This is a genomic window from [Clostridium] aerotolerans DSM 5434 (assembly GCF_000687555.1).
Classification (GTDB): Bacteria; Bacillota; Clostridia; order Lachnospirales; family Lachnospiraceae; genus Lacrimispora; species Lacrimispora aerotolerans.
In genome coordinates this window covers 57,672-115,342 of sequence record NZ_JHWJ01000010.1, presented here as the reverse complement: position 1 = coordinate 115,342, position 57,671 = coordinate 57,672, and the positions used below count along the sequence as shown (strand labels likewise).

46 protein-coding genes and 7 tRNA genes (2 of these 53 cut by a window edge) are annotated in these 57,671 nt (G+C 42.8%); 26 read left to right on the top strand and 27 right to left on the bottom strand.

The genetic code is table 11. From position 1 onward, the window contains the following. Window positions 1-316 carry the 5' portion of a hypothetical protein gene (locus T546_RS0114300; protein WP_034599386.1) on the bottom strand. Its footprint begins 299 nt before the window's first position, so only the first 316 of its 615 coding nucleotides appear in the window; the start codon lies at window positions 314-316; its stop codon lies off the left edge, out of view. Window positions 317-466: 150 nt separating this feature from the next. Between T546_RS0114300 and T546_RS0114295 the strand changes: the two genes are divergently transcribed. The 4 genes from T546_RS0114295 (at window position 467) to T546_RS0114280 (ending at window position 4,767) form a co-directional block, all read left to right on the top strand. Next, window positions 467-898: a DUF4430 domain-containing protein gene (locus T546_RS0114295; protein WP_026892199.1), complete on the top strand. Its 432-nt coding sequence runs from the start codon at window positions 467-469 to the stop codon at window positions 896-898. Beyond that, window positions 895-1,410, top strand: a complete 516-nt coding sequence (locus T546_RS0114290; RefSeq protein ID WP_242842240.1) for a hypothetical protein — start codon at window positions 895-897, stop codon at window positions 1,408-1,410. Before T546_RS0114295 ends, T546_RS0114290 begins: the two co-directional genes overlap by 4 nt. Window positions 1,411-1,425: 15 nt before the next feature. Next, window positions 1,426-2,631, top strand: coding sequence for a class I SAM-dependent rRNA methyltransferase (locus T546_RS0114285; protein ID WP_026892197.1), 1,206 nt, complete (start codon window positions 1,426-1,428; stop codon window positions 2,629-2,631). A gap of 165 nt (window positions 2,632-2,796) precedes the next feature. Beyond that, window positions 2,797-4,767, top strand: coding sequence for a helix-turn-helix domain-containing protein (locus tag T546_RS0114280; protein ID WP_026892196.1), 1,971 nt, complete (start codon window positions 2,797-2,799; stop codon window positions 4,765-4,767). 101 nt (window positions 4,768-4,868) lie between these two features. Here the strand turns inward: T546_RS0114280 and T546_RS0114275 are convergent, their stop codons facing one another. From T546_RS0114275 to T546_RS0114265, 3 genes are all read right to left on the bottom strand, one after another. Then, window positions 4,869-5,417, bottom strand: a complete 549-nt coding sequence (locus T546_RS0114275; RefSeq protein WP_026892195.1) for a GNAT family N-acetyltransferase — start codon at window positions 5,415-5,417, stop codon at window positions 4,869-4,871. Between the two features lie 23 nt (window positions 5,418-5,440). Next, on the bottom strand, window positions 5,441-6,436 hold the full coding sequence (locus T546_RS0114270) for a polysaccharide deacetylase family protein (RefSeq protein WP_026892194.1): 996 nt from the start codon (window positions 6,434-6,436) through the stop codon (window positions 5,441-5,443). 122 nt (window positions 6,437-6,558) lie between these two features. Next, window positions 6,559-6,894, bottom strand: a complete 336-nt coding sequence (locus T546_RS0114265; protein ID WP_026892193.1) for a DRTGG domain-containing protein — start codon at window positions 6,892-6,894, stop codon at window positions 6,559-6,561. Window positions 6,895-7,093: 199 nt separating this feature from the next. On the opposite strand from T546_RS0114265, the gene T546_RS0114260 reads away from it, so the two are divergent. The 7 genes from T546_RS0114260 to T546_RS0114230 all read left to right on the top strand — a co-directional run bounded on the left by T546_RS0114260 (window position 7,094) and on the right by T546_RS0114230 (window position 12,739). Next, complete coding sequence (locus tag T546_RS0114260) at window positions 7,094-7,588, top strand: NADH-quinone oxidoreductase subunit NuoE family protein (RefSeq protein ID WP_026892192.1); 495 nt, start codon at window positions 7,094-7,096, stop codon at window positions 7,586-7,588. A 15-nt stretch (window positions 7,589-7,603) separates the two neighbouring features. Next, the gene (locus tag T546_RS0114255; protein WP_026892191.1) at window positions 7,604-8,158 is read left to right on the top strand and encodes an ATP-binding protein; all 555 of its coding nucleotides are present in this window, start codon (window positions 7,604-7,606) and stop codon (window positions 8,156-8,158) included. Window positions 8,159-8,181: 23 nt separating this feature from the next. Beyond that, on the top strand, window positions 8,182-8,559 hold the full coding sequence (locus T546_RS0114250) for a (2Fe-2S) ferredoxin domain-containing protein (RefSeq protein ID WP_026892190.1): 378 nt from the start codon (window positions 8,182-8,184) through the stop codon (window positions 8,557-8,559). A 14-nt stretch (window positions 8,560-8,573) separates the two neighbouring features. Continuing rightward, window positions 8,574-10,361, top strand: coding sequence for an NADH-quinone oxidoreductase subunit NuoF (gene nuoF, locus T546_RS0114245; RefSeq protein WP_026892189.1), 1,788 nt, complete (start codon window positions 8,574-8,576; stop codon window positions 10,359-10,361). Between the two features lie 17 nt (window positions 10,362-10,378). Beyond that, window positions 10,379-12,124: an NADH-dependent [FeFe] hydrogenase, group A6 gene (locus T546_RS0114240; protein ID WP_026892188.1), complete on the top strand. Its 1,746-nt coding sequence runs from the start codon at window positions 10,379-10,381 to the stop codon at window positions 12,122-12,124. Between the two features lie 182 nt (window positions 12,125-12,306). After that, window positions 12,307-12,480: a hypothetical protein gene (locus T546_RS25570; RefSeq protein WP_166429822.1), complete on the top strand. Its 174-nt coding sequence runs from the start codon at window positions 12,307-12,309 to the stop codon at window positions 12,478-12,480. 13 nt (window positions 12,481-12,493) lie between these two features. After that, window positions 12,494-12,739 (top strand): spore coat protein, encoded by a 246-nt coding sequence (locus tag T546_RS0114230; RefSeq protein WP_024835027.1) that lies wholly within the window; start codon window positions 12,494-12,496, stop codon window positions 12,737-12,739. Window positions 12,740-12,868: 129 nt separating this feature from the next. On the opposite strand, the gene T546_RS0114225 is transcribed toward T546_RS0114230, so the two are convergent. The 5 genes from T546_RS0114225 to T546_RS0114205 all read right to left on the bottom strand — a co-directional run bounded on the left by T546_RS0114225 (window position 12,869) and on the right by T546_RS0114205 (window position 18,540). Then, complete coding sequence (locus tag T546_RS0114225) at window positions 12,869-14,320, bottom strand: 4Fe-4S dicluster domain-containing protein (RefSeq protein WP_026892187.1); 1,452 nt, start codon at window positions 14,318-14,320, stop codon at window positions 12,869-12,871. A gap of 53 nt (window positions 14,321-14,373) precedes the next feature. Continuing rightward, entirely contained in the window at window positions 14,374-15,555 is a 1,182-nt protein-coding gene (locus T546_RS0114220) for a SpoIIE family protein phosphatase (protein ID WP_026892186.1), read from the bottom strand. Continuing rightward, complete coding sequence (locus tag T546_RS0114215) at window positions 15,555-17,288, bottom strand: [Fe-Fe] hydrogenase large subunit C-terminal domain-containing protein (RefSeq protein WP_026892185.1); 1,734 nt, start codon at window positions 17,286-17,288, stop codon at window positions 15,555-15,557. The genes T546_RS0114220 and T546_RS0114215 overlap by 1 nt, the downstream gene beginning before the upstream one ends. 2 nt (window positions 17,289-17,290) lie before the next feature. Continuing rightward, window positions 17,291-17,530 carry a (2Fe-2S) ferredoxin domain-containing protein gene (locus tag T546_RS0114210; protein WP_024835023.1) on the bottom strand — a complete coding sequence of 80 codons (240 nt, stop codon included), beginning with the start codon at window positions 17,528-17,530 and terminating at the stop codon, window positions 17,291-17,293. Between the two features lie 179 nt (window positions 17,531-17,709). Further along, complete coding sequence (locus T546_RS0114205) at window positions 17,710-18,540, bottom strand: purine-nucleoside phosphorylase (RefSeq protein ID WP_024835022.1); 831 nt, start codon at window positions 18,538-18,540, stop codon at window positions 17,710-17,712. A gap of 188 nt (window positions 18,541-18,728) precedes the next feature. Here T546_RS0114205 and T546_RS0114200 point away from each other — a divergent pair, with 188 nt between their 5' ends. From T546_RS0114200 to T546_RS0114190, 3 genes are read left to right on the top strand one after another with little or no spacing between them, the layout of a single operon-like run. Continuing rightward, window positions 18,729-19,787, top strand: coding sequence for an ABC transporter substrate-binding protein (locus T546_RS0114200; RefSeq protein WP_026892184.1), 1,059 nt, complete (start codon window positions 18,729-18,731; stop codon window positions 19,785-19,787). Window positions 19,788-19,813: 26 nt separating this feature from the next. Beyond that, complete coding sequence (locus T546_RS0114195) at window positions 19,814-20,584, top strand: ABC transporter permease (RefSeq protein ID WP_026892183.1); 771 nt, start codon at window positions 19,814-19,816, stop codon at window positions 20,582-20,584. Window positions 20,585-20,587: 3 nt separating this feature from the next. After that, window positions 20,588-21,166 carry an ATP-binding cassette domain-containing protein gene (locus T546_RS0114190; protein WP_026892182.1) on the top strand — a complete coding sequence of 193 codons (579 nt, stop codon included), beginning with the start codon at window positions 20,588-20,590 and terminating at the stop codon, window positions 21,164-21,166. Window positions 21,167-21,482: 316 nt separating this feature from the next. Here T546_RS0114190 and T546_RS0114185 read toward each other — a convergent pair whose 3' ends face one another. Both T546_RS0114185 and T546_RS0114180 read right to left on the bottom strand, forming a co-directional pair. Further along, the gene (locus tag T546_RS0114185; protein WP_026892181.1) at window positions 21,483-22,202 is read right to left on the bottom strand and encodes a hypothetical protein; all 720 of its coding nucleotides are present in this window, start codon (window positions 22,200-22,202) and stop codon (window positions 21,483-21,485) included. A gap of 127 nt (window positions 22,203-22,329) precedes the next feature. Further along, window positions 22,330-22,791, bottom strand: a complete 462-nt coding sequence (locus T546_RS0114180) for a methylated-DNA--[protein]-cysteine S-methyltransferase (protein WP_156951344.1) — start codon at window positions 22,789-22,791, stop codon at window positions 22,330-22,332. Between the two features lie 442 nt (window positions 22,792-23,233). Between T546_RS0114180 and T546_RS0114175 the strand changes: the two genes are divergently transcribed. The 8 genes from T546_RS0114175 to T546_RS0114140 all read left to right on the top strand — a co-directional run bounded on the left by T546_RS0114175 (window position 23,234) and on the right by T546_RS0114140 (window position 24,405). Further along, window positions 23,234-23,308: transfer RNA gene (locus T546_RS0114175), tRNA-Pro, on the top strand. Between the two features lie 42 nt (window positions 23,309-23,350). Then, a tRNA-Gly gene (locus tag T546_RS0114170) sits at window positions 23,351-23,421 on the top strand. Between the two features lie 3 nt (window positions 23,422-23,424). Then, window positions 23,425-23,498, top strand: a tRNA-Arg gene (locus T546_RS0114165). A gap of 31 nt (window positions 23,499-23,529) precedes the next feature. Next, window positions 23,530-23,605: transfer RNA gene (locus T546_RS0114160), tRNA-His, on the top strand. Window positions 23,606-23,644: 39 nt separating this feature from the next. Continuing rightward, a tRNA-Gln gene (locus tag T546_RS0114155) sits at window positions 23,645-23,716 on the top strand. Between the two features lie 3 nt (window positions 23,717-23,719). Then, a tRNA-Lys gene (locus tag T546_RS0114150) sits at window positions 23,720-23,792 on the top strand. Between the two features lie 138 nt (window positions 23,793-23,930). Next, window positions 23,931-24,010, top strand: a tRNA-Leu gene (locus tag T546_RS0114145). A 212-nt stretch (window positions 24,011-24,222) separates the two neighbouring features. Further along, on the top strand, window positions 24,223-24,405 hold the full coding sequence (locus tag T546_RS0114140; protein ID WP_026892179.1) for a hypothetical protein: 183 nt from the start codon (window positions 24,223-24,225) through the stop codon (window positions 24,403-24,405). Between the two features lie 7 nt (window positions 24,406-24,412). Here T546_RS0114140 and T546_RS0114135 read toward each other — a convergent pair whose 3' ends face one another. Then, window positions 24,413-26,086, bottom strand: coding sequence for a S8 family peptidase (locus T546_RS0114135; RefSeq protein ID WP_026892178.1), 1,674 nt, complete (start codon window positions 26,084-26,086; stop codon window positions 24,413-24,415). A gap of 687 nt (window positions 26,087-26,773) precedes the next feature. Here T546_RS0114135 and T546_RS0114125 point away from each other — a divergent pair. Continuing rightward, window positions 26,774-28,447, top strand: coding sequence for a hypothetical protein (locus T546_RS0114125; RefSeq protein ID WP_026892177.1), 1,674 nt, complete (start codon window positions 26,774-26,776; stop codon window positions 28,445-28,447). A gap of 462 nt (window positions 28,448-28,909) precedes the next feature. Here the strand turns inward: T546_RS0114125 and T546_RS0114120 are convergent, their stop codons facing one another. The 6 genes from T546_RS0114120 to bglB all read right to left on the bottom strand — a co-directional run bounded on the left by T546_RS0114120 (window position 28,910) and on the right by bglB (window position 39,340). After that, window positions 28,910-29,158 (bottom strand): DUF1871 family protein, encoded by a 249-nt coding sequence (locus tag T546_RS0114120; RefSeq protein ID WP_026892176.1) that lies wholly within the window; start codon window positions 29,156-29,158, stop codon window positions 28,910-28,912. 13 nt (window positions 29,159-29,171) lie between these two features. Next, window positions 29,172-34,553 carry an RHS repeat-associated core domain-containing protein gene (locus T546_RS0114115; RefSeq protein WP_026892175.1) on the bottom strand — a complete coding sequence of 1,794 codons (5,382 nt, stop codon included), beginning with the start codon at window positions 34,551-34,553 and terminating at the stop codon, window positions 29,172-29,174. A gap of 17 nt (window positions 34,554-34,570) precedes the next feature. Beyond that, window positions 34,571-35,626: a hypothetical protein gene (locus T546_RS0114110; protein ID WP_026892174.1), complete on the bottom strand. Its 1,056-nt coding sequence runs from the start codon at window positions 35,624-35,626 to the stop codon at window positions 34,571-34,573. 954 nt (window positions 35,627-36,580) lie between these two features. Next, entirely contained in the window at window positions 36,581-37,018 is a 438-nt protein-coding gene (locus T546_RS0114100) for a hypothetical protein (RefSeq protein ID WP_026892172.1), read from the bottom strand. Window positions 37,019-37,394: 376 nt separating this feature from the next. Next, window positions 37,395-38,081 (bottom strand): hypothetical protein, encoded by a 687-nt coding sequence (locus T546_RS0114095; RefSeq protein WP_026892171.1) that lies wholly within the window; start codon window positions 38,079-38,081, stop codon window positions 37,395-37,397. A gap of 176 nt (window positions 38,082-38,257) precedes the next feature. After that, the gene (bglB, locus tag T546_RS0114090; protein WP_034599377.1) at window positions 38,258-39,340 is read right to left on the bottom strand and encodes a beta-galactosidase BglB; all 1,083 of its coding nucleotides are present in this window, start codon (window positions 39,338-39,340) and stop codon (window positions 38,258-38,260) included. Window positions 39,341-39,509: 169 nt separating this feature from the next. Here bglB and T546_RS0114085 point away from each other — a divergent pair, with 169 nt between their 5' ends. Further along, the gene (locus T546_RS0114085) at window positions 39,510-40,424 is read left to right on the top strand and encodes an AraC family transcriptional regulator (RefSeq protein WP_026892169.1); all 915 of its coding nucleotides are present in this window, start codon (window positions 39,510-39,512) and stop codon (window positions 40,422-40,424) included. Between the two features lie 107 nt (window positions 40,425-40,531). On the opposite strand, the gene T546_RS0114080 is transcribed toward T546_RS0114085, so the two are convergent. The 9 genes from T546_RS0114080 to T546_RS0114040 all read right to left on the bottom strand — a co-directional run bounded on the left by T546_RS0114080 (window position 40,532) and on the right by T546_RS0114040 (window position 54,288). Then, window positions 40,532-42,139 carry an extracellular solute-binding protein gene (locus T546_RS0114080; protein WP_026892168.1) on the bottom strand — a complete coding sequence of 536 codons (1,608 nt, stop codon included), beginning with the start codon at window positions 42,137-42,139 and terminating at the stop codon, window positions 40,532-40,534. A 43-nt stretch (window positions 42,140-42,182) separates the two neighbouring features. Further along, window positions 42,183-43,049 carry a carbohydrate ABC transporter permease gene (locus tag T546_RS0114075; RefSeq protein WP_026892167.1) on the bottom strand — a complete coding sequence of 289 codons (867 nt, stop codon included), beginning with the start codon at window positions 43,047-43,049 and terminating at the stop codon, window positions 42,183-42,185. Next, the gene (locus T546_RS0114070) at window positions 43,049-43,984 is read right to left on the bottom strand and encodes an ABC transporter permease (protein WP_051629856.1); all 936 of its coding nucleotides are present in this window, start codon (window positions 43,982-43,984) and stop codon (window positions 43,049-43,051) included. The genes T546_RS0114075 and T546_RS0114070 overlap by 1 nt, the downstream gene beginning before the upstream one ends. A 19-nt stretch (window positions 43,985-44,003) precedes the next feature. Then, window positions 44,004-44,546 carry an HAD family hydrolase gene (locus T546_RS0114065; protein ID WP_026892165.1) on the bottom strand — a complete coding sequence of 181 codons (543 nt, stop codon included), beginning with the start codon at window positions 44,544-44,546 and terminating at the stop codon, window positions 44,004-44,006. Window positions 44,547-44,677: 131 nt separating this feature from the next. Beyond that, window positions 44,678-47,788, bottom strand: a complete 3,111-nt coding sequence (locus T546_RS0114060; protein WP_026892164.1) for an alpha-mannosidase — start codon at window positions 47,786-47,788, stop codon at window positions 44,678-44,680. Window positions 47,789-47,902: 114 nt separating this feature from the next. Beyond that, window positions 47,903-51,046, bottom strand: coding sequence for an alpha-mannosidase (locus T546_RS0114055; RefSeq protein ID WP_026892163.1), 3,144 nt, complete (start codon window positions 51,044-51,046; stop codon window positions 47,903-47,905). A gap of 78 nt (window positions 51,047-51,124) precedes the next feature. Continuing rightward, complete coding sequence (locus tag T546_RS0114050) at window positions 51,125-51,979, bottom strand: carbohydrate ABC transporter permease (RefSeq protein ID WP_084326410.1); 855 nt, start codon at window positions 51,977-51,979, stop codon at window positions 51,125-51,127. A 6-nt stretch (window positions 51,980-51,985) separates the two neighbouring features. Continuing rightward, on the bottom strand, window positions 51,986-52,915 hold the full coding sequence (locus T546_RS0114045; RefSeq protein WP_026892161.1) for a carbohydrate ABC transporter permease: 930 nt from the start codon (window positions 52,913-52,915) through the stop codon (window positions 51,986-51,988). Window positions 52,916-52,941: 26 nt separating this feature from the next. Beyond that, window positions 52,942-54,288 carry an ABC transporter substrate-binding protein gene (locus tag T546_RS0114040; protein WP_026892160.1) on the bottom strand — a complete coding sequence of 449 codons (1,347 nt, stop codon included), beginning with the start codon at window positions 54,286-54,288 and terminating at the stop codon, window positions 52,942-52,944. A gap of 184 nt (window positions 54,289-54,472) precedes the next feature. Here T546_RS0114040 and T546_RS24685 point away from each other — a divergent pair, with 184 nt between their 5' ends. Both T546_RS24685 and T546_RS0114030 read left to right on the top strand, forming a co-directional pair. Beyond that, complete coding sequence (locus tag T546_RS24685; RefSeq protein ID WP_026892159.1) at window positions 54,473-56,233, top strand: sensor histidine kinase; 1,761 nt, start codon at window positions 54,473-54,475, stop codon at window positions 56,231-56,233. 1 nt (window position 56,234) lies between these two features. After that, window positions 56,235-57,671, top strand: partial view of a response regulator transcription factor gene (locus T546_RS0114030; protein ID WP_026892158.1) — the 5' portion only. It continues 102 nt past the right edge of the window; the window shows 1,437 of its 1,539 coding nt (coding positions 1-1,437); the start codon lies at window positions 56,235-56,237; the stop codon falls past the right edge of the window.

The following is a 57,671-nucleotide window of genomic DNA, read 5'->3' as shown; positions in this document are numbered from 1 at the left end:
GCTGTCCGCAATGAGGGCAGATATCATCGGGAATCTCTAAGGGCTCCCAAATATCCTTGGTACAGGATTTGGAGCACTGTCTCCAGGTTTCATTGCCACAGGGTGCGACGATTCGTTTCTGATCCAGGGAGGATTTAAGAATCTCTCCATCGGTCACTGTTGTTACAATAAAATAATCTTTTCCCTGGATCAAGTGATTCAGCTTTTCATAAAGCTCTTTTATATCTCCGGCCTCTTTGGCGTTCCACTCTTCCCCGATACCGATTAATAATTTTTCACAGTTTTTTATTTCTTCCACAATTTTTTCTTTTATCATTGATATTATCCACCTTTTGTAAGAAGTCCCCATCTATTATACATCAGCAGCAATCTTAAGAAAAGATAGAAATTCTGTTCTTGCGGCTCTTACAGTATCTATGCTATACTTATGCATGCATGAAACATAAACAAAGGAAGTAAGCCAACTATGAATAAACACATAAAGCTTTCTCCCTTGCTGGGAGGTTTTGCTGCTATCGCAGTGCTGGCACTGCTGTTAGTCATATACACCCTGACAAGACCGGTTCCCATGGCGGGTACAAAGAATATCTCCATTGATGTCGCTTATGAAAACGGAGTCAAAGAGCATTATCAGATTACCACGGAAGCCCATTTTCTTCTGGAGGCAATAAGTTCCATTCCTGAGCTTAAGGTTTCAGGAACCTCAAGCGACGAATTTGGACTTATGGTAACTACCATCAATGGAACGAGAGCCGATTACCAAAAGGACCATGCTTATTGGGCGCTCCTGTTAAATGGCGAGCCCTGCAGCTACGGGGTCAGCCAGCAGCCCATTAAGGATAAGGAGGCATATACGTTTCAGTATACCCCTGCAAACGAGGAGGCCCAAAAGCCATGAAAACCGTTCCCCCTATGACAACTGGTGAACTGGTACGGGATGCTCTTTTAGCTGCCTTGTTATTTATCAGCCAGGTAAGTCTTGCCTGGATCAGTAACGTGGAGCTGGTATCCCTTCTGCTGATTTTATATACTCTGGTATTCAAAAAACACGTATGGCTGATCCTGTACGTGTTTATTGTATTGGAGGGACTTGTGTATGGATTTGGGCTGTGGTGGTTTTCCTACCTCTATGTATGGCCCATTCTTCCGGCTGCTGTTTTTCTTTTTATAAAAGAAAGACCTCCAAAGCCATTTACCATAGCCATATTATCAGGAATATTTGGATTGCTCTTTGGTCTGTTCTGCTCCCTGTCCTATGTTATTCTTGCAGGACCCCAAGCCGCCTTTGTCTGGTGGACGGCCGGAATTCCCTTTGACCTTGTTCATGGGATCGGTAATTTCGTACTGTCCCTTATCTTATTTTCGCCGTTATACCGGCTTCTTACTGCATTAAACCGTATCCAATCATAAAAAGGAGTGCTATCCATGGAATCAGCAATTGTCAGAATCAAAAAAGGTGAGGCCCGCGCCTTAAAAGCAGGAGGTATGTGGATCTATGATAACGAAATCGATACCATTACCGGAGATTTTACCAACGGGGATATGGTAACCGTGGAGGATTTTGACGGCTACTTTCTTGGCCGTGGTTTTATCAACACCAATTCTAAAATCACCATCCGCATCATGACCCGGAAAAAAGACACTGAAATCAACGAAGATTTTATTGAGATGCGGGTGAGAAATGCCTGGGAATATCGGAAAACCACCTCCGATACGGACAGCTGCCGCGTGATCTTTGGAGAGGCTGATTTTCTTCCCGGTATTGTGGTGGACAAGTTCTCCGATGTGCTGGTGGTGGAATCCCTTGCCCTGGGCATTGACCGTTTAAAACCGCTGATCCTGGATACCTTGAAACGAATCTTAAAAGAAGATGGGATTGAAATCCGCGGAATCTACGAAAGAAGCGATGCGAAAGTCCGCCTCCAGGAAGGCATGGAGCGGGTAAAGGGCTTTATCGGAGAACCATTTGACACCAAGGTAGAGATCGTGGAAAATGGAGTCAAGTATATGGTAGATGTTCAGGACGGCCAGAAAACCGGATTTTTCCTGGATCAGAAATACAACCGTCTCGCTATGCACCGGATCTGCAAAGGAAAACGGGTATTAGACTGCTTTACCCACACCGGTTCCTTTGCATTAAACGCCGGAATCGCCGGAGCAACTGAGGTTCTTGGCGTTGATGCCTCTGAGCTCGGAGTGGCCCAGGCTACGGAAAACGCACGGCTAAATGATTTATCCGACGTGGTGACCTTTCAGTGTGCTGACGTGTTCGAGCTTCTTCCTGAGCTTGAAAAAAAGGGAGAAAAGTTTGACGTAGTCATTTTGGACCCGCCTGCCTTTACAAAATCAAGGAACTCCGTGAAAAATGCCGTAAAAGGATATCGAGAGATCAACTTAAGAGGCATGAAGCTGGTAAAAGACGGAGGATATCTTGCTACCTGCTCCTGCTCTCATTTTATGACACCGGAGCTTTTTACCAAGACCATACGGGAGGCAGCCGCTAACGTTCATAAGCGTCTCCGTCAGGTAGAATACCGGACACAGGCAGCCGATCACCCTATTTTATGGGCTGGGGAAGATACTTCTTACTATTTAAAGTTCTATATCTTCCAGGTCTGTGATGAGAAATAAATAGAATTGATTTTGCAGCGCTCCTGTAAGTAAAAGCGGGGGCGTTGCATTAGGCAATCAGGTTAGTTAATACTAACCTGATTGCATCCAAGTTGAATTCCGGGTATTGGATTTCATCCTATCATTGGTTCTACAAACCTTAACAGCACGGAATGGAGATTTTATATGAAAGATATGATTCGTAAAGATATTATTTTTACCAAAGAAGAAATGGATGATATATTTCTCATTCTGGAATATTCTGCTATCTCTCTTCTCGATATTAGGCATCATTTGATCTCTCCCGAAGAAACGTTACTAGATTTTACTTTACCTTGCAGTGCTTTTCTTTTTACGACCCCTGGAAAGGCAGAAGTGCTGTTGGGGGGCAAATCCTATCAGATCAATCATTTCAGCCTCTTTCATGGCGGCAAGGGTACCTCTCTTTCTATTATCCCTCATGGTGAGTGGCTGGAATATTATATGATCTTCTACAAAACCGGCGAAACACAGTTTAACAAAGACAAATTAAAGAAATTACTGAAGCAGATTAATCCATTTCAGCAGCAATATGGGTTTACTCCTCAAAATCCTGTTTTTTTCACAGAGATTTTACGAAGTATCTATGAACATTGGAACGAGCCTGCTCCCATGAAAATATTTTATGAGAAATCTTTATTCTATCAGTTTACCTATGAACTATACAAGGAACTGGCAGAGGCCAGCGTATTGACCTTTAATCCAGATATTGTCCATATGACCATACGGTATATTGAGAAGAATTATGCGGCTTCCATTGCAGTTCAGGATCTTTGTCAAAAATTCGGCATCAGCTACAGCCATTTTTACAGACTTTTTAAAAAGGAGACCGGAAGTACCTTTCAAGCATACCTTTTAAAAATACGCTTGGAAAAGGCCCGCAAGTATATAATAGAAAGCAATTATTCACTTAGTGAAATTGCGAAATTTACCGGTTTTTATGATGAATTTCATCTAAGCAGCTCTTTTAAAAAGCTTACGGGAATGTCTCCGGCAACTCTAAGAAAGAATCTTACATGGGACAAGATATATGCTTACATGGAAAATCCGGAGTTCTCACACTATAATGAAGCGTATCCAGTTAGTCAAGACAAACTCAATACACAAGGAGATATTATGTTTAAACATTTGAAAAACAAAACAGCAGTGATGGCTGCAGCGCTTTCCTTAATGACTCTCTTATCCGGCTGTTCCACAGCATCATCAGCTTCTGACACCACGACTTCAACAGCAGCTCAGGCTGAAGACAGTCAGAATACAAAAAAAGAGGATGGTTCCCAAAAATCAGATACAAAAATATTACAAACGATAAAAGGCGACGTGGAAATCCCCGTAACCCCCAAACGGGTCGTTACGGACAGCGGATTATTAGGAGATATTCTGGCACTGGGAGTGATTCCGGCAGCCATTGAAAATTATGGTGCTACCGATGTGTCCTATAAGGATTTAATCAAGGACATCACAGTCTTAGAAAAATGGGAACCAGAATACATTATGGCAGAGCAGCCGGACTTAATCATCACCCAATATGAAGAAAACTATGAACAGCTATCAAAAGTTGCACCAACGGTTTATGTTCCCTCCGACCAGATGACGGTAGATGAAGAATTACCATTTTTAGCAGAAGCCTTGGGAAAAGACCCGGAAGAAGGGAAAAAAATTCTGGACGCTTATTATAAAAAAGTCGCTGAATATAAAGCCAAACTAGAAGAAGCCGGTCTATATAACAAAACCTTCAGCGTCATCAGAGTCCAGGGTGAAAATCAGATCGGTGTTCGATGGAGCAGCAATCTGGGTGGTCAGATTTTATTCGGTTCATTGGATCTTCCTAAAACAGAAGGCGCGCAAGAAGAAATTGATGCTGGCCATGACTGGGGGGCAACACTCTCCTTTGAAGCACTGCCTAAATATATGGGGGATTATATCCTTGTGACGGAATACGGTAACTATGATTTGATCAAAGATAATCCTATCTGGAAGTCACTTCCCGCTGTGGAAGCCGGTAATATTATTATATTATCAGAGCCATATATGTATCTGAATGATATTTACTCCTGGTCAGCCCAGTTAGACCTGGTGGGGGATGCTCTTTTGGAGTTAGCAGAGAAAGAAAAGTAAGAAAGCACTACATAGAACGCAAAGAAACGCCTTGATTGAAATTTCCTATGGAAGTTCCAATCAAGGCGTTCTTTTATTTAATCATTTATTATGCTTTATGTCTATTGTTTCTCAGTCTGGGGATTCCCGTACCACTCATCTTTTAAAAGCCCATATTCTAAGGTATCAAGCCAAATCGGCTCTCCCTTCTCATCGGTTTTAAAATAGATGTTTTTAACCAGCAATCCTTCCCGCCTCATAGACAAACGCTCCATCAGCTTCCAGGAACGCTCATTATCCGGATTGCACAAGGCAACGATTCTCCTTACGCCAGGTTCACGAAATGCATGATCAAGAAATGCCTTGGCACTCTCAAATGCCAATCCCTTTCCCATATAACGGGGATTAAACACATAACCCAATTCCCAGGTTTCAAACTCCATTTTCTTAAATAGAAGTTCTCCTATTACGTTTCCAGTCTCCTTTAAGCATACTGCGTAAAAGATATCCTGTTCTGTTCTTTTTATTGCAGCTTCTCTGGCCCGGTCACTGGTATATGCTTCATAGGGCAGATACCGGACCACCTCCTCATCGGAAAGATACTCATAAATATCCTGCCAATCTTCTGGCCGGAATCTGCGAATGACCAGTCGGTCTGTGGTTATTTCCATCTTATTGTCCTCCCAGTCCTTTCTCATCTGTAAAATTGAGAATATACGCCTCCGGGGACCACACCGCCCCGGTACTGTGCAAGCTCACTGACCGTGACAAGCTGATATCCTGCTGCAGTAAGTTTTGGTATGATATCCAGGGCTGCCGCTCCTGTCTGGGGATATAATTCATGCATCAGCACAATGTCTCCATCTCTTACCTTAGTTAATACAGACTGTATGGTCTTATTCGTATTTCTTGTCTTCCAATCCAGAGTATCAATGCTCCACATGATCATAGGAGCCTTGACGTTCTGAAGAACGGTCTGGTTCTTATTTCCTCCTGGGAGTCTTACAAGCTGAGGTCTTACTCCGGTAGCTGCAAACACTGCATCGCTGCAGCGGTTGATCTCACTTTGTATCTGTGCGCCATTTAACTTGTTTAAGTACTTGTGGTCAAAGGTGTGATTTCCGATCTCATGTCCTTCCGCCACCATGCGCTTAAGCTCTGTTTCATAAGCTGCTGCTCTGCTGCCCACCACAAAGAATGTAGCTTTTCCACCATACTGTGCGAGGGAATCCATGATCTGATTTCCTACAGGAGCGTAAGGGCCGTCATCAAAGGTCAGTGCCACCATGGGCTTATTGGGATCAATCTGTCTTCCCGTCTCGGCAGGCTGCGTTTCAGCTTGTCCACTTTCTTCGGAAGCTGTTTCGTTTGTGCCGCTTTCCTGACTGCTCTCTTCCGTTTTCTGCTCCTGGGTTGTCTGTTCCTGGGTTTCCTGACTGGAGCTGCTCTCTTTTGTCGCCTCTGACTCCTCCTCTGCCTTACCAGGCTGGTCTGAAATATTTCCGTTTTTATCTACCCATCTGGCGACGCCAGGTCCCAGGTTTTCATCTATCCAGCCATTCCTTACATCAGTCCTGTCTGGAGCCGGCGCAGTCTCATCTGCCATAGATGAAAATGGCGCGGCTGGTACAAAGGCTGTTACAAGTGCGACAGCCATTAGAATACTTGTCCATTGTAAAAATCTCTTCATATTCCATCACTCCTTTAGCGGTTACTGATTATTACTATACAGGAAAGACGGAAGAATTGGAAGAAGTTTACTAAAAAAGTAAAGAAGCCTTAAAAGAAGCTTAAGTATCCTGGCCCACTTTTTTATCCATTTAATTTTAGGGAAACAGCCAGAGCTGCTTCAAACACAGGCTGGTCCGTTTTAAATACAGGTATCCCAAGCTCCCTTGCCTTTTCCTCCATTCCATCCTCTGGCTGAATGCCTTCTGCCAGTATAATACAGGAAGCTTTTACCAAAGAAGCCACTGCCAGTGTATTCCTGTTTCCAATGACCGTTACCCAGGCGCAGCCCTCCGGCGCCTTTCCCATAGCATGACTTAAAAGGTCACAGCAATAAGGGATGGATATCCTTTGATTCCCCCCATTTCCCTCGGTCACCACCTGAAAGTAACCGCTGTCTATCAGCTCTTTTATTGTCATTTTTATCCCCTTTTTCCCTTTATTCATAAAAATAAAAGCATTTATGATAATTATAGCACAAATCAGCCCCAGGTAGTAGGAAGATTAGACGTAATCTTTGTTATTTTTTTGTCGAATATCGTTCAAAACTATAGATTTTTTATCAATAACATGGTAAAATATCAGGTACATTGCACAACACATTTTAAGGAGGTTATTTATGACTTGTATAAAGCAAGGCGTCCCTTTTCAGGGGACGAAAGAGCAGGAAGCTGCTTTGAAAGAAGCAATCTTCCTGCTGAAAGATGCAAAAGGATCTCTTATGCCTATCATGCAGAAGGCACAGGAGATTTACGGTTATCTTCCAATCGAAGTACAAACCATGATTTCCGATGAAACAGGCATTCCTCTTGAGAAAATCTACGGGGTAGCCACTTTTTATTCTCAGTTCGCACTGCAGCCAAAGGGCAAATATCAGGTCTCAGTATGTCTTGGTACCGCCTGCTATGTAAAAGGCTCGGGAGACATCTTCCACAAGCTGGAAGATCTTCTTGGAATCACCAACGGTGAATGCACACCGGATGGAAAGTTTTCTCTTGATTCCTGCCGCTGCGTAGGTGCCTGTGGTCTTGCCCCTGTCCTTATGGTTAATGGGGAAGTTTATGGAAGGCTTTCGGCTGACGATGTTCCTGACATCCTGGCCAAGTATGAATAATTCAAAAGGTATCTTATGAAAGAGATCTCGTTACATATTCTGGATGCGGCAGAAAACTCCCTTCGGGCAGACGCTTCCCTAATCTCCATCCTTGTTTGGGTGGATGAGAGGAATAATCGGCTGACCGCCGTCATCACCGATGACGGAAAAGGTATGACAGAGGAAACCTTGTTCAGGGTCACTGACCCGTTTTTTACCACAAGGTCTACCAGAAACGTTGGACTTGGCATTCCGTTTTTCAAGTATGCGGCTGAAATTACTGGGGGAAGTTTCTCCATTTGGTCCAAACCGGAAAAGGGAACAACAGTAACCGCTGTCTTTTCCCTGTCCAGCATTGACCGAATGCCCCTTGGTGACATAAACAGCACCATAGAGACACTGATCCTTTGCCATCCAGATAAGAACTTTTTCTATACCTACCGTTTTAATGAAGCAGCCTTTGAATTGGATACAAGAAGCTTCCGAAAGATCCTTTTGGATATCCCACTGAATGAGCCGGAGATATCTGCCTTTATAAAGGAATACTTACGGGAGAACAAATCGGAGATAGATGGAGATGCGGCCATTTAGGGCCGTTTTATTGGAGGAATAACATGAAGACTCTTGAGGAATTAAAGGAAATCCGAGATAAAATGCAGAGTCAGGTCGCCATGAGAAAAGAAGATCACGGGCGCACGCGCATTCTGGTGGGTATGTCCACATGCGGCATTGCAAGCGGCGCAAGACCTGTTCTACAGACACTGTCAAACCTGGTTCAGGAACACCATATGACAGACCGGTTCACCGTTATCCAGACCGGCTGCAATGGCTTATGCCAGTACGAACCAATCGTAGAAATTTTGGAACCCGGAAAAGAAACCATCACTTATGTTAAGATGACACCTGAAAAAGCAGAAGAAATCTTTCAGGAGCATGTTATCAATGGTCAGGTTCTGGAAAACTATACGTTGGCTTTTGCTGACGCAAAATAAGGAGGAATCAGGAGATGTATCGTTCACATGTATTGGTTTGCGGCGGCACAGGGTGCACCTCTTCCGGCAGCCAGCAGATTATGGCTAGATTAGAGGATGAACTTGGAAAACAGGGACTTTCTGAGGAAGTATCCGTGGTACAGACCGGATGTCACGGTCTTTGTGCATTAGGACCTATTATGATCGTTTATCCGGACGCAGCTTTTTATGCAATGGTCAAGGAAGAAGACATTCCGGAGATTGTCAGTGAGCACTTATTAAAGGGACGGCCAGTAGAGAGACTTCTCTATGAGGAGACCGTTACGCCATCAGGCATTAAGGCTTTAAGTGATACCGATTTCTATAAGAAACAGCACAGAATCGCACTTAGAAACTGCGGTGTTATCAATCCCGAAGTAATTGAGGAATACATTGGTACCGGCGGGTATCAGGCGCTTGGTAAAGTTTTAACAGAGATGACTCCTGATGAAGTCATTCAGGAGCTTTTAGACAGCGGATTAAGAGGACGAGGCGGCGCAGGATTCCCTACCGGTTTAAAATGGAAGCTTGCAAAGCAGAACGATGCCGATCAAAAATATGTCTGCTGTAACGCGGATGAAGGAGATCCCGGTGCATTTATGGACCGTTCCGTACTGGAAGGAGACCCACATGCACTTTTAGAAGCCATGACCATTGCAGGTTATGCTATCGGCGCTTCCCAGGGTTACATATATGTTCGTGCAGAGTATCCAATTGCGGTCGACCGTCTTAGAATTGCCATTGCCCAGTCAAGAGAGATGGGACTGTTAGGGGATGATATCTTTGGAACCGGATTTTCCTTTGATATTGACCTTCGTCTTGGAGCAGGTGCCTTTGTATGCGGCGAGGAAACTGCCCTTATGGTTTCCATTGAAGGAAACCGCGGCGAGCCAAGACCACGTCCTCCATTCCCTGCCCAGAAGGGCCTATTTGGCAAACCCACCATCTTAAATAACGTAGAAACCTATGCAAACATTCCCCAGATTATCTTAAACGGCTCCAAATGGTTCGCTTCCATGGGTACAGAGCGTTCCAAGGGAACCAAGGTATTTGCACTGGGCGGAAAGATTAAGAATACCGGACTTGTAGAAGTTCCTATGGGAACCACTCTCCGTGAAATCATTGAAGAAGTGGGAGGCGGCATTCCAAACGGCAAGAAGTTTAAGGCAGCCCAGACTGGCGGTCCTTCCGGCGGCTGTATTCCAATGGAGCATTATGACATTCCCATTGATTACGACAATTTAATTTCCATTGGTTCCATGATGGGCTCCGGCGGTCTGATTGTTATGGATGAAACCGACTGTATGGTGGATATCGCCAAGTTCTTTTTAGAGTTTACCGTAGAAGAATCCTGCGGCAAATGTACCCCATGCCGGATCGGAACCAAGCGTATGCTGGAAATCCTTGATAAGATCACAAAGGGCCAGGCTACCCTTGAAGATGTGGATCGTCTGGAAGAGTTATGCGACTATGTAAAAGCAAACTCTGCATGCGGCTTAGGCCAGACAGCTCCCAATCCGGTTCTATCAACCTTAAAGTTCTTCCGGGATGAATACAATGCCCACATTATAGACAAAACCTGTCCAGCTGGTGTGTGTAAAGCACTCCTCTCCTATTATATTGATTCCGAAAAGTGCAGGGGCTGTACGCTCTGCGCAAGAAACTGTCCAGTTCAGGCAATCTCCGGTTCCGTTAAGAACCCACACATCATCGACTTTGACAAATGTATCAAGTGCGGTGTATGTATGGAGAAATGCAAATTTGACGCTGTTTATAAGAGATAATGGAGGGAGACCGCATCATGGAGAATATTACAATTAAAATCAACGGCTTGGACGTAAGCGCTCCTGCAGGCTCCACGATTCTTGAGGCTGCCAGGCTTGCTCATATTGAGATACCAACTTTATGCTTTTTAAAAGAAATCAATGAAATTGCTGCATGCCGTATCTGTACCGTAGAAATCGGCGGCGGAAAGCTTGCAGCATCCTGTGTATACCCCATCAATGCAGGGATGGAGGTATGGACTAATACTCCTAAGATCCGTGACTACAGAAAGAAAACTCTGCAGCTCATCTTATCCAATCACGACCGCTCCTGCTTATCCTGTGTAAGAAGCGGAGACTGTGAGCTTCAGACGCTCTGTAAGGAACTCGGCGTTGACTCTGAGAACTACTTTGACGGAGATAAGACACCATCCACTCCAGATGAAAGCGCCGCCCACATGGTACGTGACAACAGCAAGTGTATTTTATGCCGCCGCTGCTCTTCCATCTGTGAAAAGGTACAGGGAATCGGGGTCATCGGTCCTAACAGCAGAGGTTTTGCCACATTTATCGGATCTCCCTTTGAGATGGGACTTGGAGACACCAGCTGTGTTTCCTGCGGACAGTGTATTTCTGTCTGCCCCACCGGCGCACTTTATGAAAAGAGCAGCATTCAGGAAGTTGCAGCTGCCATTGCAGATCCAGAGAAACATGTCATCGTTCAGACGGCTCCAGCCGTACGTGCTGCCCTTGGTGAGGAATTTAACTTCCCAATCGGAACCAATGTAGAAGGAAAGATGGTTTCAGTCCTAAGAAGACTTGGCTTTGATAAGGTATTCGATACCAACTTCAGTGCGGATCTTACCATTATGGAGGAAGCACACGAATTCATTGAACGTGTACAGCACGGCGGTGTTCTGCCTATGATCACCTCCTGTTCACCAGGCTGGATCAAATACTGCGAGCACTATTTCCCTGATATGACAGAGAATTTATCCTCCTGTAAATCTCCTCAGCAGATGTTTGGCGCCATTGCCAAATCCTACTATGCAGATAAGATGGGCTTAAAGCCAGAGGATATTGTATCCATAAGCGTTATGCCATGTACCGCCAAAAAGTTTGAAATCGGAAGAGACGATCAGGATGCCAATGGTTCTCCTGATGTGGATTACACCATCACCACCAGAGAGCTGGCTCGTATGATCAAACAGGCTGGGCTTCGCTTTGAGACCCTTCCAGATGAATCCTTTGACACCCCTCTGGGACTTGGTTCCGGCGCCGGAGTGATCTTTGGAACCACCGGCGGCGTTATGGAAGCCGCTCTTCGTACTGCGGTAGAAAAACTTACCGGAGAAGAGCTCGCGAAACTTGAGTTTAACGATGTCCGTGGTATGGAGGGCATCAAGGAAGCCTCCTATGAAGTAGGTGATTTAAAAGTCAATGTAGCGGTTGCTTCCGGCTTAATCAATGCTAGAGATTTATTAAACCGGGTGAAATCCGGGGAAGCGGACTACCACTTCATCGAGATCATGGGTTGTCCGGGCGGTTGTATCGGAGGCGGCGGCCAGCCACAGCAGCCAGGCTATATCCGCAATACCACCGATATCCGGGGCCTGCGTGCAAAGGTATTATATGATTCCGATGCAAGCAATAAGATTCGTAAATCTCATGAAAACCCTGCAATCAAAGAGCTTTACAGCACGTATTTAGGAGAACCAGGAAGCGAAAGGGCACATCATCTCCTTCATACGACTTATGTAAAAAGAAAAATCAATCAAATCTAATTGCAAGAATCATAATATAGGAGAGCACAAGCTTCCTATCATAAAAGTCCTGATCTGCCTGGTAACAAGGCAGATCAGGACTTTTTTTATTTTATTCGTTTCTTTTTTTCCTTTTTGGGAAAATTTATAAAAAATGAATGGTTTAAGAGAAAACCTCCATACTAAGATTGGAGGTGATAAAAATGAGCCCAAAGGAATTAATTTATATTGAAGATGCTCTTGGACACGAAAAATTTTTAAAGACACAGTGTCAGGAAGCAGCTCAGAATTTGCAGGATCCAGAATTAAAAGCCTGCGCACAGGAAATTATGCAAAAGCACCAGCAGATTTTTGACAATTTCTATAACTTAGTGTAAGGAGGAACCGAAGATGGATGACAGGACTATTATGGAGAACCTGCTGAACACCGCCAAGGGCGTGTGTGATCTGTATATGCACGGAACCATTGAATCCCCTACTCAGAATGTACACCAGGCATTTGATACTGCATTAAATGACAGCTTGTGCATTCAGGACAGCATTTACAAGAAAATGTCTGCAAAGGGATGGTATACAACAGAACAGGCAGAGCAGCAGAAAGTAACCAAGGTTAAAAATCAGTTTGCAGGAATGTAACCTAGGGAACAATCCGTTTGCCAATACGTAAAAGACTGCAAAAATAGTCTTTTAAAAAATGAAACGTGCGTCTTGATAAGCCTGTAAAGGCAAAAATCAAGACGCACTTTTTCGTGATCGCTATTCTTATTAATGTCTGTGCATTGGAACCGTTTCAAGCCCCTGGCTTGCTAGGTTCTCATGTACTTCTCTGGCATCAGCCTGACCGATGAGAAGATCTCTGGCTTTTTTCGCCTCATTCTCATTCTTATATCTTGCAGGACCGCCAACACAGCCGCCGGTACATACCATACCTTCCACAAAATCGGCCGGAAGCTTTCCTACCTTTAACAGCATCAATGCTTTTTTACATTCTGCCGCACCATTGCACTTCATTACCTGGATATCCGTATTTTTCTCTGTCTCTTTTAAACATTCCAGCACTGCCGCTGTTACACCGCCGCCGTTACCAAAACGCTTGCCAAAAACAGAAGCCTGCTGATACGTATTCTCTTCCGGTTCAAGCTCTACGCCCTTTGCCTGCATAAGAGCTACCGCCTCTCCAAGAGTCAGGACATAATCTGCATTGTCTTTTACATTTAAGTCAAGGCTTTCACTCTTCTTTGCTATACAAGGCCCGATAAATACGGTCACTGTTTCAGGATCCTTTTCTTTGAGCATTCTGGATACCGCACACATAGGAGATACGGTAGTTGACATATTTTCAAGGAGCATGGGATAGTGCTGCCTGATCATATTTACAAATGCCGGACAACAGGAGGTTGTCATCTTTTTGCCTTCTTCATAAGCTTCTGCCCATTCTGCGGCTTCCGCTGCTGCTGTTAAGTCACCGCCTAAGGCAACCTCAACCATATCAGCAAAGCCCGCCTTTTTAAGGGCAGTCTTCCAGCTTGCCATGGTGATATCAGGGCCGTACTGGCCTTCTGTAGCCGGGGCTACCATAGCCACTACTTTCTTTCCTGCCTTGATCAGCCGGATTACATCAGCGAGGAAGGTCTTTGTTCCAATGGCACCAAAAGGACAGCCATTGACGCATGCTCCGCACTGGATGCATTTTTTCTCATCTATAACAACAATGTCGTTTTCATCCATAGTAATGGCATCTACCGGGCAGCTCTTTTTGCAAGGGCGTGTCAGATCCGCGATGGCATTGTAAGGGCAGGCCTGGGAGCATTTTCCGCATTCCTTGCACTTATCCGGATCAATATGGGCGCGGTCGTGTCCCATGGTGATGGCCCCGAAATTGCAGGAAGCCTGACATGCTTTTCCCATACAGAGCTGGCAGTTGTCCGTTACCACATAACGGGCAATGGGGCAGCCTTCACAGGCAGAATTGATGACCTGTACGATATTTGTGGTATCCTTTCCGCTGGGGCATAAGCCTTCTGCAAGCCGTACTCTTTCTCTGATAATTTCCCGTTCCCTGTAAATGCAGCACCGAAACTGGGCTTTTGGACCTGGAATGATGTGATATGGAATCTCATTTCTGCTTTCTTCTATCTTATCCTCCCAGACATATTTTGCAACTTCAAGCAGTACCTGGTGTGTAATACGATGTAATGTAGCGTCACTTGTTGCCATAATTTTCCTCCTGTAACTTCCACCGAAGCGGTCGTGTGAACATCCTTTGTGAACTAATAATACGTGATTGTAACCTTTTTTCCCATGTCTTCTAACGCATGCTTTAACTGATCCACAAGATTCTGGCGTATGCCAAGATCAAAAGGCAGGCCTGGATTCTGATAGGCACTGTTAATGGCCTTTCCCACAAACAGGTTAAGCTCTGTACAGTCCTCAATGAGCATCTTTGCCACCTGGGAACCCCCATTCAGCTTATCCAGCTCCTGAAAGAATTCCTCTGTTACGGACTGATTCTTTGCATACTGTTTTAAAAGCTTTAACACCCGGTTTAAGGTAAGTACGCCTTCCGTGACAAGCTCCACCCCCTCAAGGGTTGCAATGGGCGGAATGTCAGGATCATAGTAATGCAACGAGACGGAAAGCTTTTTTCCCAGCTCTCTTGATACAATGTTTGCGCTGGTTCCCCCGCAGATGATCCGCTTTGTGGTCTCATCTCCTGATAAAAATGCATGTACCATGGAAACGTCATCCTCTTTGCTTTTGGGAGGCCCGGTCATTAAATGTACCGGCTTCCTGTCGATGATCCGCATCACTGCAACCGTGGTATCATCGCCGGGCCGGTACTGATAAAGCTCATCACAGGCTCTTGTAAGTGCAGAAGCAAGGCGCATGGCTGAAATGGTCTTACGGTACTGCTTCACCGCATAGGAAGCCACATCATCCCATAGCCAACCGAAATTAAGAAGCTGCCCCACTCCTGCATGAATGGTTCCGTCGCTTAAAAGAATGAGAGCATCTCCCTTTTTCACCCGAAACCGGTACTCATTGATCTTTTTATTTCTTATGATCCTGGTATTTTGCGGTATGGGCACAAGGCTTCCATCCCGGATAAATATACAGCTGGGGTTATCAAACTCCACCAGATAGGCTTCTCCGCTGTTTAAGACCTGGAGAATGCTGAAGGTGGAGTAAGCCACCTGCCGAACCTGGCAGACCGGAAGGGTCTCTACAATGGTCTCCACGCATTCCTCTAAGGTGGCACCGTTTAAAAACATGGTACCAAGTATCTTGGAGGTCATGGTGGCCAGTATGTTTGCCTTAACTCCGCTTCCCATGCCATCAGCCAGGATCATAATGTTGGAATCATCTGTTTGCAGCAGCTCTACCTTATCCCCGCACAGGACTTCGTTGAACTTGTTTAAGCTTTTGTATGCCGCATCTACTGTAATACCCATTACTTAACCTCGCTTTCGCTTCCTTCGTCCAATAGGGATCTGCAAAGCTTTGTCAGTGTGGTTTTTGTCTCTGCTGTGGTTTCCCCCAGCAGTCCGGCAATTTCCTGGGCCACCATCATCTGCTTATGGATGACCTTCTGAGCCAGATCAATGGTTTCCAGCTTCATTTCATACTCCTGCTTTGCCTGCTCTTCTTCTCTTGTGATATCAATAAATGTGGCTAAGACCACATCCTCTTTTTCAACATAAACAATGTTTTGCATGGTAGAAAAACCGTATTCGCCATAGCTTACCTTTTTTCCGTGAATCTTTTGATGGGACTGGTACACCCATTGGAAATCAGAGGGATCGATGAATTCGTATAAATACATCTCCAAAGCTTCCTGTCTGCTTATTCCAAAGTACCTTTCTCCCACCTTAGAGAACTCAAGGATCTTCATATCCTTATCCACGATCAGTACGATGTTGGGTGATGTCTCCAAAACAAGATTGGAAAGGGATTCTGCCTTTTCATTCATAAAAGGAATGCACATATTAAGCTCTGCCTTTTTCTGAAATACAGCTATGGCCTTTTCACGGCATGTGGAATAACCGCAGGCTCCGCAGTTTAGCTCATCCTCCGGTTTTAGTTTTCCTGTCATCTTAAATATTTCTTTGATCTGGGCTTCCGTCGGCATAGCCTCTTCCGGCGCCCGGTCCATAAAATGTTTCTGAAACGATATCCGGTCTATCTTGGGACTGATCTCCTCCCAGGGAACCGGCTCCTTCTCAATGCTTTCTTCCATATCCAGCTTCACTTTAAACCGTGAAATCTTTTCATCTTCTACCATAGGGCCATTGATACAGCCCCCGGAGCATATATTCATCTCAATAAAGCAGCCGTTCATAGAACCTTCTTTGATGCTTTCGCAAAGATCAATACAGCTTTTGATTCCATGGACATAAAGCTTTCTGTAATGATCCTGCTCTTTTTCTGTTGCCACCACTGAACTTATGATTCCGTTGGTAACAGGATAAAGGCGATTGACTCTTGGATTTTCATTGGTAAATGGAATGTCCTCACACTCTTCCACAGAAATCCCTTCCTCCAAAAGCCATCTTTTCAAATCAACAAAGTTTAAGACCGCATCAATATATCCAGCATGACGGGGGTCCTCTGCCTCTTTCTTTTTGGCAATGCAGGGGCCGAGAAACACCACCTTTGTGTCATAGCCCATCTCCCTTTTTAACAGCTTTCCATGGGCGATCATCGGTGATACCACAGGTGCCAGATGTCCGATGAGCTGAGGATAATAAATCTCAATCAAATCATTGACACCAGGACAGCAGGTGGTGATGATGGTATCCATCTTCCCTTCCTCTAACAGGCGGGTATATTCTGCCGTTACCAGGGCAGCCCCTTCCGCTGTCTCTCTGACATCTGAAAACCCCAGTTTCTTAAGTGCTCCGTTTACCTGACCGATGGAGTTATATTTTAAAAGTCCCATATAAGATGGAGCAAGGGAGATAACGGTTCTTTTTCCCTGTCTTATGTAATCTTTGACCAGCTCTAAATCACTGATCAGGGTCTTGGCAGACTGAGGACACACCTGCATACATTTCCCGCATAAGATGCATTGATCCGGCATGATCTCTGCCCGCTCATTACGAATCATGACTGCCTTGACTTCACAGTTACGGATACATTTATAGCAATGCTTGCATTTGGTAGCTTTGAAATCAATGATTCCCATGATTAAAGCCTCCCTATAATTTCCCTGTCAAAAAACTCCCTGGTGTCTTCCGGCTTTAAGGAATACAACTGCCCATCTACGGTCACGCATACACCGCTTACACAATTCCCACTGCAAAAAGAACCGTTTAAGTCCACCTGTTCCTCCAGATGGCGCTCCTTTACCATGGCTTGAAGCTGTGCTACGATTTCCCTGGACCCTTTTAAATGGCACGCGCTGCCGATACAGATCGTCACTCTCATGAGTATTTCCCCTCCTGTTTTCCCCTTGTTTTTACTACCCCTATTAAAATATTATCGCATATCACTGGGGGGTTATCAATAAATTTTTACCGATTAGCTGTATTTTTTGAAATACACCTGAAAGGACAAAAAAAGGGACCCAAAGTCTCCTCCGGTCCCTTCATCTCTTATCCTCTATCCTACTTTCCCGCAATCTTAGTAATAGAAGCTGTAATTAATTTTTTAAATAACGGTGCCACACGGTCTGCTGTTTCCTGGACCTCTGCGTGGCTTAAGGGCTGGTCTGTGATTCCGCAGGCCATATTGGTGATACAGGAGATACCGCACACCTTCATGCCCATATGGTTGGCTGCAAGCGCCTCACAGGCAGTGCTCATGCCTACGGCGTCTGCTCCCAGAATACGGCACATCTGCACTTCAGCCGGAGACTCATAAGCCGGACCGGATAACTGGAAATAAATACCTTCCTGAAGCTCAATGCCTTCTTCCTTCGCCGCTTCCTTAATAAGGCCGCGAAGCTCTCTGCGGTAAACATCGCTCATATCCGGGAATCTTGGACCCAGTTCATCAATATTCTCTCCCAGTAACGGGGAAGGAACGGAGGTTGCAATGTGATCCTTAATCAACATGAAATCGCCGGCATGGAACTCCTTATTAATGCCACCGCAGGCATTGGTCAGAAACAAGGTCTTTGCACCTAATAATCCCATCAGCCTTGTTGGGAGCACCACATCTGTCATTGGGTATCCCTCATAAAAATGAACTCGTCCCTGCATGATTACCACTGGAACCTTGTTTACATAACCAAAAATAAATCTTCCCTTATGTCCTGCTACCGTTGAAACCGGAAAGCCTTCAATATCCTTATAATCTATGGTTGCTGCTACTTCTATCTCCTCTGCATACTCTCCAAGACCGGAACCCAGGATCAGGGCGACTTCCGGAACAAAATCCGTTTTTTCCCTAACACTTTTCAAACAATTCTGAAGTTTTTCATATACTTGATTCATTGGATTTTATCTCCCTTCACATTCCTGCTGACTCAAAAATACAGGTATTCTTAGTATATCACAAAAACTGATATAACTCACCTAATTTTTGACAAATGAGACGTAAAAATGATATACTGAACCTGTCCATATATCAGATTATGGAAGGATTTTTATGAAAATTATTGTGTGCAAAAGGAAGGACTTTTATGAAAAAAATAATACCAATACTCATGGCACTTACAGTGGCTTTTACCGCATTAACCGGCTGCTCCACAAAAAAAGCGGAGCCGGAAACAAAGCCCCAGGACACGACTGCATCATTATCTCAGGAAGTCAATGAATCCGAAACAGATCCTTCGAAAAATGAGAACTACACCTTAAAAATCGGCTCCTTAAAAGGCCCTACCTCTATGGGACTGGTGGAGCTTAAGGATCAGTCTTCAAAGGGAACCGCTGAGGGAAGCTATGAGTTTACTATGGTAACCGCAGCCGACGAACTCCTTGGGAAGATCGTAAGCAAGGAGCTGGATATCGCCTTGGTACCCGCTAATATGGCTTCCATTCTTTATACGAAAACAAACCATGAAATCACGGTCCTTGATATCAATACCTTAGGAGTTCTCTATGGAGTCTCAGGAGATGCTTCTGTTAAGACCACAGCCGATTTAAAAGGAAAAACCATATATCTTACAGGGAAAGGAACCACCCCGGATTATGTATTACAGCATCTATTAAAGGCCAACGGACTGACCACAGAGGACGTGACTCTGGAGTATAAATCAGAGGCAACCGAAGTGGCTTCTATTTTAAAAGAGAAGCCAGACGCTGTCGGTATTCTTCCCCAGCCCTTTGCAACTGCTGCCATGGTCCAAAATGACAAGCTTAGTATGGTCCTTGATCTGACGAAAGAATGGGATGCAAAATCAGGATCCGAGGGCGGCAGCCTGGTCACAGGTGTCACCATTTGCAGAAATGAGGTATTAAAGGATCACAAAGAAGCGGTGGATACCTTTATGGCAGAACATAAAAAGTCTTCGGAATTTGTCAACTCTAATGTAAGTGAAGCTGCTGCACTGGTGGTTTCTGACGGAATTATTGAAAAAGCACCCATTGCAGAGAAAGCCATTCCTTATTGCAGCATTACTTATATTGACGGCAAAGAAATGAAGACCCTTTTAAACGGCTACCTAAAGGTACTTTTTGCTATGGAGCCGTCATCTGTGGGCGGATCTCTTCCTGATGATGCCTTCTATTACATGCCATAAATAAAGCAAAAAAGAAAGGAGATCCAATGAAATCATATGCCTTCCGGCTTAAACGTGCATTAATGATCCTCTTTTGGATCTTCCTGTGGCAGGCGGCGAGCTCTGCCCTTCATAACAATATTATTTTAGTAGGCCCTTTGGAGGTTCTTCAGTCGCTGCTGTCACAGATTCTTACCATGGAGTTCTGGAAGACCATAGCCTTTTCCTTTGGAAAAATCAGCCTTGGTTTCTTGCTCTCTTTTATAGCTGGCATTTTAGTCGGAGGCGCTGCCTTTCGTTTTCCCCTTCTGGAAGACTTTTTAGAGCCTCCCATGTCATTTTTAAAATCTGTACCCGTGGCGTCCTTTATTATACTGGCGCTGATCTGGATCGGATCAAAGAACCTGTCCCTGTTTATTGCCTTTTTGGTGGTATTTCCTATGATTTATCTCCATACTATGGCTGGCTTTCGCAGTGCGGATAAAAAGCTTCTGGAAATGGCAAGAGTGTTTCAGATGCCGCCTGTTAAGAAGCTATTTTACATATACCGCCCCGCTCTTCTTCCCCATCTGATCAGCGGCTGCCGGGTAGCGCTTGGAATGAGCTTTAAATCAGGTATTGCCGCTGAGGTCATCGGGGTTCCGGACCATTCCATTGGGGAAAAGCTTTATATGGCAAAGATCTATCTAAGCACCGCTGACTTATTTGCCTGGACACTGGTGATTCTCGTAATCAGCGCTGCCTTTGAAGCCCTGTTTCTATGGCTCTTATCCCTGGCAGCTCCTGGCGTTGCCAGGAATAGAAGGAAGGGGGTCTAAAACATGGAATTGAACATAAGAGATTTATGTTTATCCTTTGATGGCCGTTCCGTTCTTTTTGATGTAAACTTATCCCTTTATTCCGGCAATGTTTACTGTCTTATGGGTCCATCGGGCTCTGGAAAGACCTCATTTTTAAAGATTCTTTTAGGGCTTTTAAAGGCGGATTCCGGCTTTGTTCATATTCCTGATGGGATAAAAATGTCTGCTGTGTTTCAGGAAGATCGTCTCTGTGAGGAATTTACGCCCGTGGAAAACCTGACCATGACGGTTCCTGGCTACTCCAGAGAGCTTAGAAAAAAAGCAAAAGAAGTACTTCTAAATCTTCTGCCGGAAGAAGCTCTTCTGCGGCCTGTATCCAACTTAAGCGGCGGCATGAAGCGGCGGGTCGCCATTGGAAGGGCCTTATTTGTTCCTTCTGATGTTATCCTAATGGATGAGCCATTTACCGGACTTGACTACGGGACAAAAGAAAAGGTGATTAGCTATATCAAGACTTGTACCAGAGATAAGCTGGTAATTATAAGCACCCATCAATCAGAAGATACGGCCCTTTTTGATGGAACTTTAATTCATTTATAACAATTAAAGCCCATAGTTCCAATGAAATGTGTGGTTGTTCTTTCCGTCCGTCTGGTACTTATGATATTTATAATTATTATATGAAAATAAGAATCATCAGCAGCTCAATTTATTTGTAACGGAAATCGTTATAAATAATATTAAGAATACACCTAACTTATAGGAAAAACAAAACTAATAAGAAATACATTACTAATGGGAAAAACACAAAATACCCCTATACAGGACTTTATTTATATGGACCTGTATAGGGGTACTTGATTTAGTACTATAAAATTATTTTATTTACTTGCAAAACTGTCTTATAAAACACGTATTATTTGAGCTTTAAGGTCTTAATTGCTGCTTCCACCTGATCGATTACTGCCTTGTCATCAGACTCAATGGTTCCCGCTGCACTGATATACTTCTTTGCTGCTGCATCATAAGAACCGCTGATAGCAAAATAGCGAACTCCATCCTGTGCATTCTTATAGCGGACTGCATAATCGAATTTCTGGCTTCCGTTGGCTCCATTTTCTACGTTATAGCGAACAAATTCCATATCGTCTCCACGGTCAACCAGCTTCTTATACTCTTCCATGGTTGCAGGATAAACCTCTCTTGCACCGTCTGCATCGTCACCTTCTACATAAGTAACTTCCAGAATATCATTTCCATTGGGTGAAGTAAATGAGGCTACGCTCTCATCTCCATCTTCATCTACACTCCAGTTAGCCGGAGGTGTAATCTGATATTTTCCAGATACTGAGGTAAATACGCCGGAATTAATGCTTCCTGCATCTGCAGAGGTTACCTGCACATAAGCTGTGGTCTCCTCGGTCTCGCCTTCCTGTGTATCGTCGCTTGCTGCTTCAGATCCACTGGTTTCTCCTTCTTTTGTCTCTCCTGCCTTCGTTTCAGAAGATGCTACCGTAGCGGAAGCTTCTTTGGAAGATTCCTGCTGCTTTGTATCATTCTTAGATCCACAGGCGGTAGCTGTTATCATCACTGTCATGGCCAGGGCAATCACTGCCAACAAATTTTTTCTTCTCATATTAATCACTCCTTATAATCAGTCTTATTTCCGGTGACGCTCTGAATTATAACATGGAAAAAAAGAAAAGTATAGGGGATTAAAGGAACTGAAAGAAACCCCAAAAATTCTTAATAATTTTACTAACTTATTTACCAGTCTCTAAGTTTAGAAGTTCTATCTTAATAGGAAGTCCGCCTCCGTAGCCAACCAAACTGCCGTTTGCGCCAATGACTCTGTGACATGGAATGATGATTGCAATAGGATTGCGATTATTGGCCATTCCTACTGCCCGGCATGCCTTGGGATTGTCAATGGACACCGCAATATCCTTGTAGCTTCTGGTTTCCCCATAAGGAATGTCTAACAGGGCATTCCAGACCTTCTTTTGGAATTCCGTGCCCTCCGGCTTAAGAGGCAGATCAAATGACCTTCTCTTCCCATCCATATATTCTTCGATCTGTAGCACTGCCTGTTCCATCAAAGGAGTCCTTTTCCTCACCCCACCGATAGGCTCCTGAATCAAAAATTCCAGACCGGTAATTGCTTTTTCATCGCATACTATAGTAAGAGTTCCTACTCTGCTTTCCATGGTATCCCAATATATCATAAGAAACATCTCCTCTCTCTTTTGTCCATTTATTCTCTGCTTTCATTATATCACAGGTGCCTTAAAATACTACTGAAATTCCCGTATCACGCAATTCATCCATTTGTTTTTAAACATTTCTTATAATTCCTTTCGAATCTTTATGAAATGTTTATGCGCAGGTCAAACTTCCGTCACAATTTCTAGATATACTAATAAATGTAAAGGACCCCACCTTTTAATATTGACTTTTTATTTTTCATACTCAACCGGCAGGAACAAGAAATTGGTTCTGCCGGTTCCTCCCTTTTCTGGGATAAAATCCTCAAAAAACCACGTAAATTCAAGCTTTTTAAATAATTTGAATTATTTTCTAAATTATTGTTGACAAAAGTATTGCCATCAGATATAATAACTCTTGCGTTGCTGATGAACAGCGAAAAACAAAAACGCGAATTACCTTCGGGGTGTGGCTCAGCTTGGCTAGAGCGCCTGGTTTGGGACCAGGAAGTCGCAGGTTCGAATCCTGTCACCCCGACTGAGATAAAACTGTAAAAGTTATATTCTCTCAAACACTTTTGCGGGTGTAGTTCAATGGTAGAACACTAGCCTTCCAAGCTAGATACGTGGGTTCGATTCCCATCACCCGCTTTTGAGTCTGTAGCTCAGTTGGATAGAGCAACGGCCTTCTAAGCCGTGGGTCGGGGGTTCGAATCCCTTCAGGCTCGTTTCACATTTCTAACCAAGATGTGGAATTATGGTGGGTATGGCGAAGTTGGTTATCGCGCCAGATTGTGGCTCTGGAGGCCCAGGGTTCGAATCCCTGTACTCACCTTTCCCTTATAGGGAATTTTTTTTTATCAGGAGTTTTAATTGGGCTATCGCCAAGCGGTAAGGCACAGGACTTTGACTCCTGCATTCGTTGGTTCAAATCCAACTAGCCCAGTATGGGATACTAGCTCAGGTGGTAGAGCACTTGACTTTTAATCAAGTTGTCCGGGGTTCGAATCCCCGGTGTCTCATGAACAAAGAAAAACGGATTCTATTGACAGAATCCGTTTTTTCTTTCCCTAAACTCCTCTCTCACCATGTTTGTTTTAATTACAATTTATATTTCTTGACAATTTCTACTTCCAATGGTATCATCTATATTGTTGTCAGCGGGTATGGCGGAATTGGCAGACGCGCCAGATTTAGGTTCTGGTGGGATACCGTGCAGGTTCAAGTCCTGTTACCCGCATGTCAGGTAAACGGTGAAAACACCGGATTTCCTTGTAAACACAAGGGGTTCCGGTGTTTTTTTATTGGTTGGATTAGATAATCCCTTCCTATTATAATATAGGAAAAGAAAAATTAAATATTAATTGTTGTAAAAATATGGAAATATTTTCATATAGCTTAATCCTTATTGCGGCTTTACAATCGTTATATAATTTTCTGGGAGGTGATAATTTGAAACATCGAGCAAAGAAAACCGAGAAACAGTGGGCCGATGAATTTGACCAGCTAGAAGCCGCAAGCATGGAAATCAAAGCCCCCTCTGCTCCCCCCGGAGAATTCGAAAACATTCTAAAGGAGATGAATCGAAGAGGGATCAAGCCCAGAATCCGGGAAGAGCTGGAACACAGGAAGTAAAAAGCGGTTACTGGCTTAATAACCGTTTGTACATTTCACTGGGATCCAGCTTTCCGTACCCCCAAATATTGTTGGGATACGTCTGATTTTCGTCACGTGCTGCTTCCCTAATGATCAGACGGTTAACCTGATTCCCTGTTACAGCGGTATAATTACCCTTGCTGTAGGCCCACTCCATGATAGTGGCAGCTACTCCAGTTGTATGAGCTGCTGCTGCCCCAGTTCCAGTGATGGTCCCATACCGGCCTTCTGGTATGGCACAGGGAATCCGGTAGCCAGGTGCAGCAATATCTGGTTTCACCATACCAAGTCTTGTATACCCTCTTCCTGATTCCGGGAGAATCTCCCCAGTTTGCTGATTATATGCTGTGATCGTCAAAGGATGCGCCGCATCACCGGCTGCTGTAATGGTAGTATTTGGATCAGAGTCTAAGAAGAAGGTCTCATTTGATATTAAATTGCCTGACGGAAGCCAGCAATGAAATGAGAATGGCTCCCCAGTCATACTTCCAACTCTGAAATACCATGTTCCAGATGGAATATCTCGAAATCTCAGCAGTATAAGCTGATCTCCTGTCTCTTCCTCAAATAAAATATTATTTACCCAAATCTCTCCACTTACCGTCTGAAATGTAATTCTCTGACATCCTTCTACGGTTGGGTTCATGATCTGAGAGGTTTCATAGGTAGGTGTTGTAATCTCTATAAATAGACTGGAAGGTATGTAGGGCCAGATTTCCATCATAAATTCCTGGTCAATTCTTCCCACCGAAAGCTGAAAGCTATTATAGAAAGGAGCAATGTCTGTACTGTTATAATAATGTCTCTGGCTATTTCCCTCATTGCCAGCCGATACAATCACTCCTGTCCGGGGAAGCTGTACCAGATAGTCCAGATACGAACTTAATGGCCCTCTCCCATCATGACCGCCCTGGCTGCTGCCTAATGCCAGACAAATGACAATGGGACGATTTAACCGGTTTGCTACACCTGTCAGGTAGCGGATTCCAAGCATGATATCTGATTCCTGATAACAAATAGTATTTTGAGGGACAAAAAATAGTTCTTTTAAATTCGCTTTAGCCTCCTTTAATTTGACAACGACCAGATCCGCTTCCGGAGAAACCCCTGTAAAATTCTGGGCAACATTCGGACGACCTGCCATGATGCTTGCAATAGCTGTTCCATGTCCTAAGGTATCCACGGTTGGCACCATTAATAATGGCTGATCTGAAATCAAAGCAAAGTTAATCAGTTCCTTGGTGTATTCTGCACCAAAGGTGAATCCCCTTGGCGGCACGCTTCCTTCTTTTGTCTGATCCCAGATAGAAATGATTCTGGTGGTATTATCATTGTGCATAAAAGCGGGATGACGGTAATCAATCCCCGTATCCACCACACCAACGATCACCCCTCTTCCAAACATAGACGAACCCTGATCTTCCTGTAGTGCTTTTATATCAGGTTCGTCACAGCTTACAATGGATTCTAAGGTAAATAAAGCAGGAAACAAATGATAAGAATTATTTCCCAGATCACATGGCTCCATCTGGTCCTTTGGAATATGAACCAGGGAAGTTGTATCATTAATGGGTGTGATGTTATCGCCTGAATTATAGGTTGGTATCAATGCATTATTGATAATAAAATCATAAAATCGATTGTCCAGAATCTTTTCCATGCATCAGCCTCCTGTCTTTTAAAGGAAGATATAATACAGTTTATGCGTTGAACCGTCGGATATGAGCAGAAGAATTCACGGAAAGCTGCTGAATATAATGGCAATATGGTACAAACGTCACTATTCATTTTATTTAGGCGTAAATAACTTTTATTTACAAATTTTTTTATTAAAAAGATAAAAATTTACTTATTTTACTTTACTTAAACGATTTCTTGCGTTATAATTTATATAACTCTTCTTAGGAGTGCCGTATTTCCCCAATCCTGCGGTGCTCCATTTTTTATTGTCTTTTTCCAAAAGCATACATTTCCCCTCATTTTTCATAAAAATATCAAATTCTGCATCCCTTCCCCATATCATGATTTTTTTCGTCTATTTTTTACAAACTATTTCATTAGTTCTAAATATTATGGTTTCACAAACTCTTCATAATTCTATCAAATATTAGACACACTTTTTCCTTATATTAATATCTGAAAACAGGCCCACGTGACCTTTTAAATAGACTTTTTTTCATACCTGCCGGCAAAGTAATTTTGCCGGCTTCCTCTATGTGATGGACCGCAATTATCAGGAGATTTTTAAAGCAGGTTGGCAATATACGAGTTGTTGCTGTTTTTTTACCATGATACAATGGGCATATTGGACATCATGAAGCCGCAGCGTGCGGAGAATGGAGCTTTTATGAAAAAACATTATGAAAAAATTCTATGGGACTGTGACCTTTGGGTCTCTCAAGTTATCCATTTTCAGGTCACAGATCCCACCAGTGAATTCTATGGAGGGTTCAGAGACCATGACGGTCTGGTAGAACCTAAATATGCCATCTTCCAGGTAACAAATATGACCGCAAGCTTCCTTAACATCCAGAGCCGGTATTATGGAAGTAAGGACATCTATGACAGAATTACCACTGCCCTGGATTACATAAAAAGAGGTCAGAGAGGGAATGGATTTTTTGACCTCATTAACTGCAACTTCTATTCGGGAGCCGATACTGCATTCTGCCTGGACGGGCTTTTGCCTGCCTATTTGTACGTAAAGCGGCTGTTAGATAATGAAATAGAAAGTCCGGTTCAAAAGGATATGCTGGTTCCTTTAAAGGATACTATGGAAGCCATATTAATAAAAGGCGGAAAAGCTATGATAGGAAGTGGATTTCATACTCCTAACCACCGATGGGCCATTGCTTCTGTTCTTCAAATGCTTTATTCCATTACTGGGGATGAATCCTTTCAAAAGGGCGCGGAAGTATTTATGGTGGAATTTTGCGACTGTAATGAGGATGGGGAATATGCAGAACGTTCTGCTGGGGGATATAATTTGGTAAATAATAATGCTATGATTATGCTGGCTCTTGCAACGGGGGATGATTCCTATTATGAGCCTGTAAAGCGGAATCTCAATATGATGCTTACATACATTGAGCCGGATCAGAGTATTTTTACCAACAATTCTACAAGGCAGGATCGGGGGGTGAAAGTTTATCCCGCTGGATATTATTTGGAATACCTGTATATGGGGATTATATTTGAAAATGAGACTTTTTTAAAGGCGGCCTGCTCTATTATGAGTATTGCGGAAGAAAAGCAAATTAGCATGGAGGGTTTTCTTATTCATTTCATGCTCATGCCAAGGCTGTTAGAGTTTGAATATGAGACTTGTGGGCTTTTAACGGACTATTGCCGATATTATAAGGATTCTGGCATCGTACGTCTGCGTAGGGGAGATTATTCTGCTTCTATATTAAATGGTAGCCCTACCTTTCTGTTCTTCCAGCACGGAGACTTTAGCGTGAGTATGAAAATTGGGGCGGGCTTTTGTGAGCATCGGTATTTCACCGCTCAGAGCCTTACCAGTGTTTCTGAAACGGGAGGCTTTCAGTTAAAGGAGACGAAGACTGGCTGGTATTATCTTCCCTTTGATGAACCGCAGGATACTACGGATTGGTGGAAAATGGACCATACGAAACGGGATAAACTTTATGGGCCGGATATGATTTTTGATATTGTAATAGAAGAAGTTGAAAATGGGATTGATGTGAAGATAAAAACTGAGGGAATAGACCGGGCGCCTTTAAGAGTTGAATTGGCCTTTGATGGTGGATGCCGGCTGGAATCTGAGCATTTTATTGCAGAAGGGATTAAGGGTGGAGGTATGGTGGCCAAGGATGGCACTGTGACCGCTACAAAGGGGAAATATGCCATTACGGCTGGTCCTGGGTTTGGGGCGCATAATTATGTGGCTGGGAAATTTGGAAGCCAGAATCGTTCTAATGAGTGCTTTACTGTTTATTTTACGGATTTTACTTGCTTTGAGCATACCGTATCGCTTAGGGCGGTTCCGGCGGATTATTGAGCTTTCATTCAAAAAAGGGGAGAAAAACTTTTTGTCTGAGATTTTTATTGTAAATTTGCCATCTAAGAGAATGTAATGGTTAATTCTTACATTGATTCCCTTAGTTAAATTGAGGAGTGTCCAGAGTTGATTTTATGTGTATCTGCAAATACTTTTACATGATGACAAAATTTATTTAGTCTTCGCCATCTGGTCTATAAACACCCCATTTTACTCCACCATTCTCATCATAAGAGTTATTTTATTAAGAGGAAAGGCCACGCAGTCGAAACTGTGTGGCCTATGTTTATGAACTGCTTCCGAGAAAGTATTCTCGACTGACATCAGCCAATAATGCGGGATGCGGCATTTTACATAGGTATTCTGCATATGCGATAGTGTGTCGTATAGGTAGTGAGCCGAAATATATATTTTTTATAGTTTTTTGCTTTTTACGTACCAATGTACGAAAAATTATTGTCATTATTCGCTATCATATAATATTTTTTTCGCTATATTGAAACATTCATTGTATTTTTTAGTAAAAACATCATCTCCAAATCTACTAGTAAATACTGTACTAATGCAATTAGCTATATGCTCTAAATCTGTTGATTCATCAAGTAGTTTACTTATCAAATCAATTTCCATTTCATATTCATCCTTTGGAGAGTAGGGAAACAAATCTATTGGATCCCAATCATTTATAATTTTTGCCACTTTCTCTTTCATTACATCACCTCATTTACTTTCCGTAAATCTGTTTAACAATGTTAGCCATATTTTCATCAAAGAATCTTGATGAGTAAGTTGTTACCAGTTTACCTTCTTGCGTTACTACAGCGGCACCCTCTTTCGTTATAAAAAGATATTTATTCGCTCCTTGTTTTAGTACCTTACCATTAACAACCCAAGAATTAACCATTTCTTGATTAACACCTCTCTGAGCCATTCTTTCCATACCATGCTCCGCAAAAGCTCCCCAGTTTACTTTTATGGAAGGGTTTTCTACAAGAGTGCCCATTTTTCCAAATGATGTTCCGAGTTCTGCACCAGCCTTACCTGCCCCATTAGCAATTTTCATCTGTTGCGCCTGTAGTAACTGCCTGGCCTGCGTGAAACCTGTAGCACCAGCAGGACTCACTGCTACACCACCCCCAAGTCCTGACGCAACCGTACCAGTTGATGCCAGTGCACTGCCAGTAACTCCATATGCAAGTGCCCCACCACCAGCTAAACCAACTGTCGAGCCTACTGCAGCGCCTTTAAGAACTGCATTTATTGAAAATTCACCTTTCAGAGCTGACATTACTCCATTTGAAAATCCTCCGGCTACTAATCCAACTGCAGCAGCGAGAACCAATAATGGAACATGACCGGTTGGATCTGTATATAAAACAGGATTATTGTGACAATAAGTATACTTATTCAAACTTAGAGGATCTATAATTTCCAGTTTGTTAGGCATTTTCCGGATTGTTTTTTCTACGCTGTCCTCAGTAAGAAAACGGCCTGAATCTGGGCTATAACTTCTTGCCCGCAAATAGTAGGTATTTGTATCTAAGTCTAAATACTCCCCACAATACCGGAACTGATTCTCATCCTCTTTATCTGGATTTCTCTCAACTCCAAACGCATCATACTCATACGAAGCTTTACATACTCCGCTTTGATTCCAGAGATGGGTTACATCCCCATGTTCATTAAATATATAATAGTATACCACATTATCTTTTTCACAGGCAATCAGATTGATTCCTCTTAAATAGGCCTTAATCTTTTGATCGCCAATCTGTTCTGCTACAATATTAGTTCCATCCCAGCAATACAAATTCGTTTTGCTCTGGCTCTCATTAAGTTTCCTAACCTCAGCACTGTGGCGCAGACCATCTCCCCGGTACTGGTAGGTAATTTCTTTCTCATCCTGATTTATTCGGCTTAGTTGGTTAAATCCATCATAATGTCTCCACTCATAAACTGTGGGAGTCTCTCTTTGATAGGTCCCTGATAACTTGACATTTCCCGGATAATTCGGTGTTGGCGCTGTTTTCTCCCATATCCGGAAGGTTTCATTCCCATTATCATCATAACGGTACTGATAAGTTTCGGTTATTTTCCCTTGTTTTTTTATCTCCTTTTCCAGTCGATTGTTCAAACCATACTCATAACTGGTGACACTGACCAGCTCATCCTTTGTTCTTCCTTCCACCATTACTTTCATACGGTTGGAATAAGCGTCATAGGTATAAAGCGTTCGCTTCCAGCCGGAATAATCCTCTTCTGTCAGACGGCCTAACGGATCGTATTTATATGAAATGGTGGTTGGGGTAGAACCAGTTTGGTTAATCTTGCTTAGGATGTTCCCTGCCACATCATAGGTGTATTCCCATGAAGAAATCACAGTTCCCTGACGTTTATTCTCCAATGATATTATTCTGTTTCCATCATTATACTTATAGATGGTTTCCATTCCGGACTGGGGGTAGCGGAGGGCTTTACGGTTGCCTTTTTCATCGTATTCGTACTCTGCCAATATCAGCCCGGCAGAGCTGTTTTTTCTTACCTGCTTTAAACGGGATAAGTCATCATATATGTAATACAGACTGACATCCGGGCTTGTTTTTCCTTTACAAATCAGCTGAAAGGACTGGCGGTTTCCATATATGTCATAAGTATAATCTTTTCCTGCATTTCCCGGATCTTCCTGGCGGGTGAGCTGGCCTTTATTATTGTAGTAATACTTTGTCTCCAGGAGGACGGTTTGTTTTCCTCCCCCGGACTCCCGACTGACTTCTCTAATCCGCTTTCCATTCTTACTATAGGCAAACTCCCGCTCGCTGACTTCCATTCCATCAGGAGTTTTCTTTTGCACAGTTTCCTTTATCAGGTGTTCCAGAGCATCATGTTGATAAATGGTCTGGTCCTTATTTCTGTCTATTTTTTTCTGCAGCCTTCCAGCTTTGTCATACTCATGGTATTCCGTATAGCCGCGGGAATCCGTCATTGCTGTGACATTTCCAAAGCGGTCATAGGCGTATTTCGTCACCTCTCGCCCTTCACCCGATGGGGTATCTCCGGTTCTCCTTAAAATGACTTGATTCATTGCATCATATCGGCAGGTGGTCCTGATCCAGTAGTCCGGACTAAGGAATTGGTAGGTATCGGTTAAACGGTTCCTGGCATCATAAACGTACTGATTCTCCTGCCAGCCATCTTTTTGAGCTTTCTTTTCCCAAATTACATTCCCGGCTCCATCATAGTAATATTTCACGATATTGCTACGGTGGTCAAACGGCGTGGTGATTTGAACCAAACGTCCTGCCTTATCGTATTGAAATTCGGTTTTCTTTCCAGCTTCATCCCATTGGAACCGTTTATTGCCTAACGCATCATATTGAATGCTAGTAATTCGCTCTTGGCCGGAGTCAGTCCGTATGGATTTTACTGACCGGCCGGTATAATCGTACTCCCAACGCTCCGCTTTGTTCCCGGCATCTATTTTCCGGATATTGTTTCCTGCATTGTCATATTCATAGGTAAATATTCTCTCTCCGGCTAAAATTTCCTTCCGGACCCGACTTTTCTGGTCTTTGTAACATTCCGTCACCATATCCGGAGCGGAGGCGTCTCCTATGATTTTTTTCAGTTCACGATAGTACTTTCTGCCATCTGATGAATCGGTATATACCTCATTGTATTCATACCGTTCCTCATAGCCGACTTGTGGAATTGTTCGGGATAGAACCCGGCCAAATGAATCGTAGGTATAACGCTCGGTCTTTCTTACTTGGTCTGCTGCTGTGCCGCTCCCATTATATGTAACTACTTCTGTCAGCTCTCCCCATGAATTATATCGGAAATCCTGCAGCACGACATCCCCGGAGGCCGGTTCATTGGATACGGCCAGACAGACCTGTTGAATCTGGCCTAGCGGTGTGTATTGAATTCGTCTCTTATTGTGGTTCGCATCTGTTTCCGTGATATAGTTTAAGCGGTCATTATAATAAGTTTCATTTACTGCCTGCTGACAATCAACTGGAGGTAGCGTTTTTGCTTCCACTCTTCCAAGCCCGTCATATCGGATGGTGTTTACCTGATTCCTGGAATCTTTTTTGGAAATGAGACGTCCCCAATTGTCATATTGAAATTCTTCCTTTATTGAATCACAGAGTCTGCCGTCTGCATCTATGATACCTGTTTGTTCTTTCGATATAAAGTTATGTGTGTATCTGCTGTCAGCACTGGAAGAATTACTGTATTTATAAATTGTTTCAGCATAATCACCTGACTGCTCCAGATTCCCACTGTCTTTCAGGAAATACCTTCTTTCGTTAGTCACACAATAGGGACTTTGGGCATCTTTATAATCATATCCCGTTTTTTCTTTTAAGACTCCATTTTCATATATACGATGATACTTTATTACTCGATTTCCCAATTCTGCATGGAGTTCATTTGTTTCCTTGATCTGGTCAGAGCCATTTTTTCTTCCCGTTTCAAGAATGATGCTGTAGTCTCCATAGATCGTATTTGTTTCCTGGTTACAGGAAGGGTCATCGGGGTATTCTTCAATGAGCTGGATAATATTTGCTTTTTGATCTGCGGAATATTTCCATGAGGTTTTCTTTTCCAGAAATTTTGATTCATTGTTCCTGTCATATACCTGGTCAACTGCTGATACTACTAGTTTATTACTATATTTATAAGTGCTTTTTGAAATAAGGGAATTTTGATGCCGCACTTCCTTTTTTAATAACAGACCCTCGCTATCAAATTGATGGGTTTCTATAATATCCTGATGAGTTTTTACTTCTGCATATTCAATATACTCGCCACTGTTGGCAGATCCAGAATCAAGCGTGTACTTATATTCTCCCCGGTTATATTCAATCCCGTCAACAATATCCCTTTTCATTGTTAATGCAAAATGGGTAATTTGTCCACCAACATCATTTTCAATGCTAATGTCTCTATCATATGAAAACTGTGTGGAAGCATAATTGGGATATGTAACGTTCTTTAGCAGCATATAGCTTCTCGTTTGAGTTTTGGTGTTGTTTCCTGCTACAGCCGGGGAAGCACATTTCATGGAACCTTTGTGTTCATCTAAATTATAGTAGTTATACTGGGTCATACGGCCTACAGGGTCTGTGACTGCGTTGAGTTTATAAGCGTTGCGCCTCTCAATATCATAGGAAATTTCACATGCTTTTCCAGCTTTACTTTCTGGTAATTTCCAGATAAGACCGGAATCGTTTTTCTCCAGATTAATTGTACGCCCCCAGGTGTCTACTATTTTCATACCACCGTATTTTCTTAGATCATAGAAAATGGTATTACCAAATTTATCCTGACGTGCAACCAGTGAGAAATCAATAGCATTCGATGTATCCCGATCTCCATCGTCTCCACCAGAACTTTGAAAATAGTCTTTATTTCCATTCTTGTATTCAATAATAATATTATAACGTTTTGTGATATCCGTTGCATAGGGATGTCGTATTGTACCTGATCTGGTAACGATACTCACATCTTTTAAGTTGTAATTCTCAAACCTGTCTGAGTATCGGCTTATTTCTAAATTTCTTCCGTCTTCAAGATGTAGAATATAATTATAACTGCGAGTTCCTACTAAATATGGCACCCAAGCCCACCTAAGATTCTGCACAGTCTCAATGGAAGGCAGAACAAAGGACCATCCGTGTCCAAGTCCATATGTCGAAGTATAAAAAAAGTTATCGATTGAACCTGTTAATAACATTGAATTTATAACATATGGAGCCATATCAACTAAATTTGCACAGCCAGAATCATAGCGCCTGGCAATGGTTACATCAAAGCCGTCCCTACCTGGCAAGACAAAATCTGTTGTCTCATATTGGAGATTGCCGGTGTTTAACTGAACATTTACCTGATTTGATTCAAAGTAGGTAAATGGGGATTCCGGGTACTGTTTGATATTTGAAAAACTATCCTCATCCGAAGACAGCACCGCCTGGCTCAACTGTGTTTTCAGGCTTTTTTCTTCCATCTTTTCTTCGCCTGATACGTTCTCATCCGTATTTGTATTTGGCTCTTCCCATTCATTTATCTCAATGTGATCCTCTAAAATCTTTTTATCGTCCATTTAATCCTTTCCTAGTCTTAATATAATGATATTAATGCGCTTCCTGTTCCCTTTGCGATAAATTCTACTATTGCAATGGAACCACTAAAGCACTCATTTTCATTTAACTGTCTGGTTGATTGAAACCTTAGGTTTCCTGAAATATTGGAGTATATTTTTATATGTTCTTCTGGATAATTTCCAGGTTCTTTTATACTTTTTGTACCCCCGGTTGAAAAGCTGACTAATTCCAGAAGGTATGGGTTATACCGTAAGTTCATACGGATTTTATCCAGACCGATGACCTCTTGAGCTTTCATAAGCACGGTGTAACGTTTACCTGCCTTTACCGGGTATTCCATGGTGCTATTACGGTAAAATACTGGAATAACAGACAATTGTGCTGTCTCCAAATACTCAGACTCATACCCATTAGAATCATATGCTTTGATCCGGTACATTGCGTTAGACGCACCTATTGGAATAAAATCTGTCATTCTCTGGTGCTCTTTTACCTGATTCTGTGTATCCAGTTCATCAAATGTCAGGTCTTTTTCTTCCCATTCGTTGAATGTCAGCCATCTGGAGTCGATACTATTCCATGAGATGCCAGGAAGTGTTACTTTCTCAAACTTCTCCCATGAGTGCTCTGACTTTTCCAAGCTGCTCCAGGAATTATTAAGCTCATCCAACTCCAACCAGGTACAGCCCTGCTCAATGTCAGGACGTTCAACACCTAAGCCTTTATATATTTCAAAACTGATTTCCCTGCTCTCTAACTGCTTCCATGTGTATGCTTGTTGCTCAAGCTGTGACCAGCTTAATTGATCATATTCCAAGCGTTCCCATTGCTGTCCTATGCCGGTTCTGGTCTTGATTTCATTCCAGTTTAGAGCAGCTTGATCATGCCTGCTCCAAGGTTCTTCAGTACTGTCGTAATTATCCCAAGTGTATCCAGATAGAGCCTGTGAAAAAGTTTCATTAAATGCTCTTTCTACCGTATAACTTTTATCTTGTTCCATTGCTCCCCAAGTGATTTCTGCTTGTTCTCCTTCGTAGAGGAGGGGGATATGTAAACATTCAGGTCTGTTCATAATTAGTAGGATTCTCCTTTCTTTTTTATTTATTATCTCAGTTCATTTTTTATAATGAGTTGTATTTGTAGCTTCTTTTCTCATACTTCACATCTGCCTTTTACCGTGTTCTATTATTTTGCTTTTTAGAACTACAAATTTTTTCTCTTAGATTTAGTGATTCCAAGGGGGGGAGTTTGCATCTTTCATCCACCAACTCTTATCTTTCTGCAATTGTGGGTTGATAAGTGTTGTTAGCATTTCTATTAATCTTAGACAAAAGCTATAAATAGCCTTAATTTAATTTAATTTAATTAACTACTATCTCAAGTTTTTATGTGTTACAATAAAGAAAGTAAACTTGAAAGGATATGTTAAAATGAAAAAACTAATAAGTGGATTAATAATAATGATAGCAGCATTAGGACTCTTACTATTTTTTATAAAGAAATGGTATGTACGAACTTCAATAATTGCAGAATCAGATGGTCCCACATCTCATTTCGTCGCTGGAAAGTACAACGATTTTACACCAGTTTTTTTCATTATAGGATTACCTTTAATAATTGTATTTTTTCTTCTTAGGAAAAAATAGTAATCTATGATACTGTTACCATCTCTAACTTCATTAATGGATATTTAAGACTGTCTTATTGTAATAATAGGACAGTCTTCTATATTTAAATAAGCAGCAATTTAAATAGCATACCTAACAAAGTGACTATTCCCTTATATCCATAGGACAGAGCACAGACGATTTTACCAAGCTAGATATAGACTCTTGTTATTACAGGACTAATACAGCAAATACTATATCTCACGCTCCCGACGTTAAGACAAATACAATATCTATATAGTTCTTTAATTTGTATAAACCGTAAATTGTGCTAACTCAAAGCTGAATATATGCTAGATGGTATGTTGGCACCCACGCCATTCGGCCTAATTGGATCTATCACTTTTTAAATGAATAATCTATAGTTCTTTCCATGAAACAATACTTCCATTAATGCATGCGGCTGAAAATGTTCGATTCGCTCTTATATCGTATGCAATAATTCTCCAGTACTTAACGTTAGGATCATTTAGCCGGATTATGCTAAACCAAAAATCGTTATTAGACGTATAACCTTCTGGGTATATGGGACCGTTCATAATACGGATCATCCCATTATAACCAAGCTTAAAATTGTCTGCATACTCAAAGACATTCGTTCCGTTTGGCAGTATAAGTACATCTTTATCTTGCTTATTTGCTAAATCTTCGGCATTTGCTTTTTCATTTAGTCTGCTATTTAGCTTAGAAACCTCTTCATCGATAATAATATTATCATTAACAAAATCTTGCCTTACCGGCTTATCTGAAGCTTCCCACATATTTAATCCTAATGATGTTTTATTTGTACTTGACATATCATCTACTCCTCTTTCATTTTTGATTTTATTATTTGTTACCTAACCAAACTTTTAACTTGCTGGGTAATGTTTAATATTGTTACGTACATACTTTTGAGTAACTTTAGTTAATATCATTTCGAACACACGTTCTTTGTCGACACCTAAATTATAGTGCCCTCAAATCATATTGTCAATGCCACTAAAAAACATGTGATTTTCTACAAAATTTATTGTTGAAAGCTTGCTAAGAAAGAGAAATGGAGATGATATTACATATGAGTTCTATAAAAAATTACTTTATGAGAAATAAACATAATAAAGGCGTTGATTTATAAAAATCAACGCCCTCATATAAACATTCCCTGGTAAATAGGTTTTGTTTACACATATTTTACCTATTAAAATACCCACGAATCACACCAATCTGCCGATTCACTCTTCCTGGTATGGATTCCTTAAGCTCTTCCCAGGTCATCAACTTATCCTCCTCCAGCAGAAACGTCTGAAATTCCATAGAAGGTACAAACCCATACACTTCCTTAATATACCTCTCCGTCATGCTCTGAAGTTCCTCATCCGTATGAATCTCCATCTCAAACATATCCTGAACCAGAACTCCATCAAGACCTGCCTTTTCCATGCAGCTTTCCTTCCAGTCAGGTATCATAGGAATCACCCTTTTATCCGGAACCAAGGCATGTTTTCCAGGTTGAGAATACACCACAGGGTGTGTCTCCTCCCACAAATTCGCCTCTCCCGTCTCCAAATCAACCATATTCAAATATTTTCCATGAAAGCTGGCCTCCACCTTCTGTACAACTCCATCATGGCCTACGAATACCCATACATGTTCGAGGTCATACAAGTGCTGGATGTCATAATCGTACCAGATGGCATATTCAATGGCAAAATCAGTCTTTGCTGGTTCAATTTCCACCATACGTTTAGGAAAAGAGCTGCTTCGCTTTGTCTCCTGAAATACGGTATACGCCATGGCATCGACTTCAAATGGCTCTTTCAAATCCATCATAACAACGGGTATATATTTTTTTATCACTTCTATATTAACTTCTATCATGTCGAATCCTTCTTTCCAATATTCTTACTACTAATCTTTTCAGAACCCTTCCTAGAAGTCTACTTATTTGTCTTCTTATAAACCTTCTTATAAGCCTTCTTATAAGTCAACTAAAAAACCCTTTTCCAATCCCCACAATCACAAAAGGACGGAAGCTCGCGCCCCGTCCCAAGGATTTATTTATTCTTTGATGCCTCCAGAAGATAAAGCATTGCCATTGCCTGTCCGTATGGCATAGGGCGGAGTTCGATATCTTTGTAGAACTGTACAGATTCTCTTCCCATAGGAGTTCCGTAGGAAACCTGATGGAGTACGCCTTCTGCGTCAATGTAGTCCAGAATCGGTGCCAGAGCCTTTCTGGCACACTCTTCATACGACGGATCAACAAGACCTAAATGAACTGCCTTTAAAATACCATAGGCAAATCCGCAGGTGGCGCTGGCTTCCACATAAGAAGTACTATCATTAATCACGGTATGCCACATACCATTTTCATTCTGATACTTCTTAAGGCTTTCAATCTGCTTATCCAGTGCTTCTGTTAAAAATCTCTTTACCGATTCATCACAGTCAATGATTTCGAACAGCTCTGGAATTGCCATGGTTGCCCAGCTGTTGCCTCTTCCCCAAAAGGCTTCTGCAAAGTTGTGGTTTCCGTTAAATGTCCAGCCATGATACCACAGACCAGTCTTTCTGTCTGCAAGATATTTGATGTGGAGCAGGAACTGATACTGGGCTTCATCGATCCAGGCCTGATTCCCCTCCAGTTTTCCCATACGTGCCAGGAATAAGACGGACATAAATAAGGTATCGTCCCAAAGCTCCTGCTCGTTTATGGTGTCGGAGGTCAGATGCTGAAAGCCTCCCTCTTTTGTTCTTGGAAGACCGTCTACCAGCCAGGCGGCCCAGTCACGGCAGATCTGCTTGTAGGTTTCGTTACCGTTTTTTTCTGCTACGTAAGTCAGTGCAAGAAGAGGTGTTGTGGTGTTTACATTTCTTGCAGGAAGACCGATTTCCATCTGTCTTTCGTAATACTTTTCAAGCTTGTTTAAGTACTCTTCTTCGCCGGTTTCCTCATATATTTTCCATAAGCCAAAGAGTCCTACTCCCTGCGTCCACTCCCAGTAGCGGTAGCGTTCGGCATTGTCTCCAGCCAGATTTTTCGTTTCCATATTTTTTAAAAAAATATCATCTTCATCATATAAAATCTTTTCAAAACTGGATACCAATAAGTTAATCTTTTCCTTCAAATTATCCATTCCTATGCCACTTCCTTTCTTTGTGCCTCAGTATTCTTTTCAGGCACCATTTGCAATCTCTACAATATTTTACTATTTTTTTACTTAATCAATTGCATATTTTGTTCATTCTGCTATAATAGATATCCGAAACATGACGATTCTAAAGAAAGAATACAGGTGGCTCATTATGACTAATTCCGATGACACATTGCACTATAAAAAGCAGCACAATCTTACGATTAATGACATTCAGCATTCGCTTTACTACTATTTTGATTATGACGAGCGCTCTTTTGACATCAACATGCCATTTCAGCATTTCCATTCCTTTTATGAAATCATGGTTCTAATCAGTCCGCAGGCCAGCCATCTGGTGGAAGGAATTCCTTATTCCATTCGCTCCGGCGACCTGGTTCTCTTACGGCCTTCTGTACTGCACCGCTCCGAGTACCCCAAAGGGGCTCCTGGCAAGCGGCTGATCATGAGCTTTTTATATCCCCCTTCACTCTGGGACAGGCCGGAAACGTATCAAAAGCTTTTTGAGCCATTTTACGCCCCCCTTCCCATTTACCGGTTCCCATCCAAGCAACAGCAGCTGATCAATGAAAAGCTGAACCGGATTTACCATTACTCGTTTCACGATGAAGATCCGGATTTAAGGCCTCTTATGGTTCATGGGATGTTTGTGGATTTTTTATATACCTTAAGGCAGCTTGCGCCTTATAACACCTATACCAATGAACCGCTAAAGGATGAGGCTTCCAGAAAGGTCTACTCCATCGCTAACTACATACATAACCATTACTCTGAGGAACTTACGTTAGATGCCTTAGCCAAGGAGTTTTTTATCAGTCCCTACTATCTGTCCCATCAGTTCAAAGATGTGACTGGATACACCCTGACCCAGTACATTCAGATGACCCGGATCAAAAATGTGCAATACCTTCTTCAAAATACGAAAAAGAAGATTTCAGAGCTTGCAGAAGAATGCGGATTTACAAGCTTCTCCCAGTTCAACCGGATTTTCCAGAAATACTGCGGCCAATCCCCCTCAGAATTCCGGAAAGCCAGTAATTCCACCAGTCCTTATTCGCCGATTTGATGAGGCGAGGGCAGAAAAAGCCCGTTACAGCTTCCCGGCGCCATCCTTATGTGGATGGGAAAGAGCTGTAACGAGCTTCTTATGGCCTGCTGTCCCCGTAAAAGGAATTACTTTATGCTGTCAAAGTATTCTGCTCTTGCGTCAAGAATCTTCTGAAGTCCTGCATTTACAAGGTTGTTATATTCTGTCTGCTGTAAACTGTCAAACTGGTCTGGAGAGCAGCTGATCAGCTTATAAACATAAGCAAGCATCAGATCCTCTACATTTTTACCATAGTCTGTCTCAGCCTGAGAAATGTTAGAGTATACTGGGTAACGGAATTTGCCTTCTGCACGTACATCATAGAAGTTTGAGAACCAGTCATCGCTTTCCCATTTTACAGACTGATCTTTGATCCACTTGGATACAATCGCATCTTTGCTCTTGGTCCAGTCCATGGAAAGGTTAACAATGTTTAAGTCATCACAAGTTCCTGGATATCCCTTGCTCTTTAAATCTGCCTCAGATAATTTGATCGGAACCCCATTTTCGTCTCTCTGATGCTCGGCTGTGTAAACGATATTCTCAGCAACAGCCGGATCTGCCATCCAGTTTAAATATTTCATACATGCTTCAGCCTTTTTCTCGCTGGTCTTTGGAACCATTACGAACATACCATATCTTTGCTCAAAAGGTGTACGGTAGGAACCATCTGAAAGCTCAAAGCACTGTACTGGAACAAAGGTTCTTTGGCCCGCACTTTGATATAAAACGGTGATGTAGTTCCATGGGCTCTCTGTATCATCAAGGAAGAAACCTACATTGCCTGCAATTACCTGAGCTTTGTAAATATCCTCATTGGTATCTGTAGCAAAGTCTTTTGTGATAAGTCCCTTGTTGTAAAGCTCATTTAACTTTTTGATACCGTCAATGGCTCCTGGTGCAACGGTCATGTAGGCTTCGCTGTAGACATAAGCGTCTTTATCATCTTTTAAGTTTACGTAAGAGCCTAAAAAGTTTAAATATCCCTTCTCTGTATCATTACGTCCGCTCATTGCCCAAGGAGTTACATTGCTTACGCCGCCAGGATTCTTTTCCTTTACAGCCTCTAAGTATTTGAATAATTCTTCTTTTGTCTTAGGCATCTGCATACCTAACTTATCCAGCCAGTCCTGACGAATATAAGCGGTATGTTTTGGAGCCTCTACACCTCTCTGCTTCATAATAGCAAACTGCTTATCTTCCACACGTCCCATGTTCTGTGCATCAGAAACGTACTTTTTAATGTCACCGCCAAATGTTTCGTAAGCCTGTGTTAAATCAGCTAGACCGCCATTATTTGCAAAGTTGGAGAAAATACTCTGGTTGTAGGTAAATACGATATCAGGTGCACTTCCACCGGACATCATAATATTTAACTTATCATCAGAAGAAGATCTTGGTACGGAAACGTATTCTACGTTGATGTTGTACTTCTCCTTCATCTGCTTTTTAATCCATTCTGTCTGAGTGTTATTCTCAACTGTTGTTCCAGGAGCAGCATCACCTCTGTCCCAAACCATAACTTTGATGGTCTCTTCCTTGCCTTTGTCAGCTGCTGTTGTTTCACCCCCAGCTGCTGCAGAGCTTCCTGCTGCTGTGGTAGCGTCTCCGCCTTTGCTGGAACCACAGCCAGTTACCAAAGCTGCCGCGGTAAGAACTGCCAGACAGCATCTTACTAAATTTGCTTTTCTCATAGAAAAACCTCCCTTTCTCTTTCATAATTATTTAAATAAATAATTAGCCTTTTACTGCACCAAGCATAATGCCCTTTGTAAAATATTTCTGGATAAATGGATAGGCAATTACCATTGGTGACATGGATATGACAATACTTGCCGCTTTAATATTATCTGCTATAAGCTGAGTCTGAATGCCTTCATCATTGGATAGCTTTACAGATTCAATCAGCTGTTTTAACACCATCTGTACGGTATAAAGCTTGGAAGAGTTAACATAATAGAGAACATCACTTAAACGGTTCCATCTGCCTACTGCATAGAACAGGGCGAGGGTTGCAAGGGTTGGATATACCAGCGGAAGTGCGACCTTGAATAAGGTCTGAACTTCGTTACAGCCATCAATCTTTGCCGCCTCATAAAGAGAAGAGTCAAGTCCCCGGAATGCAGTACACATGATGATCATATTGTAGGCACTTAAGGCTTCGGGGATAATCAATGCCCAGAAGGTATCGATTAATTTAAAGTCCTTTACGTTTAAGTATTTGGGAATAATACCTGGGTCTAAATACATGGTAAGTACAAATAAGGTCATAATAAAAGCTCCGCCCTTTAAGTTCTTCTTAGAAAGGGGATACGCAGCCAGTACTGTCATGATTACGCATACGATGGTAGAGCCCAGCATTAAAAATACGGAAAATACGAAGGAAGAAACGAAACTTCCGCTTTGGAAGGATCTTACATACGCCTCGGTGGTAAGCTGAACCGGATAAAGGAATACCTTACCGGCTAAAATGGCATCCTTGGAGCTTAAGGACATTGAAAATACCCGAATGAGGGGAATCAACGCCACAATACTGATTACGATAAAAAAGGTATTCCAGAAAAGCTGAAACCGCCTTTCTTCTTTGCTCTTTAATTCACCCATTACATGATTCCCTCCTCTCCCATTTTCTTAGATATCTTATTCACGGACAGAATCAAAATAATTCCGACCACAGACTGGAAGAGACCTACTGCAGTAGCAAAATCAAACCGGCCTGCCTGAAGACCTACACCGTATACATAAGTACTGATAACGTCAGATGCACTCTTTACCAGTGTATTTCCCATCATATAAGGACGGTCGAAATCGATGGATACGATCTTACCAAGCTGCATGATCAGCATGATGGAAATGGTTGGTCTGATCTGTGGAATGGTTACATGAGCGATTCTCTGAAGTCTGGTGGCACCATCGATATAAGCTGCTTCTCCAAGAGATGGATCGGTAGCAGATAACGCTGCCAGATAAATAATCAGGGAGTAACCGGCAGACTGCCAGATTCCTGAGAACCAATATACAAACCTCCAGACAAAAGCACTGCTTAAGAAGTTAACTTCTTTTAATCCAACACCGCGAATTAAGTCATTGACAAGTCCGCTGGTAGAAAATAGCTGTGTGACGATACCTGATATGATAACCCAGGACAAGAAGTTAGGAAGATATAAAATTGTCTGAGTTGCTTTTCTGATTCTTAAATTACGGATTTCAAATAAGAAAACAGCAATAAGTACAGGGACCGGGAAGCCAAGAATTAAATCTCCCGCATTTAAAATCAAAGTGTTTGCAAGAGCATTCCAGAAATCACTGGAACCAAATGCTTCTTTAAAGTTTGCAAAACCGACCCATGGGCTATCCCAGATACCGGCAAATACATTAAATTTCTTAAACGCAATGACGCCGCCCATCATAGGTCTGTAGCGGAACATCAACATGTAGATGACTGGAACCAAAAGCATCAAATACAGCTGCCAGGTGTTGCGAATGTATACTTTAAACGGTATTTTTTTCGCTCTTTCCTTAACTTTTACATTTTTCATCGCTCATTTTCCCTCTTTTCTATGCATTCCCGTCCTTTTGAAGCGTTTCCTCCAGGCTCTCAATGAGGGCCAGAAGTTCTTTCGGCTCATGTACGATATAGTCCGGCGTTTCATCTTCATTGGCCGGGTTCATGTCATAACGGGGGGACCAGTCTATCAGTATGGAAGTGATGCCAAAACGGTTTGCTCCAGCTACATCCTTGCGGACATTATTGCCGATCATAACAATGCGTTTCTTATCCTCTTCCGTTAAGTGATTTTTTTCCATGGCATCCTGAAACATCAATTCGGATGGCTTTTGGACTCCAACGATCTCAGAAATCGTTCTGGTATGAAAACAATATCCCAGCCCATTTTCTTCGTATACATTGGTAAAGGACTGCTCTTCACCGTCGGCTACCATGGCAATGGTATATCCGGCATCATAAAGAGCTTTTAGGGTTTCACCCGCACCAGGTATCATCTCCGCATGGGTCACAATATCTTCTTCATTGCGAATTTCTGTGCCTTCGTCAATAATTGTGTCTCCGCTGTCTGTAAAAATGATTAGTTTTTTCTGCATTTTGTAAACTCCGTAAAATTTATTTTGTTGCTTTTCGCTTAAAGCTGTTGAAAGAATTATAATATTTTGTGTAAATTGTAGCTATGCGTAATTTGTTTTTATTTCTCCTGTTTAGTATGCATTTTTTGCGTTTACAGTAAAACTCTGATGGTTTTGATTTCAAACGGCGCAAAATCCAGGAACATTTCACTCTTTCCGTAAGCCTCTGTTACAGTGACTCTTTGTCCCTCTAAAAGCCCTTCTTCCATCGTTGTTTCGTAGGCCTCCTGGACCTTTAAATGGGCTGTTACCGTGCAGTTTTCATGCCTTCCCTGGGATTCATAAAGCCTCATAATCATATGGCCGGCTCCATCCTCTGATAGCTTTATGGTTTCCAGTACTATACTGTCTGACGATAGGGAAAGGAACTGTCTATCTCCTGCTCCAAGGCCAAGTAGGGATAGCTTGTGGTTTAGCTCCATGCCTTCCTGTATGACTCTGCTCTCTGTAAAATCCCTCCCAATGGCATAGAAGGAATAGGTAAACTGGTGGATTTCTTTATCTGCATACATATCCGGCCACACCGGTGCCTTTAACAGGGTAAGCTCCATGGAATTTCCGCTGGTACTGATTCCATATTTGCAGTCATTTAGTACAGCAGCAGTTCGCCCGGGCTCACTAAGAGCGGTATACCGGTGGTTGCATACCTCGAATCGGTCAGCATCGTATCTCCGGTTCTGATGGGTGGGGCGTTTCACGTAACCGAACTGGATTTCCTGTATGGCTTCACTGGTACGGATATTGACCGGGAATTCTGCTTTTAAAAGCTTATGAGTCTCCCTCCAGTCCACCTCTGTAACAAAATCAAGGCGTCTGCTGTGACTGGAAAGCTGAATCCTCTGGGTCATGGGGGAATGATGAAGCATCCGCTTCACCTCCAGAGCTGCCATTAGAGGACCGCCTTCCACTACATTGATTTCCACAGGACCTATAAGCTCTATGGGCTGCTCTTTATAAAAGGAGCTCATCTCCCAGGCATCGTAGTCTATATTTATATCCTGATACATGCAGAGCTTGTTTAAGGAGCCCTGTACGAATTCTATCCCTGTTTCCTTTTCTACGAAGCTTGTAACTTCTCCACGGGGATTTACCACTACGGTCACGTATTTGTTTTCAAGTATGTAAGAATCCTGTTTCTTAGAAACGCTACAAGGAGATTGTGGCTCTATGACTTCTCCGTCATCCTCTTTTGCATCTATCTGAATATATCCAAGTGAAGGAACCTTAACCGGAATGAGGACCTTATCTTCCATTCTTTGGGAGGTAAGTTTTTCCCCGTTCCTCTCATATGATTTCCCTTCCTTATAAGGCAATTCAATCAGTTCTTCCCTTTCCCAGGATAAGGAGTTAAACACCGAGAAGCTTTCTTCCATACCCCGAACAAGGGCTTCCTGGGACTCTTTTAATATCTCCCCGGCTCCTTTTATTACGTCGTTCAAATCTTTTCTGGCATCTTCATTGACTCTGGTTATAGAGGTTCCCGGTAAGATATCATGGAATTGGTTAAAGAGAAGCTTTTTCCAGAGAATCTCAAGTTCTTCTCTCCGGTCCTTACCATCACTTACCAGGAAGCTTAAGGAGCTCCAAAGCTCTGCATCCCGCAGGGATATTTCCGCCTTACGATTTGCCTTTTTGACCTTTGCCTGAGAGGTATAGGTTCCTCTGTGCCATGGAAGATAGAGCTCTCCCTGATAGACCTCGTTTATATTACCCGCTTCCTCCAGCCGCTTAAAAAACTGAACCGGACTTTCCATACGGGTGCGGGGGGCCCCTTCTAAATCTTCCACTCTTCTTGCCACCTCTAGCATCTCTCTGGTGGGGCCGCCGCCGCCGTCTCCAAAGCCAAAGGGAAATAGAAAGGTATCTATATTTTCCTGCTGGACCCTGTCCTCTTCCCAGCGGGTAATCATGTCAAGAGGGTCCAGTCTGGCATTATTCTTTTTAAAGAAATGGGTCAGTACCCGGCTGCCGTCAATTCCTTCCCACCAGAAGATATTGTAGGGAAATACATCACATCCCTTTAAGGCCCTGGCCATTTTCTGAGTGGCAAAATACTTGATGCCGCAGCCTTTCATGATCTGAGGAAGCTGTCCGCTGAATCCAAAGCAGTCAGGGATCCACACCATGAGGGTTTCCTGATTCAACTCTTCCCGAAACCACCGTCTTCCGTAAAGGCACTGACGAATAAGGCTTTCCCCTGAAACCAGGTTGGTATCTGGTTCCACATACATACCGCCTTCCGGGATAAAGGACCCTTCCTCTATCTTTTTCAGTAAGCGTCCGTAAAGTTCCGGGTACAGCTCTTTTATGGTCTCCATAATGGGAGGCTCACATAAAAGGAATTTATAATCTTCGTATTCCTCTGACAGAGCCAGCTGTGTGGAAATGGTTCTTGCACATTTTCTCTTTGTTTCCTCCCAGGGCCACAGCCAGGCAAGATCCAGATGGGATTGACCAAAGATGGTATACTCTGGCGCTGTGGAACCATTCCTGCATTCCAAAAGGGGCTTTAAGACCTCTCTGGCCCTACAAAGAGTCTCCTGAAAAGCTTCCGGTTCCAGCTCAAAATCCACGATCTGAGTAAACCGAAACAGCCCCTCCCTTATCTTCATGGCACGAAGGGATTTGGGGTCCAGTCCTTCATAGAGCTTAGAGAGGGTAAATGCATCCATATAGAGCTGAAACGCCTCCTCATTCCATATGCCAATATCACAGACTCCCACCTTGACCTGATGAGCAGGCGGCTCCGGCACTGGAATACTGCCAAAAGGACATGGTCCGCCGTTTTCCAGCCTAGGCCCATGCCCTGCATAGCTTTCCGCCACAATATGAAAGCGTTCTCCCGCTCTCCCGCAGCGTGTTAATGTAATTCCATCGTGTTTTAAATCCCTGGAGCCGGCAGTCTTACCATTGACCCATAAAAGCATCTCCCCCCCTACATCCGGGCGAAGAAGGATTCTCTTTCCTTCTGCTTCTTTTGGGAGAATGACCTCTGCCTGAAACCAGCCGTATTCCCACTTTGCGCCCCATGGAGTGCCAGTGGGCATAGGTGTAAATTCTTTCGTTAATACTTCCTCCAATGGGAGCCGTTCCGTGGTCATAAAGCCGGAAACCGGGACATCACAAAGCTTATAAAACATATGATGTCTCATTTCCTCCAGCCATATTTTAATTCGTTGCTGCCGTTCCTCCGCCAATACCATTGTTTTCCCTCCACGATATCAAAGTTATGGGTACATTATATTGGATAAAAGGCAAACAGGCTATGCATTCTTTGTGAAATCTTTGTACAGTTTGTGCATATTTTGCAGAGATACTTATCGCTTTAGCTTTATGGTCTTAATCTCGTATGGCTTAAATGTGATTAAAAGCTCGTTTTCCTTACATGGAATGGTCTCGGTTTCTTCCTCCAGACAGGTACAGGAAACTGCTTCTACTACGTTCATGTCAGCGAATTTCACATGAGCCCTGGTCCGCTTTCCATAGGTTTCATACATACGGATTACGATACCATCTCCATCCTCAGCCAATTTTACCGTATCCGCTAATATATTTTCTTCCTCAATAGAAAGAAGGGAGTATGAAAGGCTTTCCTTTCCTGTCGCGCTCTTTGCCTTCATAGGGCAATTTAAATCGTAAGCTTCTCTCACCACGCCACCAGTCCGGAAATCACCCTGGTGAGGATAGAGGGAATAGGTGAACTCATGCTCTCCCTGGTCTGCATCAGGATTGGGGAAAATACCTGATTTTAAGAGGGTCAGCCGAATATTGGAATCATGGATGTCATAACCGTATTTGCAGTCATTTAAAAGAGCTGCTCCGTATCCTGGTTCTGAAATGTCAGCCCATTTATGAGCGCACACCTCAAATCTTGCCTGATCCCAGGTGGTATTCTCGTGCGTAGGACGGCTTACGTTGCCGAACTGAATGTCATAGTTGGCTTCCTTGGAGAGGATATCCAGAGGAAATGCTGCCTTTAAAAGAAGCTGATGTTCGGTCCAGTTAATCCATGTCTTAAAGTCGATTCTCTTGGTATGCTTGTAAAAGCTGATTTTTTGTTTTATGATGGAATCCATGAATTTCTTCTTCACCAGAATGGTTCCTCTTACCGGGCCATTCTCCAAAAGCCGTGCTTCCAATACCTCGTTTACATTCCATACCTTTTCCCGGTAGGTGGCATCAATGTTCCAGGCATCGAACTCCAGGGGACGGTCTTCGAACACAAGAAGCTCATTTCCCTGTGCGCCTTCTTTTAAGAGACTTCTGTCCTCTATCTTATCGTAAAGCCTGGTCATGGTTCCCTGGGAGCTAAATTCCACTTCATAGTATGGTGTAGTAAGCTTAAATGGACGGCCTTCCTTGTCTGCTTCAAAGTCTGAGATAACAGGGGAATCGTCGTAAGATGACGTTCTGGTTTCGTTTCCAAACACTTCATACCCCTTTGACGGTACTTCTTCTGCCAGATAAAGAATCTCTCCGTTTTCTGCTTCCTGGGATAACAGGCCAATGTCTTTCACCGGCTGGTTTACGGATACAATACCCGTTCTTCCAAAGCTTAAGGAGTTCCATACGGACAAGGCGTCTCCCTTATCCTTTGTCTCTTTAAGACCAGCCTCAGAAAGAAGGCGGTCCAGACAGGTCTCAATGATCTCATTGCCTGATTTTATGATCTGCTCGTACTGAATCTGAGAATCCTCATAAACCTCCTTGATGGAAGAACCAGGAAGAATGTCGTGGAACTGGTTTAAAAGAAGGAGCTTCCAGTTTTCCTCTAAAGTCTTTGATGGATACTCTCCGTCTTTTGTCAGGAGAAGGTTCAGCACAGAATAAAACTCGGTGTCAGCGTTTAAGAACTCGCAGGTACGGTTGTATTTCTTATTCTTCGCCATGGAGGTATAGGTTCCCCGGTGGTGCTCTAAATATAACTCCCCATCCCAGACAGGAAGCTGCTTGGGATCCATGCGCTCCTCCAGGATATGAAAGAAGTCTTTGACAAAGGTCTGCTTTGTTTTAGGTGCTCTGGCAACGCTTCGCTCCAGACGACGGCTCTGCTCCAGCATCTCTTCGGTAGGACCGCCGCCTCCATCTCCATAGCCGTAACAGGTAAGAACCTCTTTGCTTACGTCCTTGTTCTGGAATCTCTGCCAGGTTCCCATGATCTGTTTGGCATCCTGTCTTCCGTTATAGGTGGTGCTGAAATTCTTCACCGGTTCCCCATTCTTTACATAGTCCCTGGTGGAGATTAAGTAAGTAAGTACCTCACTACCGTCAATGCCTCTCCAGCGGAACACATCGTTTGGGAACTGGTTGAACTCATTCCAGCCAAGCTTTGTTGTCATGAAATAAGGAAGGCCTGACTGCTTCATGATCTGAGGAATGGCAGCACTGTATCCGAATACATCGGGAAGCCATAACACTTCATTGACGGCTCCGCCCAGTTCCTTTTCAAAGAACCTGCGACCATAAAGAATATGGCGCACCAGGGATTCTCCTGATGCCAGGTTGCAGTCCGGCTCCAGCCACATGGCTCCTTCTGTTTCCCAGCGCCCTTCCTTAATTCTTTCCTTAATTTCCTCAAATACCCCAGGTGCTTCTTCCTTCACAAATTCATAAAGCTGAGGCTGGCTTGACATGAATTTATATTCCGGATAACGCTTCATGAGATTTAGTACGGTCTGAAAGCTTCTCACTGTTTTTTGTCTTGTCTGCTTTAAGGGCCATTTCCAGGCTACATCAATGTGGGTGTGACCGATGCTGTGAACGGTGATGGGATTTTCCGGCCTGTCCTTATAATAATGCTCCAAAAGCCAGGAGTCGGCTTCCTTCACGGAATCAAAGAAGGCTTGGGAACCAGGACGCTTTAAATCAACCAGATTCAGGGCCTCATTAAGGGCCTTAAAGGTATCGATCCTCTCTAAATCGTCCTCCTCCAGAAGGTCAGCAGCTTCAAAGGGAACCGTAAAATCATAATAAAATTGAGCCATAGGTTCGGAATACACCCCAATTTCCAGATGAAAGAAGTTGGTAAGCCCTGTACTGTTTGAATAGGCGTAAAATGCCAGCTCATACGTATCCCCGGCCTTTGCATCATCGGAGAGAATGATATCCTGATGGTTCATATCCATGGTGCCTGACAATCTGCCATTTACATAGACAAGGATCTGAGGATTGTCTGTATTCCAGATATCTGTTGCTCCTGTATTTAAAGTTCCTCTTACCTGGGCTCCACTCCACTCATCCGGTAAGGTGACGGTTGTCTGAAACCAGTAATGCTTATCGGTTCCTCCCCAGGTTTCATCCGGTCCAAAGGGAGTCCACGGAAGCGTACTGCTGTCAAAGCTTTCCTTAAAGCTGTAATCCCCGGGACTCATGAACATCTGCTCCACTCTTCTTACATCCTGATAGCATAATGCTTTTAATGAATCTGCTGCTGCCTTTAATCTGTTTCTCATAGGATTCATAACATCATTCCGCCTTTTTCATAATTTTAAAAAGGCGGGAAACCAAATCGTCTTGGTCTCCCGCCTGAAAAGCTATCTTTAGCCCTTAATTCCTGTGGATGCGATTCCTTCAACCAGATATTTCTGCATGGTCAAGAAAATAAGGAAAATCGGTACCAGGGATAAGGTTGCCATTGCAAACATTGCGCCCCAGTCAGAACCAGCTGTGGGATCTGAGAACATCTTAAGGGCGTAGCTGACCGGATATTTCAACGGATCACTTAAGTAAATTAACGCAGCAAGGAAATCATCCCATCTCCACATGAAGGAGAAAATTGCGCTTGTAACCAGTGAAGGTTTGATCAGAGGTAAAATAATCCGGTAGAAGATGGAGTAAACGGTACAGCCATCCATTCTTGCAGCCTCATCTAAGTCAATGGGAATTCCTTTAATAAACTGTACATTTAAGAAAATGAAAAAGCCCTGTCCAAAAAACTGTGGGACGATAATTGGGAGGTAGCTGCCTACCCAGCCCAGTTTATTAAAGATAATATACTGAGGAATCATAATGACCTGGAAAGGAAGCATCATTGCCAGCAGCATGCAGGCAAACCAGAAGCCTTTAAATTTAAAGTCAATACGGGCAAATCCGTAGCCGATGACTGCAGAGGAAACAACTGCTCCCAAGGTGGAAAGTCCGGCAATGACAAAGGAATTCTTAAAAAATATTGCAAAACTGTAACCTGCAAATCCCTTCCAGCCTACGGTGTAGTTGGTAAAAGAAAATTTTTCCGGTAACAGACTGGCAGCTGTACGAAATATCTCATTGGTGTCTTTAAAGGAGCTCATTACCATCCATACAAGCGGATATATCATAGCACAAGCGAAGAAAAAGGTAAATACATGATATATTACTGTGATGGCTGTTCTTTTTTCTTTATATCCTGTCATCATATTTCATCACCCTTCTGCTTCATAATGTACCCACTTCTTCTGGGTCTTAAATAGTACCAGAGTCAGAAGCCCCACTACGAATACCATGAACCATGCCATGGCACAGCCGTATCCCAGCTTATTATAAGTAAAGGAGTTCTGATACATATAAACCGTATAGAACAGTGTGGTGTCTCTGGGTTTTCCCTGAGTGATAATGTAACTTTGGGTAAATGCCATAAAACCATTGATCAGCTGGTTGATCAGGTTAAAGAAAATGGTTGGTGTCAGCATAGGAAGCGTAATTTTAAAGAAACGCTGAATGCCATTGGCACCGTCTACAGTAGCAGCTTCATAAAGACTGACTGAAATCTGCTTAAGGCCGGATAAGAATATAAGCATGGACGAACCAAACTGCCAGATTGCCAATATGATCAGAGTCCAGATTGCGGTGTCTGTTCTTCCAAGCCATGCAATGTCAGATGGTAGTCCAACGATTTTCAAAAGTGCATTGATAACACCATCACTGGCAAACATTCTCTTCCACAGGATTGCAACAGCAACACTGGAACCAATGATGGAAGGCAGATAATAAACTGCCCGGTAAAAACCAGATAATTTAGTACTCTTCACTAGCAGCATGGCAACTGCAAGAGCCATGATAAGCCGGAGAGGAACCGAAAACAGAACGTAGTACATGGTTACTCCGAATACTTTCCAGAACTTTGGATCGCCAAAAAACATGGTTCTGTAATTTTCCAGACCTATAAAAACCGGTGTCTTCAATATGTTGTATCTGGTAAATGAAAACCCTAAGGACAGAATCATTGGAACGGCAAGGAATGCAAGGAATCCTATAATGAAGGGCAGGATAAATACATATCCTGCAACCTTCGGTTTGTTTAATACCTGAACCAATGTCTCTTTTCTCTTAGGGGTCATCTGATTGTTCTTCATGATATCCCCTCCAGACTTTCTAACTGCTATTTCGCTGCTTCTTCCAGAATTCTCTTAGCCTCTGGTACGAACTGTGCAACAGCATCATCTGCAGTGGCATCGCCGTAACGAACTGCCTCTACAACTGTTTTTCCTAATGCTTCTACTTCGCCCTTACCAGATGGATCTGGAGCATCGATTGGTGTTGCAACTTCAGAAACCTTTGCTACGTAGTCAAATACATGCTGTGCGATTTCGTCTGCCTTTGGTTTGATTTCATCTGCTACTGCAGAGTTAACCGGAATTCCTCTTTCTGCAAGAAGAATGTCATTTGCTTCGGTGCTGTTTGTGAACCAGTCAAGGAACTTCGCTGCTTCTTCTTTGTTCTTGGAAGATTCAGCAATGGAGAAGAACATACTTGGCTTTAAATAAATTGGCTGTGCTTTCGCATCGGTTAATGTTGGGAACATGGTAATTCCTAAATCTCTACCAGCAGTTTTGGATACACTGATATACTGGTTGGATAATAAGAAGTCGTTCCATGTGGAAGAATCAATGATTGGCTTTGTTTCAACAACGTCTGGGTTCTTCTCAGCAAGAAGGTCAGCGGAGATGCTGAAATCAGCTTTTGCGAATTTCTCCATGGTGTTGAAGTAAATCTTCATGGAATCTTCTTTTCCAGCTGTTAATTCATCAAACAGATGAGAACCATTTGCTCTTGCCATGATCTGCATCATGTTGATACCACCGTCATAAAGAGTTTTTGTGCCGGTTTTTTCGTATATTGTTTTGGAGATGTCGTATAATTGATCCATAGTCATCTGATCTGGGATTGTTACGCCAGCTTTTTCAACAATTGCTTTATCATAAAGCATCATAGGAGCGTTGCTTCCAAGGCTGATAGCGTAGCATTTTCCGTCGATGGAACCACTTTCAATAATGCTCTCTGGAATCTTTGTTGTGTCGATGGCACCAGTGGAGATGAACTCAGAAAGGTCAGCAAGCTGTCCGCTCTTCTGGTACTGGTTTAAGTAAGAATAGTCCATCTGAACGATATCCGGCAGATTTCCGCCAGCTGCCATTGCTGAAAGCTTATCCCAGTAACCGGACCAGTCAGTAAATTCAACCTTGATATCCACGTTTGGATTCTGGCTCATGTAAAGATCAACTGCTTTTTTGGTTACGTCGTTTCTCGTCTGGTTACCCCACCAGCTGAGATTTAATGTTACCTTACCACCTGCTGCTGCGGTTGTGTCAGCTGCTTTTGTGGTTTCTGCTGCAGAAGTAGCTCCGGTTGTCTGTGTGTCCTTGGTCTCTGTCTTGGAACCACATGCAGCTAAAGATGTTGCTGCTAAAAGTGCAGCAAGAGTTGTTGCTAAAAGTCTTTTTTTCATTGTAAAACCTCCCTTTCGATTTAATTATGGTAACCACATCATATGTCAAATATGCACAACGGTAAAGTTAAAATATGGCTTTTTGTGGTTAAAAAAACAGCTTTTTGTAATTATATGTCGAAATTCAATTTATTTTTTTACGTTTTTACTATATAATACTGTCAGGAAGAGAGGTCATATATTTATGAATCGGTGCATCCTATGGTTTAACAACCTATCCTTATATAAAAAAATACTGACAGTTTTTTCAATGTCCATGCTGGCACTCTGCATTACTTTCTTTTTTAGTATTAAAATTTTAACGGCTCGTTATAATGAGGAGCTTTATCAGACCAATGCAAATTCCTTAAACCACGTGACCACCTATTTGGAATCAGAGATGCAGATGGTAGAGAATATTACAGACAGCCTCATTGGTGATCAGACCATACAGAATAACTTGTCATTTCTTTCTGAAAATCCTTACAGCAACAGGCGGGCCCTGGCCCGCAGGGATATTTACCAGCAGCTTTATACGTATATTTACCGAAGCAATTATATCCGTTCCATTAATATTATCCTTAAGGATGGAACGAATATCTGCATGGGAAGCTCTGATGAAATCCTACAGTTTGATGTAAAAGGGCTCAATCAAAGACTGGATTCTTTAAAAGGCAGGTCCATCTGGGCCTCCAGCATACAGCCAGGTCCCAATACGGTCTGTGCCAGACAGATCCTTAAGCTTAAATACTTAAGCTTAAAAAAGATTGGAGAGCTTTACATCACCGTTGATATGGATAAAATGATTGAAGATGGCCTTATGAATTCCGGAAGCTTATCGGAAAACTCAAACTTCGTCCTCATGTCAGGAAATAAGCGGATCTATCCGGCAGAGCCTTTCCATGATGAATTATCTCTCCAGTTGCTAGAGGAAAGTAAAAAACAGGAAAATAACTATACCATAGCGACCATTGACGGCAATAAGGAATTTATCATAAACGGTCACATTTCTTATACCAAATGGGATTATTTGTATTTCCGGGATTATGATCCCTTATTTTACAGAATCCGTATGGTCAGCATGCAGATATTCCTGTTCACCTTCTGCATCATAGCAGTGACCGGGGTTTTGGTAAATATTATTTTCCGCCATATTTTCCGTCACCTGGATTATCTCATTGAAAAGATTAAATGCTTTGGCAGCGGAGAAGCACCTGCCTGCAACATCAAATGCTACGATTACGACAGCCGTCAGGATGAGATCGGACAGCTTCATCGGAGCTTTGATGAAATGACCCACAGCGTAAAGGTCCTTCGGGATGAAAATTATGACAAGCAGCTTCTTGTGAGGGATTCTGCCATTAAGATGCTCCAGCAGCAAATCAATCCCCATTTTTTATACAACACTCTGGACACCATTAACTGGATGGCACAAAAGTACGGTGCCGATGATATCTCTGTTATGGTCCGTTCCCTTGGAAACCTGTTTCGGGCTTCCATTGCAGATCAAAAGGATATCATTCCATTATCCGAAGAACTGAAAGTGCTGTCCGACTATATCAGGATTCAGGAAATACGATTTAAGGACAGGCTTCATTTTGAACTGGATACCCCGGAAAAGACCTCTCAGATATTTGTACCAAAGCTCTGCATCCAGCCCCTTGTGGAAAATGCCCTAAAGCATGCCATGGAGGATACGGATGAGCTATGCCGGATAAGGGTGACCATTCAGGAAATGGAAAAAGACTATCAGATTCAGGTTTCAAATACAGGCTCCCAGTTTGAAGATGACCTGTTACAGAAAATAGAAAACAGGGAAATAACCCCCCAGGGCTCCGGCGTCGGACTCCTGAATATCAATTCCCGGTTAAAACTGCTTTATGGCGACAATTACGGACTGAAATTTTACAACAAGGGTGGAAAGGCAGTTGTCATGCTGTCCATTCCAAAGGAACAGGAGGTTTGATATGCTGAGACTGATGATAGTAGATGACGAACAGATTATTCGAGAAGCCCTCTCCCAGATGATCGACTATGAAGCCCTGGGCTATCAGCTGATCGCTACGGCAAAGAACGGCATGGAAGCCTACGATATTATTTGCGATGAGTATCCGGATGTAGTGATTACCGATATCCGGATGCCGATATTAAACGGACTCGACTTAATTGACCGCTCCATAAAATCCGATTCAAAAATCACCTTTATCCTCCTTTCCGGATACAATGATTTTGAATACGCAAAGCAGGCCATGAAATACGGTGTCCGCTACTATCTGTTAAAGCCTACGGACAAAAATGAATTAATCGACTCTCTTGTTTCTGTGAGAAAGGAACGGCTGATTGAAGAGGAAAATCGAAAGCTCCAGCAGGATCATTTCTTAAAAAGCCTTCATTTCCCGCTGGAACAGAGCTTTATTATGGAAGCGCTGGAGCACCAGGACTGCTTCTCTCCAGTCTTTCGCAAATACCAGGGATTTCTATCCTTCCCCAAGGAATGCCAGTATGCCTGCATCTGCTCTTTTGTGGAGGAAAGCTATTTAAAAAGCTTTGCCTGTGACGTGAAACGGATTCTGGAGACGGCTAAGATCCCCCTGTTTTTTTCCATACTATACGTAAAGAATACTGCGGTAATGATCTTTCCGGCTTCCACCCTTGCCATTCAAGAGGAGATGGAACGCCAGATCACAGAGCTTAAATATCCAGGACAGTCCGTTACCTTTGAAACGGAATTTATCCATAAGGAATCCGCAGAAAAACTGTTCCATGAAATATTATCAAAGATCTCCCGGTTCGAGCGCATTCTACTGGTAAAGGAGGATGGCTTCTCTCATGAGATTAAAAATCACATAGCTTCCCCCTGGATGATCAGCCGCCTGGAGGACTCTATTACCTCGGCGGAAAATACCTTACAAAAAACAGCACTCCTGGCTTCTGTTTTTATCGATTCCATGCCCTTAAATACTGCCAGGAATCTTGCTCTGGGCCTGTTTCTTCAAAGCGGTGTGGAACAGGAAAAGCTTCCTACGGATGCTGCCTGTGACTTTTTCAGACGCCTTTATTCCTGCAATTCCGTACAGGGCATCAGAGAGCTTCTTTCCGTTGTCATGGTGCAAAAAACAGAAGGCTCCGGCACGCAGAAGGTCAGCTCCAACATCTCCATATTAAAAACCTATATCAGAGAACACTTAGATTCTGAGAATTTATCCTTAAAATGGCTGGCTGAGAATTATCTGTTCGTAAGTGTGGGATACTTAAGCAAGCAATTTATTAAAGAAGAAGGAATGCGCTTTTCCGACTATCTTAACAAGGAGCGAATGGAAGAAGCTATACGCCTCATGACCTTTTATCATAATGACAACGTAAAGCACATTGCCAGACAGGTAGGCTTTGGCAGCAATCCTCAG

Bases quoted from the DNA above. Each gene is read 5' to 3' on its own strand.
- T546_RS0114295 (WP_026892199.1), top strand. From the start codon at position 467: ATGAATAAACACATAAAGCTTTCTCCCTTGCTGGGAGGTTTTGCTGCT.
- T546_RS0114290 (WP_242842240.1), top strand. From the start codon at position 895: ATGAAAACCGTTCCCCCTATGACAACTGGTGAACTGGTACGGGATGCT.
- T546_RS0114285 (WP_026892197.1), top strand. From the start codon at position 1,426: ATGGAATCAGCAATTGTCAGAATCAAAAAAGGTGAGGCCCGCGCCTTA.
- T546_RS0114280 (WP_026892196.1), top strand. From the start codon at position 2,797: ATGAAAGATATGATTCGTAAAGATATTATTTTTACCAAAGAAGAAATG.
- T546_RS0114275 (WP_026892195.1), bottom strand. From the start codon at position 5,417: ATGGAAATAACCACAGACCGACTGGTCATTCGCAGATTCCGGCCAGAA.
- T546_RS0114270 (WP_026892194.1), bottom strand. From the start codon at position 6,436: ATGAAGAGATTTTTACAATGGACAAGTATTCTAATGGCTGTCGCACTT.
- T546_RS0114265 (WP_026892193.1), bottom strand. From the start codon at position 6,894: ATGACAATAAAAGAGCTGATAGACAGCGGTTACTTTCAGGTGGTGACC.
- T546_RS0114260 (WP_026892192.1), top strand. From the start codon at position 7,094: ATGACTTGTATAAAGCAAGGCGTCCCTTTTCAGGGGACGAAAGAGCAG.
- T546_RS0114255 (WP_026892191.1), top strand. From the start codon at position 7,604: ATGAAAGAGATCTCGTTACATATTCTGGATGCGGCAGAAAACTCCCTT.
- T546_RS0114250 (WP_026892190.1), top strand. From the start codon at position 8,182: ATGAAGACTCTTGAGGAATTAAAGGAAATCCGAGATAAAATGCAGAGT.
- nuoF (WP_026892189.1), top strand. From the start codon at position 8,574: ATGTATCGTTCACATGTATTGGTTTGCGGCGGCACAGGGTGCACCTCT.
- T546_RS0114240 (WP_026892188.1), top strand. From the start codon at position 10,379: ATGGAGAATATTACAATTAAAATCAACGGCTTGGACGTAAGCGCTCCT.
- T546_RS25570 (WP_166429822.1), top strand. From the start codon at position 12,307: ATGAGCCCAAAGGAATTAATTTATATTGAAGATGCTCTTGGACACGAA.
- T546_RS0114230 (WP_024835027.1), top strand. From the start codon at position 12,494: ATGGATGACAGGACTATTATGGAGAACCTGCTGAACACCGCCAAGGGC.
- T546_RS0114225 (WP_026892187.1), bottom strand. From the start codon at position 14,320: ATGGCAACAAGTGACGCTACATTACATCGTATTACACACCAGGTACTG.
- T546_RS0114220 (WP_026892186.1), bottom strand. From the start codon at position 15,555: ATGGGTATTACAGTAGATGCGGCATACAAAAGCTTAAACAAGTTCAAC.
- T546_RS0114215 (WP_026892185.1), bottom strand. From the start codon at position 17,288: ATGGGAATCATTGATTTCAAAGCTACCAAATGCAAGCATTGCTATAAA.
- T546_RS0114210 (WP_024835023.1), bottom strand. From the start codon at position 17,530: ATGAGAGTGACGATCTGTATCGGCAGCGCGTGCCATTTAAAAGGGTCC.
- T546_RS0114205 (WP_024835022.1), bottom strand. From the start codon at position 18,540: ATGAATCAAGTATATGAAAAACTTCAGAATTGTTTGAAAAGTGTTAGG.
- T546_RS0114200 (WP_026892184.1), top strand. From the start codon at position 18,729: ATGAAAAAAATAATACCAATACTCATGGCACTTACAGTGGCTTTTACC.
- T546_RS0114195 (WP_026892183.1), top strand. From the start codon at position 19,814: ATGAAATCATATGCCTTCCGGCTTAAACGTGCATTAATGATCCTCTTT.
- T546_RS0114190 (WP_026892182.1), top strand. From the start codon at position 20,588: ATGGAATTGAACATAAGAGATTTATGTTTATCCTTTGATGGCCGTTCC.
- T546_RS0114185 (WP_026892181.1), bottom strand. From the start codon at position 22,202: ATGAGAAGAAAAAATTTGTTGGCAGTGATTGCCCTGGCCATGACAGTG.
- T546_RS0114180 (WP_156951344.1), bottom strand. From the start codon at position 22,791: ATGATATATTGGGATACCATGGAAAGCAGAGTAGGAACTCTTACTATA.
- T546_RS0114135 (WP_026892178.1), bottom strand. From the start codon at position 26,086: ATGGAAAAGATTCTGGACAATCGATTTTATGATTTTATTATCAATAAT.
- T546_RS0114125 (WP_026892177.1), top strand. From the start codon at position 26,774: ATGAAAAAACATTATGAAAAAATTCTATGGGACTGTGACCTTTGGGTC.
- T546_RS0114120 (WP_026892176.1), bottom strand. From the start codon at position 29,158: ATGAAAGAGAAAGTGGCAAAAATTATAAATGATTGGGATCCAATAGAT.
- T546_RS0114115 (WP_026892175.1), bottom strand. From the start codon at position 34,553: ATGGACGATAAAAAGATTTTAGAGGATCACATTGAGATAAATGAATGG.
- T546_RS0114110 (WP_026892174.1), bottom strand. From the start codon at position 35,626: ATGAACAGACCTGAATGTTTACATATCCCCCTCCTCTACGAAGGAGAA.
- T546_RS0114100 (WP_026892172.1), bottom strand. From the start codon at position 37,018: ATGTCAAGTACAAATAAAACATCATTAGGATTAAATATGTGGGAAGCT.
- T546_RS0114095 (WP_026892171.1), bottom strand. From the start codon at position 38,081: ATGATAGAAGTTAATATAGAAGTGATAAAAAAATATATACCCGTTGTT.
- bglB (WP_034599377.1), bottom strand. From the start codon at position 39,340: ATGGATAATTTGAAGGAAAAGATTAACTTATTGGTATCCAGTTTTGAA.
- T546_RS0114085 (WP_026892169.1), top strand. From the start codon at position 39,510: ATGACTAATTCCGATGACACATTGCACTATAAAAAGCAGCACAATCTT.
- T546_RS0114080 (WP_026892168.1), bottom strand. From the start codon at position 42,139: ATGAGAAAAGCAAATTTAGTAAGATGCTGTCTGGCAGTTCTTACCGCG.
- T546_RS0114075 (WP_026892167.1), bottom strand. From the start codon at position 43,049: ATGGGTGAATTAAAGAGCAAAGAAGAAAGGCGGTTTCAGCTTTTCTGG.
- T546_RS0114070 (WP_051629856.1), bottom strand. From the start codon at position 43,984: ATGAAAAATGTAAAAGTTAAGGAAAGAGCGAAAAAAATACCGTTTAAA.
- T546_RS0114065 (WP_026892165.1), bottom strand. From the start codon at position 44,546: ATGCAGAAAAAACTAATCATTTTTACAGACAGCGGAGACACAATTATT.
- T546_RS0114060 (WP_026892164.1), bottom strand. From the start codon at position 47,788: ATGGTATTGGCGGAGGAACGGCAGCAACGAATTAAAATATGGCTGGAG.
- T546_RS0114055 (WP_026892163.1), bottom strand. From the start codon at position 51,046: ATGAATCCTATGAGAAACAGATTAAAGGCAGCAGCAGATTCATTAAAA.
- T546_RS0114050 (WP_084326410.1), bottom strand. From the start codon at position 51,979: ATGATGACAGGATATAAAGAAAAAAGAACAGCCATCACAGTAATATAT.
- T546_RS0114045 (WP_026892161.1), bottom strand. From the start codon at position 52,915: ATGAAGAACAATCAGATGACCCCTAAGAGAAAAGAGACATTGGTTCAG.
- T546_RS0114040 (WP_026892160.1), bottom strand. From the start codon at position 54,288: ATGAAAAAAAGACTTTTAGCAACAACTCTTGCTGCACTTTTAGCAGCA.
- T546_RS24685 (WP_026892159.1), top strand. From the start codon at position 54,473: ATGAATCGGTGCATCCTATGGTTTAACAACCTATCCTTATATAAAAAA.